General features: G+C 70.4%; 41 protein-coding genes and 1 other RNA gene (2 of these 42 cut by a window edge). 13 read left to right on the top strand and 29 right to left on the bottom strand.

Annotated elements, in window-relative coordinates; translation table 11 throughout:
- Together clpA and clpS are read right to left on the bottom strand one after the other, a co-directional pair.
- Positions 1-1389, bottom strand: partial view of an ATP-dependent Clp protease ATP-binding subunit ClpA gene (gene clpA, locus ACFO6Q_RS08910; protein ID WP_380020296.1) — the 5' portion only. 888 nt of this gene lie to the left of the window's left edge; the window shows 1389 of its 2277 coding nt (coding positions 1-1389); its start codon is at positions 1387-1389; its stop codon lies off the left edge, out of view.
- Positions 1390-1644: 255 nt separating this feature from the next.
- Positions 1645-1971: an ATP-dependent Clp protease adapter ClpS gene (gene clpS / locus ACFO6Q_RS08915; RefSeq protein ID WP_380020297.1), complete on the bottom strand. Its 327-nt coding sequence runs from the start codon at positions 1969-1971 to the stop codon at positions 1645-1647.
- 118 nt (positions 1972-2089) lie between these two features.
- Here clpS and ACFO6Q_RS08920 point away from each other — a divergent pair, with 118 nt between their 5' ends.
- From ACFO6Q_RS08920 to hflD, 3 genes are read left to right on the top strand one after another with little or no spacing between them, the layout of a single operon-like run.
- The gene (locus ACFO6Q_RS08920; protein WP_380020298.1) at positions 2090-2578 is read left to right on the top strand and encodes an NUDIX hydrolase; all 489 of its coding nucleotides are present in this window, start codon (positions 2090-2092) and stop codon (positions 2576-2578) included.
- Positions 2575-3711: a tRNA 2-thiouridine(34) synthase MnmA gene (gene mnmA / locus ACFO6Q_RS08925; protein WP_380020299.1), complete on the top strand. Its 1137-nt coding sequence runs from the start codon at positions 2575-2577 to the stop codon at positions 3709-3711. The genes ACFO6Q_RS08920 and mnmA overlap by 4 nt, the downstream gene beginning before the upstream one ends.
- Positions 3704-4327, top strand: a complete 624-nt coding sequence (gene hflD / locus ACFO6Q_RS08930; protein ID WP_380020300.1) for a high frequency lysogenization protein HflD — start codon at positions 3704-3706, stop codon at positions 4325-4327. The genes mnmA and hflD overlap by 8 nt, the downstream gene beginning before the upstream one ends.
- Before the next feature lie 162 nt (positions 4328-4489).
- On the opposite strand, the gene ACFO6Q_RS08935 is transcribed toward hflD, so the two are convergent.
- The 4 genes from ACFO6Q_RS08935 to ACFO6Q_RS08950 form a co-directional block, all read right to left on the bottom strand.
- Entirely contained in the window at positions 4490-7714 is a 3225-nt protein-coding gene (locus ACFO6Q_RS08935; RefSeq protein ID WP_380020301.1) for an NHL repeat-containing protein, read from the bottom strand.
- A gap of 127 nt (positions 7715-7841) precedes the next feature.
- The gene (locus ACFO6Q_RS08940) at positions 7842-10868 is read right to left on the bottom strand and encodes a S8 family serine peptidase (RefSeq protein ID WP_380020302.1); all 3027 of its coding nucleotides are present in this window, start codon (positions 10866-10868) and stop codon (positions 7842-7844) included.
- Between the two features lie 106 nt (positions 10869-10974).
- Complete coding sequence (locus ACFO6Q_RS08945) at positions 10975-13947, bottom strand: NHL repeat-containing protein (protein WP_380020303.1); 2973 nt, start codon at positions 13945-13947, stop codon at positions 10975-10977.
- 171 nt (positions 13948-14118) lie between these two features.
- Entirely contained in the window at positions 14119-16578 is a 2460-nt protein-coding gene (locus ACFO6Q_RS08950) for a winged helix-turn-helix domain-containing protein (protein ID WP_380020304.1), read from the bottom strand.
- 308 nt (positions 16579-16886) lie between these two features.
- Between ACFO6Q_RS08950 and acnA the strand changes: the two genes are divergently transcribed.
- A complete protein-coding gene (gene acnA / locus ACFO6Q_RS08955) occupies positions 16887-19637 on the top strand; it encodes an aconitate hydratase AcnA (RefSeq protein WP_380020305.1) in 2751 nt (916 codons plus the stop codon).
- A gap of 336 nt (positions 19638-19973) precedes the next feature.
- Here the strand turns inward: acnA and ACFO6Q_RS08960 are convergent, their stop codons facing one another.
- Positions 19974-20405, bottom strand: coding sequence for a nuclear transport factor 2 family protein (locus ACFO6Q_RS08960; RefSeq protein WP_380020306.1), 432 nt, complete (start codon positions 20403-20405; stop codon positions 19974-19976).
- 138 nt (positions 20406-20543) lie between these two features.
- Here ACFO6Q_RS08960 and ACFO6Q_RS08965 point away from each other — a divergent pair, with 138 nt between their 5' ends.
- On the top strand, positions 20544-22238 hold the full coding sequence (locus ACFO6Q_RS08965) for a long-chain-fatty-acid--CoA ligase (protein ID WP_380020307.1): 1695 nt from the start codon (positions 20544-20546) through the stop codon (positions 22236-22238).
- Between the two features lie 30 nt (positions 22239-22268).
- Here ACFO6Q_RS08965 and ACFO6Q_RS08970 read toward each other — a convergent pair whose 3' ends face one another.
- On the bottom strand, positions 22269-22577 hold the full coding sequence (locus ACFO6Q_RS08970; protein ID WP_380020308.1) for a PilZ domain-containing protein: 309 nt from the start codon (positions 22575-22577) through the stop codon (positions 22269-22271).
- A 249-nt stretch (positions 22578-22826) separates the two neighbouring features.
- Between ACFO6Q_RS08970 and ACFO6Q_RS08975 the strand changes: the two genes are divergently transcribed.
- The gene (locus ACFO6Q_RS08975) at positions 22827-23765 is read left to right on the top strand and encodes a crotonase/enoyl-CoA hydratase family protein (RefSeq protein WP_380020309.1); all 939 of its coding nucleotides are present in this window, start codon (positions 22827-22829) and stop codon (positions 23763-23765) included.
- A 31-nt stretch (positions 23766-23796) separates the two neighbouring features.
- Here ACFO6Q_RS08975 and ACFO6Q_RS08980 read toward each other — a convergent pair whose 3' ends face one another.
- The 11 genes from ACFO6Q_RS08980 to carA form a co-directional block, all read right to left on the bottom strand.
- Positions 23797-25962, bottom strand: a complete 2166-nt coding sequence (locus ACFO6Q_RS08980) for an ATP-binding protein (RefSeq protein WP_380020310.1) — start codon at positions 25960-25962, stop codon at positions 23797-23799.
- Positions 25963-25996: 34 nt separating this feature from the next.
- Positions 25997-27049 (bottom strand): HD-GYP domain-containing protein, encoded by a 1053-nt coding sequence (locus ACFO6Q_RS08985; protein ID WP_380020312.1) that lies wholly within the window; start codon positions 27047-27049, stop codon positions 25997-25999.
- A 228-nt stretch (positions 27050-27277) separates the two neighbouring features.
- Positions 27278-28780, bottom strand: coding sequence for a lysine--tRNA ligase (lysS, locus tag ACFO6Q_RS08990; RefSeq protein WP_380020313.1), 1503 nt, complete (start codon positions 28778-28780; stop codon positions 27278-27280).
- A 15-nt stretch (positions 28781-28795) separates the two neighbouring features.
- The gene (locus ACFO6Q_RS08995) at positions 28796-29425 is read right to left on the bottom strand and encodes a DUF998 domain-containing protein (protein ID WP_380020314.1); all 630 of its coding nucleotides are present in this window, start codon (positions 29423-29425) and stop codon (positions 28796-28798) included.
- Positions 29426-29467: 42 nt separating this feature from the next.
- A protein-coding gene (gene prfB / locus ACFO6Q_RS09000; protein WP_380020315.1) for a peptide chain release factor 2 occupies positions 29468-30593 on the bottom strand; the annotation gives its coding sequence in 2 pieces (ribosomal slippage) (positions 29468-30517 and positions 30519-30593; 1125 coding nt in all).
- 98 nt (positions 30594-30691) lie between these two features.
- Positions 30692-30973, bottom strand: a complete 282-nt coding sequence (locus ACFO6Q_RS09005; RefSeq protein ID WP_380020316.1) for a helix-turn-helix domain-containing protein — start codon at positions 30971-30973, stop codon at positions 30692-30694.
- A 261-nt stretch (positions 30974-31234) separates the two neighbouring features.
- On the bottom strand, positions 31235-33013 hold the full coding sequence (gene recJ / locus ACFO6Q_RS09010; RefSeq protein ID WP_380020318.1) for a single-stranded-DNA-specific exonuclease RecJ: 1779 nt from the start codon (positions 33011-33013) through the stop codon (positions 31235-31237).
- A gap of 85 nt (positions 33014-33098) precedes the next feature.
- On the bottom strand, positions 33099-33578 hold the full coding sequence (gene greA / locus ACFO6Q_RS09015; RefSeq protein WP_380020319.1) for a transcription elongation factor GreA: 480 nt from the start codon (positions 33576-33578) through the stop codon (positions 33099-33101).
- Positions 33575-36799 carry a carbamoyl-phosphate synthase large subunit gene (gene carB / locus ACFO6Q_RS09020; protein WP_380020320.1) on the bottom strand — a complete coding sequence of 1075 codons (3225 nt, stop codon included), beginning with the start codon at positions 36797-36799 and terminating at the stop codon, positions 33575-33577. The genes greA and carB overlap by 4 nt, the downstream gene beginning before the upstream one ends.
- Positions 36783-37151 carry a hypothetical protein gene (locus ACFO6Q_RS09025; RefSeq protein WP_380020322.1) on the bottom strand — a complete coding sequence of 123 codons (369 nt, stop codon included), beginning with the start codon at positions 37149-37151 and terminating at the stop codon, positions 36783-36785. The genes carB and ACFO6Q_RS09025 overlap by 17 nt, the downstream gene beginning before the upstream one ends.
- 5 nt (positions 37152-37156) lie before the next feature.
- A complete protein-coding gene (gene carA / locus ACFO6Q_RS09030) occupies positions 37157-38296 on the bottom strand; it encodes a glutamine-hydrolyzing carbamoyl-phosphate synthase small subunit (protein WP_380020323.1) in 1140 nt (379 codons plus the stop codon).
- Between the two features lie 376 nt (positions 38297-38672).
- On the opposite strand from carA, the gene ACFO6Q_RS09035 reads away from it, so the two are divergent.
- Genes ACFO6Q_RS09035 through ACFO6Q_RS09045 form a run of 3 tightly spaced genes read left to right on the top strand, consistent with a single transcriptional unit; the run spans position 38673 to position 41721 of the window.
- Positions 38673-39389, top strand: coding sequence for a 2OG-Fe(II) oxygenase family protein (locus tag ACFO6Q_RS09035; protein ID WP_380020324.1), 717 nt, complete (start codon positions 38673-38675; stop codon positions 39387-39389).
- Positions 39390-39415: 26 nt separating this feature from the next.
- Positions 39416-40927: a trypsin-like serine peptidase gene (locus ACFO6Q_RS09040; RefSeq protein WP_380020325.1), complete on the top strand. Its 1512-nt coding sequence runs from the start codon at positions 39416-39418 to the stop codon at positions 40925-40927.
- Positions 40928-40944: 17 nt separating this feature from the next.
- Positions 40945-41721, top strand: coding sequence for a TatD family hydrolase (locus ACFO6Q_RS09045; protein ID WP_380020326.1), 777 nt, complete (start codon positions 40945-40947; stop codon positions 41719-41721).
- On the opposite strand, the gene ACFO6Q_RS09050 is transcribed toward ACFO6Q_RS09045, so the two are convergent.
- The gene (locus ACFO6Q_RS09050) at positions 41707-43713 is read right to left on the bottom strand and encodes a DUF2961 domain-containing protein (RefSeq protein ID WP_380020327.1); all 2007 of its coding nucleotides are present in this window, start codon (positions 43711-43713) and stop codon (positions 41707-41709) included. The genes ACFO6Q_RS09045 and ACFO6Q_RS09050 overlap by 15 nt on opposite strands.
- A 55-nt stretch (positions 43714-43768) precedes the next feature.
- Entirely contained in the window at positions 43769-44563 is a 795-nt protein-coding gene (gene tcdA, locus ACFO6Q_RS09055; RefSeq protein ID WP_380020328.1) for a tRNA cyclic N6-threonylcarbamoyladenosine(37) synthase TcdA, read from the bottom strand.
- A 104-nt stretch (positions 44564-44667) separates the two neighbouring features.
- On the opposite strand from tcdA, the gene ssrA reads away from it, so the two are divergent.
- Positions 44668-45021: a transfer-messenger RNA gene (gene ssrA / locus ACFO6Q_RS09060) on the top strand.
- A 103-nt stretch (positions 45022-45124) separates the two neighbouring features.
- Here the strand turns inward: ssrA and ACFO6Q_RS09065 are convergent.
- Positions 45125-45343, bottom strand: coding sequence for a hypothetical protein (locus tag ACFO6Q_RS09065; RefSeq protein ID WP_380020329.1), 219 nt, complete (start codon positions 45341-45343; stop codon positions 45125-45127).
- Between the two features lie 329 nt (positions 45344-45672).
- On the opposite strand from ACFO6Q_RS09065, the gene ACFO6Q_RS09070 reads away from it, so the two are divergent.
- Positions 45673-46887 carry an NAD(P)/FAD-dependent oxidoreductase gene (locus tag ACFO6Q_RS09070; RefSeq protein ID WP_380020330.1) on the top strand — a complete coding sequence of 405 codons (1215 nt, stop codon included), beginning with the start codon at positions 45673-45675 and terminating at the stop codon, positions 46885-46887.
- A 4-nt stretch (positions 46888-46891) separates the two neighbouring features.
- Here ACFO6Q_RS09070 and ACFO6Q_RS09075 read toward each other — a convergent pair whose 3' ends face one another.
- Positions 46892-47290 carry a hypothetical protein gene (locus ACFO6Q_RS09075; RefSeq protein ID WP_380020331.1) on the bottom strand — a complete coding sequence of 133 codons (399 nt, stop codon included), beginning with the start codon at positions 47288-47290 and terminating at the stop codon, positions 46892-46894.
- A 251-nt stretch (positions 47291-47541) separates the two neighbouring features.
- Between ACFO6Q_RS09075 and ACFO6Q_RS09080 the strand changes: the two genes are divergently transcribed.
- On the top strand, positions 47542-47802 hold the full coding sequence (locus ACFO6Q_RS09080) for a hypothetical protein (protein ID WP_380020332.1): 261 nt from the start codon (positions 47542-47544) through the stop codon (positions 47800-47802).
- A gap of 76 nt (positions 47803-47878) precedes the next feature.
- Here the strand turns inward: ACFO6Q_RS09080 and ACFO6Q_RS09085 are convergent, their stop codons facing one another.
- The 5 genes from ACFO6Q_RS09085 to ACFO6Q_RS09105 form a co-directional block, all read right to left on the bottom strand.
- On the bottom strand, positions 47879-48928 hold the full coding sequence (locus ACFO6Q_RS09085) for an efflux RND transporter periplasmic adaptor subunit (RefSeq protein ID WP_380020333.1): 1050 nt from the start codon (positions 48926-48928) through the stop codon (positions 47879-47881).
- Positions 48929-48966: 38 nt separating this feature from the next.
- Entirely contained in the window at positions 48967-49449 is a 483-nt protein-coding gene (locus ACFO6Q_RS09090) for a nuclear transport factor 2 family protein (RefSeq protein WP_380020334.1), read from the bottom strand.
- Positions 49446-52559, bottom strand: coding sequence for an efflux RND transporter permease subunit (locus tag ACFO6Q_RS09095; protein WP_380020335.1), 3114 nt, complete (start codon positions 52557-52559; stop codon positions 49446-49448). The genes ACFO6Q_RS09090 and ACFO6Q_RS09095 overlap by 4 nt, the downstream gene beginning before the upstream one ends.
- A gap of 157 nt (positions 52560-52716) precedes the next feature.
- Positions 52717-53517: a LytR/AlgR family response regulator transcription factor gene (locus tag ACFO6Q_RS09100; RefSeq protein WP_380020336.1), complete on the bottom strand. Its 801-nt coding sequence runs from the start codon at positions 53515-53517 to the stop codon at positions 52717-52719.
- Positions 53517-54608 carry a sensor histidine kinase gene (locus ACFO6Q_RS09105; protein WP_380020337.1) on the bottom strand — a complete coding sequence of 364 codons (1092 nt, stop codon included), beginning with the start codon at positions 54606-54608 and terminating at the stop codon, positions 53517-53519. The genes ACFO6Q_RS09100 and ACFO6Q_RS09105 overlap by 1 nt, the downstream gene beginning before the upstream one ends.
- A gap of 238 nt (positions 54609-54846) precedes the next feature.
- On the opposite strand from ACFO6Q_RS09105, the gene ACFO6Q_RS09110 reads away from it, so the two are divergent.
- On the top strand, positions 54847-55590 hold the full coding sequence (locus ACFO6Q_RS09110; RefSeq protein ID WP_380020338.1) for an endonuclease/exonuclease/phosphatase family protein: 744 nt from the start codon (positions 54847-54849) through the stop codon (positions 55588-55590).
- A 55-nt stretch (positions 55591-55645) separates the two neighbouring features.
- On the opposite strand, the gene ACFO6Q_RS09115 is transcribed toward ACFO6Q_RS09110, so the two are convergent.
- Positions 55646-57671, bottom strand: partial view of a DEAD/DEAH box helicase gene (locus ACFO6Q_RS09115; RefSeq protein ID WP_380020339.1) — the 3' end only. It continues 2627 nt past the right edge of the window; the window shows 2026 of its 4653 coding nt (coding positions 2628-4653); the start codon falls outside the window, past its right edge; it ends in the stop codon at positions 55646-55648.

A 57671-nucleotide genomic window follows, 5' to 3' on the forward strand; every position in this document is an offset into this window, starting at 1 on the left:
CACGACCATCTTCAGGTTGCGGTCGAGGTTGCGCAGCACGTCGCGGTCCGAGGCCGAGACCTGCTTGGGCGGGATGCGCGCCATGCGCGCGACGATGAACTCGATGTCCGGCACGTCGACGCGGCCGCTGCGGTCCTGCACCGGCAGCAGGTGCTGGCGCGCGCCGGCCTCGTCGATCACGTCGATCGCCTTGTCCGGCAGCAGGCGGTCGGCGATGTGCTTGACCGACAGGTCCACCGCCGCCTTCAGCGCGTCGTTGGTGTACTCGACCTTGTGGTGCTCCTCGAAGCGCGGCTTCAGTCCCTTCAGGATCTCGAAGCTGTCGGCGATCGAAGGCTCGACCACGTCGATCTTCTGGAAGCGCCGCGCCAGCGCGCGGTCCTTCTCGAACACGCCGCGGTATTCCTGGAACGTGGTCGAGCCGATGCAGCGCAGTTCGCCCGAGGCGAGCACCGGCTTGATCAGGTTCGACGCGTCCATCGTGCCGCCCGACGCCGAACCGGCGCCGATGATGGTGTGGATCTCGTCGATGAACAGGATCGCGCCCGGCTCCTTCTTCAGCTGCGCGAGCACGCCCTTCAGGCGCTTTTCGAAATCGCCGCGGTACTTGGTGCCGGCGACCAGCGCGCCGAGGTCGAGCGCCCAGATCGTCGCGTCCTGGAGCACCTCGGGCACTTCGCCGTCGACGATGCGCTTGGCCAGGCCTTCGGCGAGCGCGGTCTTGCCGACGCCGGCCTCGCCGACGTAGAGCGGATTGTTCTTGCGGCGGCGGCACAGCACCTGGATCGTGCGCTCGATCTCCTCGTGGCGGCCGATCAGCGGATCGATCTTGCCCTGCCGGGCCTGGTCGTTGAGGTTGCTAGCGTACTCGGCCAGCGGATTGCCGCGCGCTTCCTCGCCGCCCTCGCCTTCCTTGCCGGGTTCGCCGCCGGCCGGCTGCGCGCCGGACTCGTGGCCGAGCTTGGCGATGCCGTGCGAGATGTAGTTGACGACGTCGAGCCGCGTGATGTCCTGCTGGCCGAGGAAGTAGACCGCGTGCGAGTCCTTCTCGCCGAAGATCGCGACCAGCACGTTGGCGCCGGTGACTTCCTTCCGGCCCGAGGACTGCACGTGGTAGACCGCCCGCTGCAGCACGCGCTGGAAGCCGAGCGTCGGCTGCGTGTCGCGCTCGTCGTTGGGCGGCAGCACCGGAACGGTTTCGGTGATGATGGAACGCAGGTCGCGGGCGAGCTTGGCGGCGTCCGCGTTGCAGGCGCGCAGCACGGCCGTGGCCGAAGCGTTGTCGAGAAGCGCCAGCAGCAGGTGCTCGACGGTCATGAACTCGTGCCGCTGTTCACGCGCGTCCTTGTAGCACTGGCCGATGGTGGCTTCGAGATCCTTGCTGAACATGCGAGGGGTGCCTCCGTAATTCGCTGCGGACGATATGCGGGCCGTCCGCGCCGGGTTCAATCAGGCCCGTTCCCGAGGAAACGAACGAAGCCATTCGCGCCGTTCCTCTCCCTCTCCCGCTTGCGGGAGAGGGCCGGGGTGAGGGCAGTCGAAGCGAAACGCCTCACTGCGCCCATCCCCACTCGCGCCTCCGGCGCGCCCTCTCCCGCAAGCGGGAAAGGGGGAAAACCGAGCCTGGTCCCGTCGACTCGAATCTCAAGCCTTCTCCATCGTACAGAGCAGCGGGTGCTGGTGCGTGCGCGAGAACTCGTTGACCTGGGTCACCTTGGTCTCGGCCACTTCGCGCGTGAACACGCCGCAGACGCCCTTGCCACGCGTGTGGACGTGCAGCATCACCTGCGTGGCGCGTTCGCGGTCGAGGTTGAAAAATGTTTCCAGCACCACGACGACGAAATCCATCGGCGTGAAGTCGTCGTTCAGCAGGATCACCTGATACAGCGGCGGACGCGCGACTTCCGGGCGCGACTCCTCGACGGCGAGGCCCGGCTGGTGTTCGGTGTGTTGTTCGGGGTGCTGTGCCATTCGTCTGGACGTCTGCCTGCTGGGTCGAGTATAGCGCCGCCGTTCGGGCGGCCGCGTCACAGATGATGCCGAAAATCCGCAGCGCAAGGCTCCACCCGGCGCCTGTTAGACTGGGATGATGACGAGTGCGATCCCGTTGCAGAACTCCGAACTGGCCGAAGCCGCCGTCTGGCGCCCGCACGTGACCGTGGCGACCGTGGTGCCGCGCGACGGCCGTTTCCTGCTGGTCGAGGAGAGCGTGCGCGGGCGCGTCGTGCTGAACCAGCCGGCCGGTCATCTCGACCCCGGCGAGACGCTGCACGAGGCGGCGCTGCGCGAGACGCTCGAGGAAACCGGCTGGAGCGTGCAGCTGACCTGCCTGCTCGGCGTGCAGCAGTGGCTGGCTCCCGACGGCGAACATTTCCTGCGCTTCACCTTCGGCGCCGAGGCGCTCGGCCACGACGCGGCCAGGCCGCTCGACGACGGCATCGTGCGCGCGCTGTGGATGACGCGCGAGGAGATCGTCGCGGCGGCCGAACGGCTGCGCAGCCCGATGGTGCTGGCCGGCGTCGACGACTGGCTGGCCGGGCGGCGCCTGCCGCTGGACGCGATTCGCGGCGTCTCGTGAGCGCAGCGGACGTCATCGTCGGCCTTTCCGGCGGCGTCGATTCGTCGGTCGCCGCGCTGCTGCTGCAGCGCTCGGGCACTACGATCGCCGGCCTGTTCATGCAGAACTGGGAGGAAGACGAGCGCAACGGACCGTGCCGCGCCGACGCCGACCGCAAGGACGCCGTCGCGATCTGCGCCAGGCTCGGCATCGCGCTGCACGCGCGCAACTTCGCCTCCGAGTACTGGGACCAGGTGTTCGCGCGCTTCCTCGACGAATACCGCCGCGGCCGCACGCCGAACCCGGACGTGCTGTGCAACCGCGAGATCAAGTTCAGCCTGTTCCTCGATCACGCGCACGCGCTCGGAGCGGCGAAGATCGCCACCGGCCACTACGCCCGCGTCGACGAGGTCGACGGACGCTTCCGCCTGCGCCGCGCGCTCGATGCCGGCAAGGACCAGACCTATTTCCTGCACGCGCTCGGCCAGGGCGCGCTGGCGTCGACGCTGTTCCCGCTCGGCGAACTGCAGAAAAGCCAGGTGCGCCGCCTCGCGCAGGAGGCCGGCTTCGCCACGCACGACAAGAAGGACTCGACCGGCATCTGCTTCATCGGCGAGCGCGACTTCCGCCAGTTCCTTTCCGGCTACCTGCCGGCGCAGCCCGGCCCGATGCGCACGCCCGACGGCGTCGCCGTCGGCGAGCATCCGGGCGTGTTCTATTTCACGCTCGGCCAGCGCAGCGGCTTGGGGATAGGCGGCCGCCGCGGCAGCGAGGGCGAACCGTGGTACGTGGTCGGCAAGGACGTCGCCGACAACGTGCTCTACGTCGCGCAGGGCAACGCCAACGACTGGCTGCAGTCGCACGTGCTCGACGCCGGCGAGCTGACCTGGATCGCCGGCGCCGCGCCGGCGGCACGGTTCCGCTGCACGGCGATGACGCGCTACCGGCAGCCGGACCAGGCCTGCCTCGTCGAGATCGACGGCGACCGCTGCCGCGTGCGTTTCGACGAGGCGCAGCGCGCGGTCACGCCGGGGCAGTCGGTGGTGTTCTACGACGGCGACGTCTGCCTCGGCGGCGGCGTCATCGAGCGCAGCGACGCGCCGTTCGGCGGACTGCAGCCGCTGCCGCGCGCCGCGGAGCCGGCCCATGCGTGAGTCGCGCGTCATCGCGATGGCCGGCGTGCTGCAGGCCTGCCGCCTCGTGCGCGACGTCGCCACCCAGGGCCGCGCCGATGCCGTCGCCGTGCAGGCCAGCCTGGCCAGCGTGTTCCGCTTCGACGCCGACAGCGCAGCCGGCGTGTTCGGCGGACTCAGCGGCCTGCACCTGGGCCTGGAAACCCTGCTCGACCAGTTCGAGAACGAACGCCGCGACCTCACCCTGACCCAGCTCGTGGTCGGCGTGCTGCGCCTGGAGCGCAAGCTCGTGCGCCGCCCTTCGATGTTGCGCGAACTGCGCGGCGGCATCGAGGCGATCCAGCGCCAGGTCGACCATCTCGGCGTCGCTCACGCGACCGTGCAGTCGCGGCTGGCCGAGCTGTACGTCGCCACGCTGTCGCAGCTGCGCCCGCGCGTGGTCGTGCACGGCAATCCGCTGCACCTGGCCGACACGCAGAAGGTCGAGCAGATCCGCGCCCTGCTGCTCGCCGGCGTGCGCGCGGCGGTGCTGTGGCGCCAGGTCGGCGGCAGCCAGCTGCGCCTGCTGGTGCGTCGCCGCGAGTACGCGATGCTGGCGCGCGGCCTGCTCGCGCGCAGCACGCTCGATCGCGGCTGAGGAACGCGGCGGCGCCGTTCCGACGGAGCCGCCGGCCGACGGCGTCCGCCGAGAACGCTGGAGCCGTCCGCGACGACAGCGGGCCGGAACTTCACCTCTCCCGCTCGCAGGAGAGGTCCGGCGCCTAGGCGGCCGCAGGAAGACCGTGGCGGGCGCGCCGCCCTATTCCGCAAACGCGTTGCGGCCGACGATCAGGTTGTCCATCACGGTCCAGCTGAAGATCGTCGGCGCGATCGAATCCTGCGACTCGATCGTGACGCTGGCGATCGGCGCCGTCGTGGTGAAGCCGCGGAATTCCGAGCGCCCGGCCGCGACGAAGGTCTCCTGCGTGCCGTCGCCGAGCGTGACGGTGACGTTCATCGGGCTCGGCATCTCGTCGACGTCGGTCGCCCAGAAGTTGCCGCCGACCGCGGTCACCTCGCCGCCGGTGAACGTGACGACGATCTTCGCGCGCGCGTCGTACGTGGTGATCACGCCGGGCATCGTGTAGCTGAGGAAGCCGCCGCCGTCGATCGGCAGCAGGTCCGTCGCCAGCGTGTAGGCGAGCTCGCCCTGCCGGTAGCGGTAGCCGATGCCGAAGCTGTTCACGGTGACGTTGGTGAACGGGTTGTCGAAGTAGCCCGGCTCGACGCGCGTGAGGAACGTGGCGCGATCGGTGTAGAGGCCAGGGCGCGGTTCGCCGCCGTCGCCGGGCGTCTCGAAGCCGCTGGCGAACAGCGCATCGGGCGGCGTCACGGTCAGTTCCACCGGCAACGTGATCGAGGGCTGCGCCGGATCGTTGCTGAGCACGCACAGCACCGCGGCATGGCTGCCCTCCTCCAGCGCACCGGCGTCGAAGCCGACCGCCGCCAGCGGCGCGGATTCGCCGGCGCGAAGCTCGCCGCCGGCCGGCATCGCGCGCAGCCAGGAAACATCGCCCGGCGCCGAGCAGTCGGCCGGCGCTTCGACGATCTGGTAGCTCAGGCGGCTGCCGGGAGTGCCGTCGTTGGCGATCGTCAGCGGCTCGATGCGCGAGGCACCGGCCGCGACCGCGACGCGCAGCGGCGACGGCGCCACCGAAACCGACGGCGCGATCGTGCCGACGGTGAACTCGACCGGCACGCCGACGCGGCGGCGCAGCGGATCGTTGCTGCTCAGGCACACGTCGGCCGAATGCAGGCCGTCGGCGAGGCCGCTCGGATCGAGCGTGACCGTCACCTGCGTCGGCGGCGCGTCGGCAACGACGGTGCCGCTGGTCGGCGAGACCGACAGCCACGGCACCTCGCCGGGCAGCACGCAGGTCCGCGACGGACGCGCGATCGCCATCGCGCGGATGCCCTGGCTGGGAGAGCCGAACAGGGGACCGATCGGCTGCGCGGCACCGTCGACGAGATCGACCGCGTAGACGTTGGTGGCGAAGGCGGCGTCGTTGCCTTGGCGGTACTGCTCGTTGGCGGCCAGGTACAGCACGCCGGACGACGCATCGAAATCCAGGTGCATGCCGCCGCCGGCGAAGTCCAGGCCGATCGGCACCGGCAGCTCGAGGCCGAGCGAGCCGATCGCGGCTGCCGCGCCGGTGTCCTTGTCGATGGCGAGCAGCGTGCCGGTTTCGCCGTCGACGCCGTACATCAGGCCGTCCGGGGCGATCGCCACCGCCGACACGTTCATCTGCGGCGGCAGGCCGCTGCCGGCGAGCGGTCCGACCAGCGAGGTCGCGCCGGTCGCGCGATCGATCGTGTACAGCCGCGACGTGCGGTCGCGGGTGAGGTCGGTCAGGTACAACCGGCCGCTGCTGGCGTCCCAGCGCAGGCCGCGCCAGCCGACGCGGGCGGGGTCCGGCGTGGCTTGGCCGATCGGCGTGAGGTCGCCGACGAGCGTATCGACACTGCCGAAGCTGCCGTCGAAGGTGATCACGTAGAGCTTGCTGAAGTCGTTGTCGGCGAAGCTCGTGCCGGAGATCTCGGCCGGCAGTCCGATGCGCAGGGCGGTCAGGGTTTCCGGGCGCAGCAGGTCGAGCGACCAGAAGTACTGGCGCGGCTCGCTGCCGAACAGGTAGGCGGGCACGCCGGCCGTGCTTTCCGGCGCCATGCGCGTGCCGGAAAGCATCGCAGCCGCCCTCGGCGCGATCTGCCGCTGCGTGCGCGGGAAATGCGCGCGCGACGAGGGCAGTTCGTCCAGGCTCCAGTCCAGGTCGACGCGCCCGTCGTTGCCGATCGCCAGCGCGGTGGTCACCGGCGTGCTGCTGCCCGAGGGAGCGGCCTCGTCAATCGACGCCGGCGTCAGGGCGAGCACCGCCGAGCTGACCTCGACGTCGACGCCGGCCTGCGCGACGAGCACCGTCGCGTTCCAGTGCCAGTCGATCGCCGACGGCGGCAGATGCGGCAACGCGGTCGCGTACGAATACTGGTTGACGATCGAGCGATCGGCGTTCTGCAGGCCGATCGTCGCCCTGCCGGCATTGTCCCAGCCGGGACTGGCGGCGGCGCCGAAGCTGAGGCTGTCGTAGACGAACGAGAGCGTGCCGTCCTCGCGCAGGATCGCCTCGAAGTTCGCGCGCTGCGGCGTGTAGTCCGGCCAGCTCACCTTCGGCTTGTTCCACTGCACGATCAGCTCGCGTGCGCCGGGCTCGCCGCGCACCTGCCAGTGCACGCCGTCGGTGAGCGGCGCCAGGCCGCCGGAGGTGAAATCGTCCCAGTGCGGAAGGATCGTCGCGCCGCCGATGTCGTAGGACGGCAGCGGCACGTTGTTCCAGTACAGGTTCAGCTGCTCGCAGGCGAGAAAGGAGCGGCCGAAGATCAGGCCGCCGTTGTCGCCGACGCACAGCGTGTCCGACGGCACGCCGTGCAGCGTGAAGGCGAACGGCAGCGCGATCGCGACCGTGCGGTTGTCGCCCGGCACCAGTGGCGTGCCGGTCTGGCGGATGTCGACGAACGGCGTCGCCGCCGTGTCGTCGGCGCTGTAGCCGAGGTCGCCGCCGAAGGCCTTCCAGGTCGCCGTGTGCGTGAAGTCGCCGAGGTCGCGCGCGACCACGCTGCGGTGATGGACGTAGGTGCCGCCGCCGGCCGCGATCGGCGTCGGCTGGCTGGCGAAGACGACGCCGTCGACGCTGTCCTGCAGGGTGCTGAAGGCCACCTCGACCGCCGAATGGTTGGTGACCGTGTAGCAGAAGTCGACGCTGTCGCCGACCTGCGCGACTACTGTGGTGTCGGTGCCGCAGCTGGAGCCGTCGCCGTTGAGCGTGAGTCCGACCGTGAGGCCGAGTTCCGAGCCATTGAGCTGGCCGGCGGCGGCGCTCAGTTTCACCGCGGCGTGGGCCGCCTTGGTCGTGGCGCCCGCACGTGTGCCCGCCGGCGCGGCGCCGGCCGCGGCGACGCCGAGCAGCGCCGCAGCGGTCGCTGCGCAGAACACGGCCGCGGGCGTCCGCAGCGACGATCCATTCCGAACTTTCATTGACAACCCCCGATGCGCTGGTGCCGCCGTCGCGCGATGCGTGCGGACGGCGGCGCTTGCTTGTGTGTTCGCCTCGACGCCGGCGTCACGGCCCTGCCGGCTCGTCCGTTACGCCCAGTTCGATCGTCTTGCCGGCGGCGTTGGTGCCGCTGGCGCGGATGATCCAGTTGCCCTGCACGCTGCCGCCCCAGCCCGGCTGGTTGGCCAGGCGCAGGCCGACGTCGCTTTCGCCCAGGCCCGGCACCGCGCCGGCCGGCGCGTCGTAGAGGGAGCCGATCCACGAGCGGCCCTTGAACGGACCGACGTCGGCAGTCATCGAACGCGTGGCGTTGCGTGCCGTGCGCATGTTGCTGAGCGCGATCAGCACGTCGCCGGGGCCATCGACGACGATCGGCGTCGGCAGCTCGATGGTGGTGAACACCGGCACCGGACCGGGCGCCGGCAGCGCGAAGTCGATGTAGGAGCCGACCAGGGCCGCGCCGTTGCTCGGATCGGAATCGTCGTCCTGGTAGACGTGCACCGGAATGCGGTCGCCCTCGTCGTTGCCGGCCACCTGCATGTCGATCAGCGTGGTGATCGAGCGGATCGTGATCGGAAAATCGGTCGGCGCCGGCGTGAAGCGGTTGAGCCAGACGAACTCGGCGTCGTTGGCGAGGATTTCGTAGTCGATCGCCAGCGAGTCGAGGCGGAACTCGCACTCGCCGCTGCGGCAGCCGATGCCGATGCCCGGCTCGTTGCCGATCACCAGCGTGAAGTGCTGGTCCGGCGCGAGCCCGTTCGCCTCCTTGAACACGATGCGGCCGAAGGTCGGCTCGCCGAGGGTGCGCGTCGGCTCGACGGTGATCTCCAGCGTCTGCGTCGCGCCGCTGCCGAGCGCGAACGTCGCCGGACTGAACGTCACCTCGACGCCGGGCATCTCCGCCGTCGCGGTCCAGTTGCCGTCGCCGCCGAGGCGGTTGCGCAGCGTGCGCGTCCAGCTGCACTGCGGCGCGCATTTGAGTTCGCGCAGCGAGGCGAGATTGAGCGCCTTCGGATCGAGCGTGCCGCCGGACGGGTCGGCGGCGAGATAGCGCTCGTAGCTCTCGTCGAGGGTCAGGCCGGCGCGCGCGGCCAGGCCCGCATCGATGCGGCCGCTGCCGACCTGGTCGGCGTTCCACGGCGTCGCGCCGTCCTCCTGCGTGCCGCCGCCGGCCGCCGTGGTCTGCAGCGCGGACTTGATCTCCGACACCGACCAGTCCGGATGCAGCGCGCGCAGCAGGGCGGCCGCGCCGGCGACGTGCGGGCTGGCCATCGAGGTGCCGCTCATCGCGAAGTAGTTGCCGTCCTGCACGCGCCCGGCGGCGTAGATGTCCACGCCGGGCGCGCTGACGTCCGGCTTGGTCAGGGCGGAATACGGCTCGGGAGTCGGGCCGCGGAAGCTGAAATCCGCCAGCACGTCGCCCGGCCGCCCGGCGACCGCGGATGCCTTGAGGAAATCGCCGACCGCGCCGGCACCCTGCGCCGCGCCGTCGAAGCCGTCGGCGAACACGCGGCCCTCGACCGGCGCCTGCTGATGGGCCTGGACGAATTCGATCAGCGCGTCGGAGAGGAGCGGATCGTTGATCTTGAACAGCGCGGCGGTGGCACCGGGCGCGCTCATCACGGTCGCGTCGTTGCGGTCGTTGGCGATCAGCACGACCCGCGCGCCGGCGGCCGCCGCGTTGGCGGCCTTCTCCACGAAGCTGCATGCGGTGGTCGCCGGCGGCGTCGCGCCGCGGCGGACCAGCGCGATCGCGCCGCTGAAATAGCCGGCCGGGAACGCGCCGGTTTCGCTGCAGCCGGCGATGTTGTCCGGATAGGTGCGGATCGGCACGCCGGCCAGATCGGCCACCGCCGACAGGTCGACCTCGGCGGCGGGGACCACGCCCAGCTCGTGCAACGGCGGCGGCGGCGTGCCCGGGCCGGTCAGCGTGAAGCGTGCCGGCGCGAGCAGCCGATCGTGCGTGGACGCCGCGACGGTGGTGATCCACGGGCCGAGATGCGAGACGCGGCCGACCGGATCCTGGCAGCTCGAGCGCGTGTTGCCGGCCGAGGCGGCGACGAAGACGTCGGCGGCGACCGCGTCGAGGAAGCTGCGGTCGTCGATGTCCTGCCACGGCGAGCCGCCGCCGCAGGTCGGCCCGATCGAATAGTTGGCGACGTCGATCTGGTCGACCACCAGGCTTTCGATCGCCGCCGCGATCGAGTCGTCGTAGATGCCGCCGTCGTCGTCGTTGGCGACCTTGTAGGAGTACACCGCCGCGCACGGCGCGACACCCGACATGGCCACTCCCTCGGGCAGGTCCGGCGGCGGCGCCGCGCTGCTGTCCACGCGGTTGCCGGCTGCGGTGCTCGCCGTGTGCACGCCGTGGCCGAGCACGTCGCCCTCGACGAGGAAGCCGGCCTCGGGATTGGGTCCGTCGCAATGGCCGGCGGAACTGACATTGCAGTCGAACGCGCGCAGCTTCGGATGAGTGCCGTCGAAACCGCAGGCGGCATCGTCGGCGAACGAGGGATGCGCGCTGTTCGCGCCGGTGTCGATCACGCCGACGCGCACGCCCTGCCCGCGCGTGGCCGTCACGCCCTCGCCGTTCCAGATCGCGTCGGCGCCGATGAACGTCGGGCCGCGGAAAGTGCCGGGCGCGAGCCGGCGCACCGGCCGCACCGAGACCACGCCGGGCAGGCGCGCGACGCGCTGCGCTTCCTCCAGGCTCATCGGCGCCGAGATGCCGTTGCGCTGAATGCCGTAGGCGTGCCGCACGTCGAGCCGGCGTCCCAGCGCCTGCTCGATCGTCGCCACGCGCGCCGCGCGCTGCGTGTCGAGATGACGGGCGTAGGCGCGCGCCGGCGCCGAATCCGCCTCCAGCTTGCGCGCGCCCGTCGCCGCCGGCGCGGTCGCGGCCAATCCGCCCGCGCCGCCGAGGTAATGCAGCAATCCCGCTTCCTCGAACGTCACCAGATAGCGGCCGGTATCGCTCGCCTCGATCAACGCCCGCCTCTCGACGCCGGACGCCGCCGCCGGCAGCGGCACCGCCGCGGACAGGGCGAGGCCGATCGAGCAGGCCAGCAGGCTGTAGCACACGCGATTGTTCATGGTTGCAAACCCCGTGGAAGGCGGCGTCCGCTGGGGACGCCACCGGCTGAATCGGTCTGTTCGCGCATGCGCGCAGGGCGACGCTTCCGCCCGCGACCCGCCGCGCTCATCGCTGTTCGTCGAAGCCGCTGGCGAAGATGTCGGCGTCGGTGCCGGTCACGGTGAAGTCGACCGGCACCGCCACCGGCCGGTAGCGGTGCTGCGGATCGTTGCTGTCGATGCACAGCTTGGCCGTGTAGCGTCCGGGCGCGAGGCCGCCGGCGTCGAAATCGATCGCGACCTCGGCCGCGGCGCCGGCCGCGGTGACGTCGCCGCCGGTGGCGAACGACAGCCACGGCACCTCGCCCGGCCGCGCGCAGTCGCCGTACGGCACGGCGATGGCGAAGGCCAGCACGTTGGCGATCGCCGAGCTGTACGGCGACACCCGCGTGGCCGTACCGGTATGCGTGTCGATCGTGTAGAGGCCCGGATCGTCGGGCGTGAACATGTTGAAGTCCGGGCTCGACCAGAACCACAAGGTGCGCGTGGACGGATCGAAGGCCAGGCCGGCGCCCGGGCCGGGATAGCGGTCGCGCGGATCGAGCAGGCCGTCGTACCAGGGGAAGTCCTCCCCCAGCGGACCGACGACCTCGTACGCACCGGTGGCCTTGTCGACCCGCAGCAGCACGTCGGTGTGCAGGTCGACCGCGTACATCTGGCCGTCCGTGTCGACGGCGACGAAGGCGAACTCGACGTCGTTCTGCACGTCGCCGACCGCTTCGGCGGTGCCGGCCACCGGATCGATGCGATACAGGCGGCTGCGCAAGCCGTCCTCGTCGTCCGGATCGAGCATCCAGCCGCTGGCGTAGAGCGTCTGCGCGACGTCGTCCCAGGCCAGGCCGGCGAACCACGGATAGAGCGGCTGGCCGATGCGCGGCAGGATGCGCTCGGCGACCGTGCTGCGCGCACCGCTGGCGGTGTCGACGACGCTGAGTGCGCCGACGATGTCGAGCAGGTACAGGCGGCTGAAATCGTTGCCGAGGAACGCACCGCCCACGTACGGCCAGAACGCCGCGCTCCCTTCCTGGTAGGCGAACTCGGCCGGGCTGAGGATCACCTCGACGCCGTCGCCCTGCGCGGCCAGGTCGGTCGACACCAGCTCCGGCTGCAGGCGCGGGTTGCTGACGGTCAGCGCGTAGGCCGGCACCGGCGGCAGCCCGGCCTCCGACGCCGCGGCCGGCGCCGGCCGCGCGGAAGCGGCGGCGGGAATCTCGTCGAGGTTCCAGCGCAACGGACGATCGCCCTGGTTGGCCAAGCGCAGCGTCTGGCGCGTGCTGCCGCCGGCCGGCGCGCTGGCCTGGAGCGCCGCGGTTTCCAGCGCGAGCCGTGGCGCGCCGAGGTCGATCTGCAGCGACGCCGAAGCGCTGTAGCTGCGCGGTACGGTCGGCTGCCAGCGGATCGCCTTGCCGTCGGTGAGCGACGGCTCGCGATAGGAATACTGCAGCGCGTGGCCGGCGTCCTGCTGCAGACCGACCGCGGCCCACTGGCCGTGGTCGCCGGCCGGCGAGAGGCTGTCGGCGAACAGCATGTCCTTGTAGAGGAAGGTGATCGCGCCGCTGGCTTCGTCGATCTTCACTTCGAAGGTGATCGTGCCGGGCTCGATTCCGCCGGCCTGGTAGCGCGCGTAGTCGCGCCACTCGAACACCAGCTGGCGCTGGCCCGGTTCGCTGCCGACGACGTCGAAGTAGGTAGCGCTGGCCGCGGTCGGTCCGGGCGCCAGGTCCAGCCACGACGGCAGGATCGCCGGCTCGGCCGTCGGCAGCACCGCCGGCAGCGGCTGCGCCGGCAGCGTCGATTCACGGCAGTAGACCGGGTTGTCGTGCGGAATGACGTAGAGATAGCCGTTCTCCATCATGCACACGACCCGGCTCGGCGCGCCGAAGAAATCGATCGCGAACGGAAGCTGCAGGAACGACACACCGCGGCGCGCGCTTTCCGACTGCGACAGGTCCAGGTACTGGGCGGCGACGCGGTCGTTCCAGACGTAGCCCGGACGCGCATCGCGCGCGGTCCAGCTGGAGACGATCTGCGGCTGGTCCTCGACCGTGACGACGCGGTTGATCTGCCAGGTCTGCGCCAGGCCCAGGTGCTGCTCGAAGGATTCCGCCGTCGCCGGCGCCGTACCGGTCAGTTCGTGCACGCTCAGGTCGCTGCCGCTGCGGTTGCTCAGGCGGTAGCACAGGTTGAGGCGATCGCCGGGCGCGGCTTCGATCCGCGGCGTGCCGTCGCAGGCGTCGGGCCGTTCGGGATCGTGCGGCGTGGCGGTCAGGCTGAACTCGACCTCGCCCGGTGTGCGGCCGCGCCGGCCGGCGATGCGGAACGCGTAGTCGACCTTCTCCGGCTCGGAGCGCAGCACCGACGCCTCGAAGCAGCGTCCGACCCATTCCCATTCCGGACAGATCGGATCGGCGGCGTAGCCGAAGCTGTAGCGGAACAGGCCGGGGCTGCCGACCGCGACGGTTTCCTGCGGAAACGCGTACAGGTACGAGGAGTGCCCCAGGCGCGTATGCGCGTCGAACCGCTCGTGCTCGACGAACTGCGCGACGATCCAGTAGCGCCCTGGCGGCAGCGCGCAAGGCGCCGGGAAGTTCACCGCGGCGGAGGGAAAGACCGCCCCGAACGGCGTGGCCGGGAACGTCGCCGGCGCGTTCTCCAGCGAACACACCGGCGTCGCCGCCGGGCGGCCGCGCTCGTCGGGGACGATCTTCAGGTTGACGAAGCGGCTGGGTCCGCGGTCGCAGCCAGGCTGGTCGCAGTTGCCCCCGGCGACCAGGTAGACCGTCTCGACGCTCCAGCCGTCGGCGTCGTAGACGGCGAAGTCGTCCGCCGCCTCGGTCGAGCGCAGGCTGTCCTGGGTGCGCGAATAACCGCTGACTTCGATCAGCTCGCCGTCGAAGCCCGGGGCCTGGTCGAACAGCACGCCCGCTTCGTCCACCCGCGATGCGGACGCGACGGCCGCGGCCGGATGCACCGCCATCAGGCACAGCGCGAGAAACAAGACGTGGACGATGCGATGCAGCACGGCGACCTCCCCGGTCATGGAATGACGTGGCCGGCTTTCGTTCGAACCGGCTCGACCGGATCGTCGCCGGGGGCGGTGCAAGCGGCAATCGCGGCCGGTTATGCAGGCATCACACGGCGGTTACACGGCGGTTGAATCCGTGTGACAGCGGCGCAAGGCCGCGCCTCGGCTGCGTTTTCCGACTGGCGGCTAGCGCGCCGCGCTGGCCGTGCGCGCGCTCGATTCGAGCATCAGCGCGGCCGGGATCGACCGCTCGCCGGCCAGCCGGCGCGCCTGCTGCAGCGCTTCCTTCCACAGGTCACGGCGCTCGTAGCGGTGCAGCACGGCGACCTGCATCAGCGCGCTGTCGTAGTCGTGCGCCGCATAGACGCTGGTGCGTCCGGCCAGCGCGCTGGCCTGCTCGAGCCGGCCGCCGCCGAGCAGCCAGTCGGCATAGGACACCGCGACGGCGACCAGACGGGACGGCCCGCCCTCCTCCGTGACGAGGCCCAGGGCTTTTTCGTAACGCTGCCGCGCCTCGGTTTCGTCGCGCCGGTGCGCGGCCCATTCGGCGCGCGCGAGTTCGAGCATGGCGTGGGCCGGATGCGAATCGGCCAGCTGCAGCGGCGGCTCGATCTGCGCCGGATCGGCGCGGCCGTCGGCGAGCAGCGCACGCTGGCGCAGCAGCACCAGGTACGCACGGCGCCGCGCGGTCGGCTCCTGCGGCCAGGCGGCGAGCGCGCGGTCGGCGGCGTCCACGGCGGCCTTCCACTGGCCCAGGCTCCAGGCCAGCTCGGTCTGGAAGTCGTACAGGTAACGCAGGCTCTGCTCGCCCAGCCCGTCCGACAGCGACTGCGCCTGCGACGCCAGCTGCAGGGCCTCGCGATGGCGGCCCAGGCCGAGCAGGACGCGCCCGCGCCGCGTGGTCACGAGCAGCGCCAGGGTCGGATCGCCGACGCGTTCGCGCAGCGCCCATTGGCGGTCGCTGGTGGCGAGCGCGTCGGACCACTGCAGCAATTCCATCTGCGCATCCAGCAGGGCGTGCAGGCTGGCCACGGTACGCTCGACCACGCCGAACGCGTCGAAGGTGTCGGCGGCCTTGGCCAGGTACGGCACGGCCGCCTCGAAGCGCCCGCGCTCGCCCTCGATCACGCCGAAGTACATGTCCACCTGGGCCAGGCCGGGACGGTCGCCGGCCTGCTGCAGCTGGATCCGCGCCTGGCCCAGGTCCGCGGCGGCGGCGTCGAGCTGGCGCAGCACCGTCCGCGCGATCGCGCGCCCGGCCAGCGCATTGCCCAGTTCGTCGGGCGAGCCGGCGGTCTGCAGGACGCCAATGGCCTTGCCGTAGTCGCGCTCGGCCTCGACGAAGCGCCGGCCGCGGTAGTGCAGCTTGGCGCGCACGCTCAGGGCGCTGCCGTACAGCGCCGAATCGGCGTCGAGCGCGCCGCCGTCGAGCGCGGCGTCCAGCTCGCGCCGCGCCTCCTCCAGGCGCCCGCCGAGCAGGTCCAGGCGCGCGCGCTGGATCTGCGCGCGCGGATCGGTCGCCTGCGATGCCGGCAGCGCGTCCAGCACCGCGCGCGCCTGCTCGAGGCTGCCCGCCAGCATCGCCGCGTGCGTTTCGCTGAGGCGGCCGAGCAGCGCATCGTCTTCCGGGTTCGTGCTCTCGCCCGCCGGCACCGCTTTGCCGAAACCGTCGCGCAGGAACAGGTCCGCCGCGCGGCGCGCGGCGGCGATCGCGTCGGTGTCGTTGGCCTGTACGCGCAGTTGCCTGCCGTCGGCGAGCGTGCCGGCCAGGACCACGTCCCAGCCTCGCGGCGAGCGCGTGGCATTGCCCTGCACCATCGTGCCGACACCGAGCCGCGGATCGAGCCGGTCCAGGCTCGGCGCGCCGGCGTCCGGCGCCAAGCCGCGCAGCACCGCCATCGCGCTGTCGCTGGGCAGCACCGGCAGGCCGGCGCTGCGCAGCCGCTCGGCGACGAGGTCCATCGCGCCGAGCCGGACCCAGCCCGATTCGCGCGGCGCGTCGACGTCGAACGGCAGCACCATCAGCACTTCCCTGACGCGCACGTCGCTGCCGTGGTCGGCGGGAGCGACCTGCGTCGGCCCACGCGGCAGCCACAGGCCGGCGGCGACCAGCGCCAGCGCGGCGGCAATCCCCATCGGAACCCGACCGGTGCGAAGCCAGCGGCGGAGGCGCGGCGACGGCACCGGCGCGGCGGCCGCCGGGGCGAGGTCCGCCTCGTCGGCCGGACTGGCCGGTGTGGACTCGCTCGCAGCAACCGGCGGCGCGACCGGTACTTCCGCCGCAGCCTCGCCGGCGTCGACCGTTTCGGCGGCCGCCGGCAGCGGCGCCGGATCGGACACGACCTCGACCGCAACCACCCAGCGATAGCCGAAGCCCGGCACCGTGCGCACCATCTGCTGCGCCTGGCCGTCGTCGCCGAGCAGCCGGCGCAGGCGCAGGATCAGCTGGCTCACGTGCGCGTCGGGAATGTCGACGCGCCCCCAGACGGCCGCCACCAGCTCGTCGCGGCCGACGGCGCGCTCGCGGTTCTCGATCAAGTACGCCAGGCAGTCGAACGGCAGGCGCGGCAGGGGTTCGAGGACGTCGTCCCGCCAGAACTCTCGCGCCGGTGGCGACAGGCGAAAACGACCAAAGCGGTACTGCATGACGACATCGGACCTGTGCTGGCGACGACCCCGGCACGCCGATCCGGTCGCGGCGGGAACGCCGGTCGTGCGGCCGGTCCCGCCGTCTGCGCGGCAGGACGGGCGAACCCCGTGCGAAACGCGGCCATGATACGCCATGGCGCGGACGCCGCCGCCGCTCCCGTTCGTGAACGCCCGCCGCGGCCGATGTCGCAGTGCGGAAACGGTTTGCGCGATAATGGCGGACCCAATCGCCGATCCGCGTCCGCGGATCGCATCCCGCGGAGCCGCCGCGGCCGCGAGCGAATGCCAGCACGGAGATCCAGTACATGACAGACACGTTCTCGACCAGGGACGTTTTCGAGGTCAACGGCCAGCGCTACACGTTTTCGAGCCTCACCAAGCTCGGCCAGCGCTTCGACCTGAAGCGCCTGCCGTATTCGATGAAGATCCTGCTCGAAAACCTGCTGCGCCACGAGGACGGCGTCAACGTGACCGCCAAGGAGATCGAGGCGGTCGCCAACTGGGACGCGACGAAGGAACCCGACACCGAGATCTCCTTCATGCCGGCGCGCGTGGTGCTGCAGGACTTCACCGGCGTGCCCTGCGTGGTCGACCTGGCCGCGATGCGCGACGCGGTGGTCAAGCTCGGCGGCGACGCCACCCGCATCAATCCGCTGGCGCCGGCCGAGCTGGTGATCGACCACTCGGTGCAGGTCGACGCGTTCGGTTCCGAATCCGCGCTGGAGACCAACGTCGAGATCGAGTTCGAGCGCAACCAGGAGCGCTACGCGTTCCTGCGCTGGGGCCAGAAGGCGTTCAACAACTTCAAGGTGGTGCCGCCGCGCACCGGCATCGTGCACCAGGTCAACCTCGAGCATCTGGCGCGCGTGGTGTTCACGGCCGAGAAGGACGGCACGACCTGGGCCTACCCGGACACCGTGTTCGGCACCGACTCGCACACCACGATGATCAACGGCCTGGGCGTGCTCGGCTGGGGCGTCGGCGGCATCGAGGCGGAGGCCGCGATGCTCGGCCAGCCGTCGTCGATGCTCATTCCGCAGGTGGTCGGCTTCAAGCTCAGCGGCAGGCTGCCCGAGGGCGTGACCGCCACCGACCTGGTGCTGACCGTGACGCAGATGCTGCGCAAGCTCGGCGTGGTCGGCAAGTTCGTCGAGTTCTACGGCGACGGCCTCAAGCACCTGCCGCTGGCCGACCGCGCCACGATCGCCAACATGGCGCCGGAATACGGCGCGACCTGCGGCATCTTCCCGATCGACCAGGAAGCGCTGAACTACCTGCGCCTGTCCGGCCGCGAGGAAGCGCAGATCCGCCTGGTCGAGGCCTACGCGAAGGCGCAGGGCCTGTGGCACGACGACGCCACCCCGCACGCGGACTTCTCCGCCACGCTGGAGCTGAACCTGGCCGAGGTGAAGCCGTCGCTGGCCGGCCCCAAGCGGCCGCAGGACCGCGTCCTGCTCGGCGACGTGCGCCGCAGCTACGCCGACGCGCTGGCGGTGCTGACCGCCACGCGCAAGCCGCGCGACGTCGACGTCGCCGGTTTCGCCAACGAGGGTGGCGCCGCGGCGATCGGCAACCCGGCCAACGACCTGACCAACGGCGGCGTGCGCGTCGAGAAGGACGGCTGCACCTTCACGCTGCGCGACGGCAGCGTGGTGATCGCCGCGATCACCTCGTGCACGAACACCTCCAACCCGGCCGTGATGCTCGCCGCCGGCCTGCTGGCGAAGAAGGCCGCCGCGCGCGGCCTGACCTCCAAGCCGTGGGTGAAGCCCTCGCTCGGCCCGGGCTCGCTGGTCGTCACCGACTACCTCGAGAAGACCGGCCTGCTGAAGGAGCTGGAGAAGGTCGGCTTCTACATCGTCGGCTACGGCTGCACCACCTGCATCGGCAACTCCGGCCCGCTGCCGGCCGAGATCAGCAAGGGCATCGCCGAAGCCGACCTGGCCGTCGCCTCGGTGCTGTCGGGCAACCGCAACTTCGAGGGCCGCGTGCACCCCGAGGTGAAGATGAACTACCTCGCCTCGCCTCCGCTGGTGGTCGCCTACGCGCTGGCCGGCACGCTCGACATCAACCTCGAGACCGACCCGATCGGCACCGGCAGCGACGGCCAGCCGGTCTATCTGAAGGACATCTGGCCGAGCAACCAGGAGATCTCCGACACCATCGCCGGCGCCATCAATCCGGCCATGTTCGAGAAGAACTACGCCGACGTGTTCAAGGGCGACAGCCGTTGGAACTCGATCGCCTCGCCGGACGGCGCGCGCTACGCCTGGGACGACTCGACCTACATCAAGAATCCGCCCTACTTCGACGGCATGAGCGCCAACGCCGGCACGATCGACGACATCCACGGCGCGCGCGTGCTCGGCCTGTTCGGCGACTCGATCACCACCGACCACATCTCGCCGGCCGGTTCGATCAAGAAGGATTCCCCGGCCGGACGCTACCTGATCGACAAGGGCGTGCAGCCGAAGGACTTCAACTCCTACGGCTCGCGCCGCGGCAACGACGACGTGATGGTGCGCGGCACCTTCGCCAACATCCGCATCAAGAACCTGATGCTGGCCGGCGTCGAGGGCGGCTACACGCTGCACGTGCCCAGCGGCGAGCAGATGGCGATCTACGACGCGGCGATGAAGTACAAGGCGGACGGCACTGCGCTGGTCGTGCTCGCCGGCAAGGAGTACGGCACCGGCTCGTCGCGCGACTGGGCCGCCAAGGGCACCCTGCTGCTCGGCGTGAAGGCGGTCATCGCCGAGAGCTTCGAGCGCATCCACCGCTCGAACCTGGTCGGCATGGGCGTGCTGCCGTGCCAGTTCGAGGACGGCCAGAACGCGCAGACCCTGGGACTCACCGGCAAGGAGACCTTCGACATCACCGGCCTGCACGACGGCGAGTCGAAGGAAGCCGAGGTCACCGCGACCGCCGCCGACGGCACCAAGAAGACCTTCAAGGTCAAGGTACTGCTGCTGACGCCGAAGGAACGCGAGTTCTTCCGCCACGGCGGCATCCTGCAGTACGTGCTGCGCCAGCTGGCCGGGAAGAAGGCGGCGTAAGCGCCGTCGTCACCGCCGGCAGGAAACGAAACGGCGCGGGGAACCGCGCCGTTTCTGTTTCCGGCATTCGCTGCCGACGCGGACGGGAGCTGCGCACCGCCCTTCGGCCGTCATTCCCGCGCAAGCGGGAATCCATTGGCTTGACGGGCTGCAAGAGCAGAATGGATTCCCGCGTGCGCGGGAATGACGTCGAGTTGGGTGGCTGCGATGTCACTCAGCGTGAGCGGTGGGCGCGTCTGCGCGTTTTGCGAGCTGAGCCAAGCAACCCTCCATGGTGCGCACCCGCTCGGCTCCTGCCTCGCCCTCGCGACGCGCAGCGATGCCTGGGGGCATCGCTCAGCGCGCGTCGCTCGACCAACTCGCGTTGTAGCAGAGCCAGTCGCGCCCTTCGCGGCGCCAGCCGGTGGTCACGTCGAGCACGAAGCGGCGGTCGGGCAGCCAGCGGCCCGACCCGTCGGTCAGCGTCATTTCGAAACGCGCGACGGCGCGGTCGCCGTCGAGTTCGACCTCGACGCGGCCGATCGACACGCCGGCGGACTGCGCCGCCAGCACGCGGGCGCGCAGCAGGCGCTCCAGGCCGGCGCGGTCGAACTCGCCGTCGTTGCCGGTGAAGTCGGCGGCGATGCGTTCGAGCACGTCGCCGGTGCGACGGGCTTCCGCGGCGGCGGCCATCTCGCCGATCGCGGCGCGGATCGCTTCGGCATCCGGCACGCGGGCGGCGCACGAGGCGAGCGACCACACCAGCACGAACGTCATCACCATGCGCATCGGGAAATCGCTCCGTAGCCTTTGTCACGTCGCTGCAATGCCGCTTGCCGCTGCTTCCGGCGATGTGCTGCAATCGCTCCAAACCCCGCCGTACGGCGAATGACCGGCTTGACGCGAACATCCATTATGGGGGAGAGCATGACGATCGACGAACGTCCCTGGCTGGCCAGTTACCCGAAGGGCGTCCCCGCCCAGATCGACCCGAGCCAGTACCGCTCCGTCGCCGCCCTGCTGGAGGAAAGCTGCGACCGCTTCCGCCACCGGCCCGCGTTCACGAACATGGGCAAGTCGATCACCTACGACGAACTCGACCGGCTGAGCGCACAGTTCGCCGCGTTCCTGCGCAACGACCTCAAGCTCGCCAAGGGCGACCGCGTCGCGCTGATGATGCCGAACGTGCTGCAGTACCCGATCGCGATCATGGGCGTGCTGCGCGCCGGGCTGACCGTCGTCAACACCAATCCGATGTACACGGCGCGCGAGCTGAAGCATCAGCTGGATGACTCCGGCGCCAGCGCGATCGTCGTGCTCGACAACTTCGCCAGGACCGTCGCCGAAGTCGCTCCGGGAACGGCCTGCAAGCACGTCATCACCACCGGCATCGGCGACCTGCTCGGCTTTCCGAAATCGCTGATCACCAATCTCGTCGTGCGCCACGTGAAGAAGATGGTGCCGGCGTATTCGATCCCGCACGAGATCCGCTTCAACGACGCGCTCAAGCGCGGCGCGCGCAGCAGCCTGCCGCGCACCGACATCGGGCCCGACGACCTCGCCTTCCTGCAGTACACCGGCGGCACCACCGGCGTCGCCAAGGGCGCGATGCTGACCCATCGCAACATGGTGTCGAACATGCTGCAGGCGTTCGCCTGGATCAGCCCGAACATGCGCGAGGGCGAGGAGGTCGTCGTCACCGCGCTGCCGCTGTACCACATCTTCGCGCTGACGGCGAACTTCCTCGTCTTCGCCCGCGTCGGCGGCTACAACCATCTGATCACCAATCCGCGCGACATGCCGGCCTTCGTCAGCGCGATCCGCTCGGCGCGCTTCACCGCGCTGACCGGCGTCAACACGCTGTTCGCCGGATTGCTCAACACGCCCGGCTTCGACCAGGTGGACTTCTCGCAGCTGCATCTCACGCTCGGCGGAGGCATGGCGGTGCAGCGCGCGGTCGCCGAACGCTGGAAGAAGGTCACCGGCTCCACCCTGGCCGAGGCCTACGGTCTCACCGAGACCTGCCCCGCCGTCTGCATCAATCCGCTGGACATCCCCGAGTACAACGGCTCGATCGGACTGCCGATCCCGTCCACGGACGTGTCGATCCGCGACGACGACGGCAAGGTCATGCCGGCCGGCCAAACCGGCGAGCTGTGCGTGAGCGGACCGCAGGTCATGAAGGGCTACTGGAAGCGCCCGGAGGAAACGGCGAAGGTGCTCTCGGACGACGGCTGGCTGCGCACCGGCGACATCGCGCGCATCGACGAGAAGGGCTTCGTCTACATCGTCGACCGCAAGAAGGACATGATCCTGGTGTCGGGATTCAACGTCTATCCGAACGAGGTCGAGGACGTGGTGGCGCAGATGCCGGGCGTGCTCGAAGTGGCCGCGGTCGGCATCCCGGACGAGAAGTCCGGCGAAGCGGTCAAGCTGGTCGTGGTCAGGAAGGACCCCGCCCTCACCGCCGAGATGATCCGCGAGCACTGCAAGGCGAACCTGACCGGCTACAAGCTGCCGAAGGCGATCGAGTTCCGCGAGTCGCTGCCCAAGACCAACGTCGGCAAGATCCTGCGCCGCGAACTGCGCGACTCGCCCGCGCCGGCCGCCACGTCCGCGTGAGGAATCGCGGCGGCGGCCCGGGCCGCCGCCTCAGCCGGCCGAATAGGGCTCCAGCCGGTCGGCGTAGTCGCCGAGCAGGTTCCACAGCATGGCTTCCCGGTCCTCCGGGATGCGCTCGTAGGCGAAGCCGAGCTGGTCGTCGGTGATGCGCGCCAGGCGCGCCTCGACGTGGATGTCGAGCGTGTCGCCGATCAGCATGTCGAGCACGTAGCGGTCGCCGATCTGCCCGCTCCAGCCCTCCGGCCGCCTGGCCAGCACGCCGGTCGCCGAGATGTTCTCCACCTCGCTGCTCCAGGCATTGCCGCCCCGGCTCATCAGGATGGCCGAGCGAATCGGCATGCGCGCCGGCCTGCTGGGACCCCGATTGGAATCATTCGTCATCTTCTTCCCTTCCCCGACTGCGATCTGTCCGGATCCGCTTCCTGTCCGGTTCGATTACTTCCGCGTCAACGATCTGTCAATAGGAAACTGAACTTGCGATAAACTGGCTTGGATCGCCCCACGTCCTCGGGGGGCACTGGAGGGGTGCAGAGCGTTTGCCGCTCGGCCAGCGATCGAAGAGCGGCGTCCTGTCCTGAGGGTAATGCCATGACCGCCGTTGAAATCCTGCGTCGCAATAACGACTATCGTCTGCTCCGTACCATCGAAGACCCGGTAGCCAACACCTACTGGTGCTTCATGCATGCAAATCGCGTTCCAAACAGCGGCTACCGGGCCTGTTTCAGCCCGCAGCTGATCAAGGAAATCCGCGAATTCCAGAAATCGGTCTCCGACCGCCTGACGCTGTGCGCGGCGAACGCGGACACGCGCCTTGCAAACATCGTGCTCGCTTCCGACGCCGACGTCTTCAACCACGGCGGCGACCTCGATCTGTTCTGCCGCCTGATCCGCGCGCGCAACCGCGAACACCTGCTCGCCTACGCGCGCCAGTGCGTGGAGGGTGTCTACGGCTTCCACGCCCATCTGAACCGCAACGCCTACAGCATCGCCCTGGTGCAGGGCGACGCGCTCGGCGGCGGCTTCGAGGCGGCGCTGTCGTGCCAGACCATCATCGCCGAGAGCGGCGTGGGCATGGGGCTTCCTGAAGTCCTGTTCGACCTGTTCCCCGGCATGGGCGCCTATTCGTTCCTCTGCCAGCGCGTCAGCCCGAAGCTGGCCGAGGAGATGATGCTCAACGGCACGGTCTACTCGACCGACGAGCTGTACAAGCTCGGCGTCGTCGACGTGCTGGTGCCGCGCGGCGAAGGCGTCGCCGCCGTGAACGAACACGTCCGCCGCGCCGCCCGCATCCCGCACGCGCGTAGCGCGATGAACCGCGTCCGCGAGATCTGCCGTCCGATCAGCCTGAACGAGCTGATGCAGGTCACCGAGGTGTGGGTCGACACGGCCATTCAGCTGGGCGACAAGTCGCTGCGGACGATGGAGCGCCTGGTGCGCGCGCAGGAAAAGCGGCCGACCACGAGTCAGCCCGACGCGACGAGAGCGGTGCCCTCGTTCGCCGCCACGGCGCAATCCGCGGCGGTCTGAGCGGACGCCCGCGTCGGCGGGCCGGACCGGCTCAGCCGAGGTCCGGCTCGCTGTCGCGCTTCCCCGGCGCCAGCTTGGCCTTCACCGCCGCGCGCGCCTTCTCGAGCTTCTCGCGCAGCTGACGCACGCGCCCACGCCATTCGCTCGGCAACTGCCAGTTGCCGAGCCGCATGGCTTCCGAGGTCGCGGCGGCCAGCTGCAGGGCGCCCATGTTGCTGGCGATGCCCTTGAGCGCGTGGCACTGGTCGCGGAACAGGTCCCATTGCGCAGCGGCGCCGCTGCGCTCCAGTTCGCCGATGGTCTTCACCGCGTCGCGCAGGCACTCGTCGACGAACAGCTCGACGAAGCCCTCGCCCAGCTGCAGTTCGGCCAGTTCCTCGAGAACCACGTGCGAAATCGGCGCGTCGTCGCCCGGCGCATCCGCCACGGCGGATTCCGCCCTGGCCGGCCCGCGCATCGGCTTTGCCTCGCCGTCGCCCTTGGCCAGCGCCACGTCGGCGAGCGTCTCGAGCAGGCGCTTGGAGGCGACCGGTTTGGTCAGGAACGCGCGCGCGCCGGCCTGCTCGCATTCGCGGATTGTCGTCGCGGTGGCATCCGCGCTGAGCACGATGAACGGCGTCAGGTCCCTGCCCGCCTCCATCACGCGCACCTGCTTGAGCACGTCCAGGCCGCTGATGCCGGGCATGTGCAGGTCGATGATGACCGCGTCGAAGCGCTCGCTCTCGATCGCCGTCAGCACTTCCTCGCCGCTGCGCACCGTGGTGGCGGAGTGGCCGGCCTTCTCCAGCAGGCGGTGCAGCACGGTGATGTTGACCGGCTGGTCGTCGGCGATCAGCAGCTTCAGCGGCTGCACGCGGGCGCGATGGCGGACGAACGGATCGTCGAAGGCGATGACGTTCTCGTTCGCGCGCGCGGCCTTCTGCGCATCCTCGGCCTGCACGACGCGGAACGGGATCTCGGCCCAGAAGTGCGAACCCTGGTGTTCGACGCTCTCGAAACCGATGCGGCCGCCGAGCAGTTCGGTCAGCGACTTGGCGATCGTCGTGCCCAGCCCGGTGCCGCCGAAGCGGCGCCCGTGGCCGCTCTCGGACTGCTCGAAGGCGCCGAAGATGCGCTTCTGCGCCTCGAGCGGAATGCCGATGCCGGTGTCGCGCACCGAGAACCGCAGCGTCGCCAGCGGGTCCGCGCCGACGTTGATGCGGTCGACCGTCACCACCACGCTGCCACGCTCGGTGAACTTGATCGCGTTGGAGACGAGATTGACGAGGATCTGCCGCAGGTGGTCGTTGTCGCCGTGCAGCAGCGCCGGCACGCTGCGGCCGGTGCGCACCTCGAAGGCGATGCCCTTGTCGTGCGCGATAGGCGCCAGCATGATCTGGATGCCCTTCAGCGTGTCGGACACGCGGAAGTCGGCCTCCGCCCGCTTCATCTTGCCGACTTCGATCGCCGAGATGTCGAGCACGTCCTCGACCAGCGCCAGCAGCGCCTTGGCCGAGGTCTGGATCACGTCCGCGCATTCGCGCTGCTCGCTGCTGAGGCGGGTCGTGGACAGCAGCTCGGACATGCCGACGATGCCGTTCAGCGGCGTGCGGAACTCGTGGCTCATGTTGGCCAGGAAGCGGCTCTTGGCCTCGTTCGCGCGGCGCGCCTCCTCGGTCGCGCGCGTCAGCGCGCGCAGCAGCGAGGTCAGGTACAGCGGGATCGCGATCAGGCCGCCGAGCAGGCTCCAGGACAGCGTCTGGTTCTCCTGCCAGAACGGCGTGGTCAGGATCACGCACAGGAACGAGGCGGCCGCCAGCGCCACCGCGGCGAGCAGGTAGCGGGTGCCATAGCGCAGGCCGTTGCCGATCGTGACCCACAGGAAGATCACGTACAGCGGCGCCAGCTCCTGGCCCGACAGCGACATCACCGCGCCCATCGCGGCGTAGTCGGACATCATGCCGATGCCGCGGCGCACGTGCGAAACGCCCGGCCGCAGCAGCAGCCAGGTGATCAGCACGGCGCCGACCGCGCCGTCCACGAGCACGTAGGTGAACGCGTTCTCGACCACCTCGGTGTGCACGTCGGCGACCGACAGCAGGCAGAAGAGATAGATCAGGAACAGGCTGACGATCACCAGCCGCACGATCGCCTGCTGGTGCTCGCTGTCGGGGCGGTTCGACAGGCGCGACTTCACGATGGTCAGCAATCCACTCATGCGTCCTCACCCATGAAACGGCCCCGGTCGCGTGTCACACGCCGAGGTCGTGCGGCGCCAGCTTGGCGTGCAGAATCTCGAGGAAACGAGCCTGCTGGCCGATGACCACGTCGACACAGGCAGGATCAAAAAGCGTGCCACTGTGCGCCTTCAGGTAGCTCAGCGCCTCGTCCGGGCTCCAGGCGGGCTTGTACGGCCGCACCGAGGTCAACGCGTCGAACACGTCGGCGACGGCGACGATGCGCGCCGGCAGCGGGATCGCGTCGCCTTTCAGGCCGTCCGGATAGCCGCTGCCGTCCCAGCGCTCGTGATGGCGCAGCGCGATCAGCGCGCCCATCTGCACGAAGCGGCTGCGGCTGTCGCGCAGGATCTCGTAGCCGATCAGCGGGTGCCGGCGCATGACCGCGAATTCCTCGTCGGTCAGGCTGCCGCGCTTGAGCAGGACCGCGTCGGGAATGCCGATCTTGCCGATGTCGTGCAGCGGCGCGGCCGAGGTGAGGATCTTGGTTTCCTCGTCCGGCATGCCCAGCGCCTCGGCGATGACCTCGGCGTAGTGCGACATGCGCAGCAGATGGATGCCGGTGCCGAGGTCGCGGTACTCGATTGCCTTGGCCAGCCGGTAAAGGGTCTCGCGCTCGCGCTGCTCGACCTCGTGCAGCCCCTCGAGCACGCGGCTCTCCAGGGAGCGCGCGCGCTCCTTCACCGATTCGCCCTGCTGGCGCATCTGCAGCAGGTTCTTGCAGCGGGTGCGCAGTTCGCGCGGGCGGACCGGCTTGACCAGGAAGTCGATGACCCCGGCCTCCAGCGCCGCCTGGCGCACCGGCTCGTCGCCGACCACGCTGATCAGCACGATCGGAACGTCACGACGTGACAATGAGCGGCGGAAGCGGCGCGCGAACTCCAGACCGTCCATCTCCGGCATGCGGAAGTCGAGCAGGACCAGGTCGGTGACGTTGCCCTCGGACCAGCGCAGCGCCTCGACCGGGCTGCCGAAGTCCGCCGCGCGCACGCCGGGACCGATCGCCTCGACGACATGCCGCAGCATCGTGCGGGCGGAAGGCTGGTCATCGACGATGAGGACATTCACGCGAACACTCCGCGGTCTGGTTCAGGCCGGTCCCGTTCCCATTCCTTCGAAGCAGTCCGTTGATTGATCGCGGATGCGGCCCTGTCGTCCGCTGGTCTTCGAGACGACGACCGCACCGGCGCGGACAGAAGCGCATGCTTCTCCGAATAGGCTAGCACAATCGCCGCATACTACGCGGCCGTCACACCAAGTTGCATTCGCCGCGTCGCGTAGTGAGACGCACGCCGCTCAACTCTCCGGACGCATGTACGGAAACAGCAGCACGTCGCGGATCGACGGCACGTCCACCAGCAGCATGACGAGGCGGTCGATGCCGACGCCCAGCCCGCCGGTCGGCGGCAGGCCGACCTCCAGCGCGCGGATGTAGTCGGCGTCGAAATGCATCGCCTCGTCGTCGCCGGAATCCTTGGCGTCGACCTGCGCGCGGAAGCGCTCGGCCTGGTCCTCCGGGTCGTTGAGTTCGGAGAAGCCGTTGGCGATCTCCTTGCCGCCGACGAACAGCTCGAAGCGGTCGGTGACCTGCGCATCCTCGTCGTTCGCGCGCGACAGCGGCGAGACCTCGGTCGGATAGGTCGTGATGAAGGTCGGCTGGACCAGCGTGCCCTCGACCGTCTTCTCGAAGATCTCCAGCAGGATCTTGCCCCAGCCGTAGGACGGCTTCACCGGCACGCCGAGCGCCTGCGCGTGCGCGGCCAGCCGGTCGCGATCGCGCAGGTCGTCGCGCGAGATCTGCCGGTTGTGCTCGAGCACGGCGTCTTCCATCTTCCAGCGCCGGAACGCCGGGCCGACGTCGATCTCGCGCCCCTCCCAGGTCAGCGCGGTGCGGCCGACGACTTCGCTCGCCGCGCTGCGGATCATCTCCTCGGTGATGTCCATGATCTCGACGTAGGTCGCGTAGGCCTGGTACAGCTCGAGCATCGTGAATTCGGGGTTGTGCCGCGTCGACACGCCCTCGTTGCGGAAATTGCGGTTGATCTCGTAGACGCGGTCGAAGCCGCCGACGGTCAGGCGCTTGAGGTACAGCTCCGGCGCGACGCGCAGGTACAGGTCGATGTCGAGCGCGTTGTGATGCGTGACGAACGGCCGCGCGGTGGCGCCGCCGGGGATCACGTGCATCATCGGCGTCTCCACCTCCAGGAAGCGGCGCGCATCGAGGAAGTTGCGCAGGTGGCGCACGATCTTCGAGCGCAGCTCGAACACGCGCCGCGACTCCGGCGTGACGATCAGGTCGACGTAGCGGCGGCGGTAGCGTTGCTCGATGTCCGCCATGCCGTGCCACTTGTCGGGCAGCGGGCGCAGCGACTTGGTCAGCAGGCGCAGCTTCTCCACCTTGACGCTGAGCTCGCCGGTCTTGGTGCGCATCAGCGGCCCTTCGGCGCCGACGATGTCGCCGATGTCCCACGACTTGAACGCCTCGTAGACCTCGCCCACGACGTTGGCCTGGACGAACAGCTGGATGCGCCCGGTCATGTCCTGGATCTGCACGAAGCTGACCTTGCCCTGGCCGCGCTTGAGCAGCATGCGGCCAGCGACCTTCACGGTGCGCGCCACCGCCTCGACCTCCTCGGCCGTCCTGCCGTCGAACTCCGCCTGCAGGTCGCCGGCGAAGGCGTCCGGCGCGAAGTCGTTCGGAAACGCGATGCCCTGCGCGCGCAGCGCGCGCAGTTTCTCGCGGCGTTCGGCGATCAGGCGGTTTTCGTCGACGGGCAGGGAATCGGCAGCTTCGGTCATGTTCGGAAGTCGCAGTCAGCGCAATGAGGAAGAGGAGGACGTCCGCCACAGGCGGAACGAGGCCCAGGCGAGCCAGGCGAGGATCAGCACGATCACCGCCTTCTGGCTGGTGCCGCGCGGCAGGCCGCGCATGAGCGCGTGCAGCCACAACGCGGCGAACGCGAGCGCGGCGAGCGCCAGCCCGCGCGATGAGTACCGGCGCCACAGCCCGTCGCCGCGCCAGCGCCAGGATTGCAGCAGCATCGCGACGGTGACGCACAGGAACGTCGTCTGCGCGGCGAGCAGGTGCACCAGCGCCCAGCCGCCGCCGGCGTCGGACGCCTTCGCCTTCTCGCTGAGCGCGGTCAGCGCGAGCGCGAACGCCGCGACCAGGAAAAGCAGCAGCGGCGCCGCGCTGCGCGCCCGCCCGCGCAGCGCGCGGCGGAAGCCCAGGCCGATCGCCGCTAGTGCGACGGAGAGTGCGAGGTAGGACGCGATCACGCCGTCGCCGTAGGTACCGGTCAGGTAGTAGCTCAGCGGCGCGGCCGACCAGCTCAGGTCGGTGCGCAGGACCTGCACCGCGCCGCAGACCAGCGCGAACGCGGCGACGCCGGCGAGGCCGACGGCGCCGAACGCACGCGCGGAGCCGCCCGCCGACGCGCTCACGCGCAGGACCCGGCGCGGCGTACGCACGGCAGCGGCCGCGCGCTACGCATCGGCGCGCTTGGCTCCGGCTTCGAGGCCGGCCTTCAGGCTCGCCTCGACGAACTCGTCGATGTCGCCGTCGAGCACCTTCTGCGTGTCGGTGCGCTCGATACCGGTGCGCAGGTCCTTGATGCGCGACTGGTCGAGCACGTAGTTGCGGATCTGACTGCCCCAGCCGATGTCGGACTTGGTCGCCTCGAGCGCGTCCTTCTCGGCGTTGCGCTTCTGGATCTCCAGCTCGTACAGCTTCGCCTTCAGCATCTTCATCGCGCGGTCGCGGTTGGCGTGCTGCGAGCGTTCGGTCTGGCAGGCGACCACGACGCCGCTCGGCACGTGCGTGATGCGCACCGCCGATTCGGTCTTGTTGACGTGCTGGCCGCCGGCGCCGGACGAGCGGTAGACGTCGGTCTTGAGGTCGGCCGGATTGATCTCGATGTCGATGTCGTCGTCCACTTCCGGCGAGACGAACACCGAGGTGAAGCTGGTGTGGCGGCGGTTGTCCGAGTCGAACGGCGACTTGCGCACCAGGCGGTGCACGCCGATCTCGGTCTTCAGCCAGCCGTAGGCGTGGTCGCCCTCGACGCGGAACGTGGCGCTCTTGATGCCGGCGACTTCGCCGGCCGAGGCTTCCAGCAGCTCGGTCTTCCAGCCGCGCGCCTCGGCCCAGCGCAGGTACATGCGCAGCAGCATCTCGGCCCAGTCCTGCGCCTCGGTGCCGCCGGCGCCGGCCTGGATGTCGACGAACGCGTTGGCGCCGTCCATCTCGCCGGCGAACATGCGCTGGAATTCGAGCTGGTCGACTTCCCTAGCGAGCTTGTCGACATCGTCGGCGACCGCCTGCGCGGTGCCCTCGTCGCTCTCCGCGGCGGCCAGATCGAGCAGATCGCCGGCTTCGGCGAGGCCTTCGGTCAGGCGGCGGATGCCGCCGACGATGCGCTCGAGCTGCGCACGTTCCTTGCCCAGGTCCTGCGCGCGCTGCGGGTTGTCCCAGACGTCGGGGTGTTCGAGTTCGCGGGTGACTTCTTCGAGACGTTCGGACTTCGTCTCGAAGTCAAAGATACCCCCTAAGCGACGCCACGCGCTGCTTCAGGTCGGCGATGCGCGCATGGATCGGATTGGTCTCGATCATCGGGCTTCAGGCTTTCGGAAAAAAAGGCCGCGCAGCATAGCAAATCGCGCACCGGCGACGCAGCGCGCAGCCGCGTGCCGGCGCGCCGCGGGTGCGTCTCAGCGCGACTTGCTGCCCGGCGGACGCCCGCGGCGCGGCGGCGCCGGCGGTTCTCGCACGGCGCGCTCCAGGTCCAGCGCCTCGGCCTCGGCGAGCAGGTCCGACAGCGAGATGCGCAGGCCGAGCGCGATGCGTTGCAGGTTCCACAGGGTCGGGTTCTGCTTGCTGCGCTCGATGTTGCCGTAATAGGTGCGATGCACGCCGATGTGGTCCGCGAAGCCCTCCTGGCTGAACTGCAGGCGCTCGCGATGGCGGCGCACGACGTATCCGAGACGGACCAACAAGGCTTCGGGACTCATCCCCGAACCCTAGGATCGGACAACGACATCAACCACTTGCTATAAAATAGAACTTTATAGGGCATGCATTTCCGCACGCCGCGCTGCGTCGATCCGGAGAACATGGGCGGACCCCGCGGATGGGTGCGCCGCACGCCGTACCGCACGCCACCGTGGCGCGCGGGCGCTGCACAATTACACAAATCACGAAGATCACAAAGCAATCCGCACGGCGCGGCACGGCACCGGGACGACGATCCGGTTCTAGGCCGGCTCGATCTGCTTCAGCAGCAGTTGCAGGCTTTCGCGACCGTTCCATTCGTTGAGGTCGAGCTGGAACAGCGCGCGCAGGCGCCCGGGCGGCGGCATGCAGTCGAGCGCGTCGAACAGGATCGCGTCGAGCGCCTGCGCGTGGCCGTCGCCGCGCAGGCGGAGCTTGAGATGCCGCTCGCCGACGACACGCCAGGACTCGACCGCGAACTCGTTGTCGAACAGCGGCTCGGCGAAGCCCTGCCCCCACGGCCCGGCGTAGCGCAGCGCCTGGGCGGCAGCGGGCGTGAAGTCGCCGGCGCCCAGCTCGCCGTCGCTCCAGGCGAAGCGCTCCAGCGCCTGGGCATCGATCCGCTGCCGCGCCACCGCGTCGAACTCGGCCGCGAAGCGCGCGAGGTTCGCCGCCGGCAGGGTCATTCCGGCGGCCATCGCGTGTCCGCCGAAGCGCACGATCAGGCCCGGACAGCGCGCATCGACCTCGGCCAGCGCGTCGCGCAGGTGGAAGCCGGGAATGGAGCGCGCCGAACCGCGCAGCTCGAGGGCGTCGCTCTCGGTCGGCGCGCAGGCGACGACCGGCCGGTGCAGCCGCTCCTTCAGCTTCGACGCGACCAGGCCGACCACGCCGGGATGCCAGTTCGGCTCGTGCAGCACGATGCCGAACGGCAGGTCGTCGTCGCGGTGGCGCGCGAGGAACTGCGCGACCATCGCCTCGCCCTGCTCGACCATCGCCGACTGCAGCTCCTGCCGCTGCGCATTGATCGCCGACAGCTGCGCGGCCAGTTCGCCGGCGCGCGCCTCGTCGTCGGCGAGCAGGCATTCGATGCCCAGGCTCATGTCCTCGAGCCGGCCGGCCGCGTTGACGCGCGGACCGAGCGCGTAGCCCAGATCGGCGGCGACGGCGCGCGTGCGGTCGCGGCTCGCCGCCCGGTACAGCGCGGCGATGCCGGCGCAGCACTGCCCGGCGCGGATCCGCTTCAGGCCGGCGGCGACGAGGATGCGGTTGTTCGCGTCCAGCGGCACCAGGTCGGCCACCGTGCCGAGCGCGACCAGGTCGAGCAGCGTCGCCAGATCGGGTTCGGCATTCGTGCGGTCGGCTCGATCGCGGGAATCGGCAAGCGGCGCCTGTTTTCCACCAGCAGCGAACCAGCCGCGCTCGCGCAGGTGCGCGCGCAGCGCCAGCAGCAGGTAGAACACCACGCCGACGCCGGCCAGCGCCTTGCTCGGGAACGCGTCGCCTTCGACGTTCGGGTTCACGATCGCATCCGCGGCCGGCAGCGTCGCGCCGGGCAGATGATGGTCGGTCACGATCACGCCGATGCCGCGTTCGCGCGCGGCGGCGACGCCGGCGTGGCTGGCGATGCCGTTGTCGACGGTGACGATCAGGTCCGGCGGGTCGCTCGCCAGCGACTCGACCAGCGCGGCGGAAAGCCCGTAGCCCTCGCGCGCCCGATGCGGCACGCGGTAGCCGACGTTGCGCGCGCCGAGCAGGCGCAGGCCGCGCACGGCCACGGCCGTGCCGGTGGCGCCGTCGCAGTCGAAGTCGCCGACGATGCAGATGCGCCTGTTCGCGTCGATCGCCTGCGCCAGCCGTTCGCAGGCGCGATCCAGGCCGCCGAGCGAATGCGGCGCGGCCAGTTCGGTCAGACGCAGGCGCGCCAGATCCGCGGGCACGAGGCCGCGCGCGGCGTACACGCGCGCGAGCAGCGGATGCAGCTCGATCGGCCAGCCGGCCGTCGACGCAACGGGACGCCGGCGGATCCGCAGTGCTTTCATGCGCTGCGCGCGGGATCGGAAACCGCAGTGCCAGGCACGGGCCGCCGAGCGCCGCCTGGCACGATCGCGCACGATCGCCGCGGCGTCACTCCTCGTACCGGACGCCGGTGATTTCGTAGTTGCGCGTGCCGTTGGGGGCCTGGAACTCGAAGCTCTCGCCCTCGCTCTTGCCGATCAGCGCACGCGCGAACGGCGAGGACACCGAGATCAGACGCTGCTTGATGTCGGCCTCGAGGTCGCCGACGATCTGGTAGCTCAGCTCGTCGCCCGAATCCTCGTCGGCGAGTTCGACGATCGCGCCGAACACGATGCGCTTGCCGGCGGAAAGGCGCGACACGTCGATGACCTCGGCGTTCGACAGGGCCGCTTCGAGCTCGTTGATGCGGCCTTCGACGAAACCCTGCATCTCGCGCGCCGCGTGGTATTCCGCGTTCTCCTTCAGATCGCCGTGCGCGCGCGCCTCGGCGATCGCGGCGATGATGCGCGGACGCTCCTGCGTCTTCAGGCGCTCCAGCTCGGTGCGCAGGCGTTCGGCACCCTTCTTGGTCATCGGCGGTCGGTTCATGCCAGCTCTCTGTGCAGTTCCTGCAGGCTGTTTACCTCAGCGCTGCTGCGGAAGTCCAATGAATGCAGCAGCGCCTTGGCACCGCTGACGGTGGTCGAGTAGGTGACGCGCTGCTGCAGCGCCTCGCGCCGGATCGAGAACGAATCGGCGATCGCCTGCTTGCCCTCGGTGGTGTTGACGATGAACGCGATCTCGCCGTTCTTGATCAGGTCGACGATGTGCGGCCGGCCCTCGAGCACCTTGTTGATGCGTTCGCAGACGATGCCGTGCTCGCTCAGGTAGGCGTGCGTGCCGCCGGTGGCGACCAGGCCGAAGCCGCGGCGGATCAGGTCGCGCGCGATGTCCAGCAGCAGCGCCTTGTCCGAGTCGCGCACCGAGATGAAGGCCTTGCCCGGCGCCGGCGCGCCGATGCCGGCCGCCTCGTGCGCGCGCGCGAAGGCCGCGCCGAAGCTGCGGCCCACGCCCATCACCTCGCCGGTGGAGCGCATCTCCGGGCCGAGGATCGGATCGACGTTCTGGAACTTCAGGAACGGGAAGATCGCTTCCTTGACCGAGTAGTAGCGCGGCACGACCTCGCGCGTGGCGCCCTGCCCGGCCAGCGACTGGCCGACCATGCAGCGCGCGGCGATCTTGGCCAGCGCCACGCCGGTGGCCTTGGCCACGAACGGCACCGTGCGCGAGGCGCGCGGATTCACCTCGAGCAGGAACACCTGCTCGCCCTGGATTGCGAACTGCGTGTTCATCAGGCCGACCACGTTCAGCGCGCGCGCGAGCAGCGTGACCTGGCGGCGCAGCTCGTCCTGCGTCGCCGCCGACAGCGAATACGGCGGCAGCGAGCAGGACGAATCGCCCGAATGCACGCCGGCCTCCTCGATGTGCTCCATCACGCCGCCGATCAGCACGTTGCCTTCGGCGTCGGCCACGACGTCGACGTCGACCTCGCCGGCGTGGTCGAGGAAGCGGTCGAGCAGCACCGGCGAGGAATCGGACACGCGCACCGCGTCGCGGATGTAGCGCGACAGGTCGGCGTCGTCGTGGACGATCTCCATCGCGCGGCCGCCGAGCACGTAGCTCGGGCGCACCACCAGCGGGTAGCCGATCTCGCGCGCCAGCGCGAGCGCCTCGTCGGCGTTGCGCGCGGTGCGGTTGGGCGGCTGCATCAGGCCGAGCTTCTCGACCAGCTTCTGGAAGCGTTCGCGGTCCTCGGCGAGGTCGATGCTGTCCGGGCTGGTTCCGATGATCGGCACGCCGGCGGCCTCGAGCGCGCGCGCCAGCTTGAGCGGCGTCTGGCCGCCGTACTGCACGATCACGCCCTTGGGCTTTTCCTTGTCGACGATCTCCAGCACGTCCTCGAGCGTGAGCGGCTCGAAGTACAGGCGGTCGGAGGTGTCGTAGTCGGTCGAGACGGTTTCCGGGTTGCAGTTGACCATGATGGTCTCGAACCCGTCCTCGCGCAGCGCCAGCGCCGCGTGCACGCAGCAGTAGTCGAACTCGATGCCCTGGCCGATGCGGTTCGGGCCGCCGCCGAGCACGACGATCTTCTCGCGCGCGGTCGGCTCGGCCTCGCACTCTTCCTCGTAGGTCGAGTACAGGTAGGCCGTGGTGGTGGCGAACTCGGCCGCGCAGGAGTCCACGCGCTTGTACACCGGCCGCACGTTGAAGGCGCGGCGCAGCGCGCGCACGGCGTTCTCGTCGGTGCCGACGAGTTCGGCGATGCGGCCGTCGGAGAAGCCCTTGCGCTTGAGGCGGAACATGCGCGCGGCGTCGATCGCGCCGAGGCCGCCGGCGCGGATGTCGCCTTCGGTGCGCACGAGGTCCTCGATCTGCATCAGGAACCAGGGATCGATGCGCGTCAGCGCGTACACGTCCTCGCGCGACAGGCCGGCGCGGAACGCGTCGGCGACGTAGAACACGCGGTCGGGACCGGGCTCCTTCAGCTCGCGCTTGAGCGCGGCAAGTCCTTCGGGCGTGGCCGCGTCGAGCTTGCTCGGATTGAGGCCGTTCTTGCCGGTCTCCAGGCCGCGCAGCGCCTTCTGCAGCGATTCCTGGAAGGTGCGGCCGATCGCCATGACCTCGCCGACCGACTTCATCTGCGTGGTCAGGCGCGCGTCGGCGGCCGGGAACTTCTCGAACGCGAAGCGCGGAATCTTGGTGACGACGTAGTCGATCGCCGGCTCGAACGAGGCCGGCGTCTTGCCGCCGGTGATCTCGTTGCGCAGCTCGTCGAGCGTGTAGCCGACGGCGAGCTTGGCGGCGACCTTGGCGATCGGGAAGCCGGTCGCCTTGGAGGCCAGCGCCGAGGAGCGCGACACGCGCGGATTCATCTCGATGACGACCACGCGACCGTCCTCGGCATTGACGCCGAACTGCACGTTGGAACCGCCGGTGTCGACGCCGATCTTGCGCAGCACCGCGATCGAGGCGTCGCGCAGGCGCTGGTATTCCTTGTCGGTGAGGGTCTGCGCCGGCGCCACGGTGATCGAGTCGCCGGTGTGCACGCCCATCGGATCGAGGTTCTCGATCGAGCAGACGATGATGCAGTTGTCCGCGGTGTCGCGGACGACTTCCATCTCGAATTCCTTCCAGCCCAGCACGGATTCCTCGACCAGCACCTCGTGCACCGGCGACAGGTCCAGGCCGCGCTTGACGATCTCCTCGAATTCCTCGCGGTTGTAGGCGATGCCGCCGCCGCTGCCGCCGAGCGTGAAGCTCGGGCGGATGATGGTCGGATAGCCGACCTTGGCCTGCGCCTCGACCGCCTGCTCGAAGGTCTTGGCGACCTCGGCGCGCGGGCATTCCAGGCCGATCTCCTTCATCGCCACGCGGAACAGCTCGCGATCCTCGGCCATGCGGATCGCCTCGCGCGAGGCGCCGATCAGCTCGACGCCGTACTTCTCCAGCACGCCGTGGTCGGCGAGATCGAGCGCGCAGTTCAGCGCGGTCTGGCCGCCCATCGTCGGCAGCAGCGCGTCGGGCCGCTCCTTGGCGATGATCTTCTCGACCGTGCGCCAGTTGATCGGCTCGATGTAGACCGCATCCGCCGTTTCCGGGTCGGTCATGATCGTGGCCGGGTTCGAGTTGACCAGGACGACGCGATAGCCTTCCTGCTTGAGCGCCTTGCAGGCCTGCGCGCCGGAATAGTCGAACTCGCAGGCCTGGCCGATGACGATTGGGCCGGCGCCGACGATCAGGATCGTCTTGAGATCAGTTCTTCTTGGCACTGCTGCTTTCCTGCTCGGCCGGCTGCGGCGCCGGCGTGATCAGCGTGATGCTGCGCACGGTGTCGCGCGGCACGCTGAAGTCGATGGAACCCATCTGCGGACCCAGCTTCAGGGTCAGCGTCGGATTGGTGTACTTGATCAGCGTGCCGCGGCGCACGGTGTTGAACGTCGTCTCCACCGCGATCTCGGCGCCGACCTGCTGCTCGAGTTCGTCGTAGTTCACCGGGCGCGCGCTCGACGTGGCCGGTTTGGCTTCCTTCTTCTCCGCCGGCGCGGCGGCGCAAGCCGTCGTCGCGACGCCGAAGATCACGGCGAGGGCCAGGGCCCACTGGATGTTCGCGTTCGAAGTCATGTCGTCTACGCCGCGGCAGCCGCGCGCGCCTCCATCAGCTGGATGAACCGATCGAACAAACCGGCCACGTCGTGCGGGCCGGGACTGGCTTCCGGGTGCCCCTGGAAGCTGAATGCGGGCGCATCGGTCAGCGCGATGCCCTGCAGCGAGCCGTCGAACAGCGAACGGTGCGTGGCGCGCACGTTCGAAGGCAGGGTCGCCTCGTCGACGGCGAAACCGTGGTTCTGGCTCGAGATCATCACGTGGCCGCTGTCGAGGTCGATGACCGGATGGTTCGCGCCGTGATGGCCGAACTTCATCTTCACCGTCTTCGCGCCGCTGGCCAGGCCGAGCAGCTGGTGGCCGAGGCAGATGCCGAACAGCGGCAGCTTGGCGCGCACGAACTCGCCGATCGCCGCGATCGCGTAGTCGCACGGCTCCGGATCGCCGGGGCCGTTGGAGAGGAACACGCCGTCCGGATTCAGCGCGAACACCTCGCTCGCCGGCGTCTGCGCCGGCACCACGGTGATGTCGCAGCCGCGATCGGCCAGCATGCGCAGGATGTTCTGCTTGACGCCGTAGTCGTAGGCGACCACGCGATGGCGCACCGCCGGCCGCGCGAACTCGGTGCGATCCAGGTCGTAGCTGCCTTCGCGCCAGGCGTAGCGCTCCTTCACCGAGACGACCTTGGCCAGGTCCATGCCCTTCAGGCCGGGGAACGCGCGCGCCGCGGCCAGCGCCTGCTCGTCCGACACGTCCGCGCCGGCGAGGATGCAGCCGTCCTGCGCGCCCTTGTCGCGCAGGATGCGCGTCAGGCGGCGCGTGTCGATCTCGGCGATGGCGACGATGCCGTGGCGCTTCAGGTAGGCATCGAGCGGCTCGCTCGAGCGCCAGTTGCTGGCCAGCATCGGCAGGTCGCGGATGACCAGGCCCGCGGCGTGCACCGCGGTCGATTCGGCGTCCTCGGCGTTGCAGCCGGTGTTGCCGATGTGCGGGTAGGTCAGCGTGACGATCTGTCGCGCGTAGGAGGGGTCGGTCAGGATTTCCTGATAGCCGGTCATCGCCGTGTTGAACACGACTTCGCCGGCGGTCCGCCCCTCCGCACCGATGGAAAGGCCGCGGAAGATCGTTCCGTCAGCGAGTGCGAGTAGGGCCGGTGTGGTCATGCGTTCGCCTGTCGTTTTGTGAACCGCTGCGCATCCGGGCGCCGACACCGGATGCAGCGAAACCCGCGGGCTGGCGTCAACCAGTCCGTTGGGAAGAGAAAGGGAATCAAGGCGAGCGGGGATTTTAGCAGGATGTGGCGCGCGGATCACCCGATCCGGCGCTGCACGGCGGGATCTTGCGCCCGGTGCCATATCCTGCTGCGCCGAAGTCTACAATTGGTCCGCCTCTGACGCCTTTCTCCCTCTCCTGCTTGCGGGAGAGGGTTGGGGTGAGGGCAATCGGAGCGCAGCGCTCCGCCCCTCTCACCCGCGCCTGCGGCGCGACCTCCCCCGCATGCGGGAGAGGTGACTGACCTGAACTCCTTCCGATTCGACCATGAATGCCGTACCGCAACCGATCGACCCGCCCCGCCTGCTCGATCCGGCGCACCTCGACCGCACCGACACGCTGGTGCGCGCGCAGCCGTTCGCGTTCCTGATCGCGCACGGGCAGCTGCCCGACGCCGCCCGCGCCGAACTGGCCGCGGATTTCCCGCGCTACCCGAGCGCCGGCTTCTTCCCGCACGAGGAGAAGGACTGCGGGCCCTCGCTCAACCGGCTGATCGGCGAGCTGACCTCACGCGAGTTCGCCGACGCGATCGGCGCACGCCTGGGGATCCCGGATCTGGGCAACTACCCGACCTTGGTCACGATCTGCCGCGCGCTGAACAAGCGCCACGGCACGATCCACACCGACAGCCGCTCGAAGATCGTCACCGCGCTGGTCTACCTCAACGAGACCTGGCCGCCGATCAGCGAGGGCTGCTTCCGCTTCCTCAACCGCATCGACGACATCGACGACCTCGTGGTGCCGGAAATCCGCCCGCTGTACGGCAATCTCGTCGCCTTCCGCCGCGCCGACAATTCCTTCCACGGCCACCTGCCGCACGAGGGCGAGCGGCGCGTGGTGCAGGTGGCCTGGCTGACCAGCGAGGACGAAAAGCTGCGCAAGACCCAGCGCGGCAAGCTCTCGCGCCTGTTCAAGAAGCTGTTCGGCGGCGTCGACCGCAAGCTCGGCGCCGGCCGCGACCGCAACGCCGCGCACCGCGACTGACGATGCGACGCAGGAGATCGTTCACGATGCCAGGTATCCGTCACGCGCTCGGCCTGGGCGCCCTGCTCGGCTTCGCGCTGGCCGTCGCCGCGCCCGACGCGGCGGCGCGCCAGGGTGAACCGCCCTACAGCCTGAGGCAGAACGCGAAACTCGCACGGGTGCTTCCGCTCGCCGAGCTGGCCCCGCTCGACGCCGCGATGCGGCGGCTCGAAATCGACACGGCCGCCGCGGCGAGCCTGGGCGCACGCACGAAGCGCACCGCGGTCGCGGACCCGCGCACGGTGTCGCTCACGCCGCAGCGCGACGGCGTTTGGGACTCGCTCGCCGACGGCTCGCAGCTGTGGCGCGTGCAGGTGCGCGCCGCCGGCGCGACCGACCTGCGCCTGGCGTTCGACCGCTACGCCCTGCCCGCCGGCGCGACGCTGTACGTGATCGGCGCCGACGGCTACTACCAGGGGCCGTACGCGGCGGACGACGGGCACGGCCGGTTCCACGCGCCGGTCGTTCCGGGCGACACGGCGACGGTCGAGCTGCGCGTGCCGGCCGCGGCCTGGCCGCTGGCCGACGACGCGCTGGAGCTGAGCCGCGTCGGCGCCGGCTTCCGCGACGCGTTCGGCCGCGAGCCGATCGACCTCGTCAAGCTCGGCAGTCCCGGCCGCTCGGGCGCGTGCAACGTCAACGTGGTCTGCCCGCTCGGCGCGCCGTACGGCGACGAGATCCGCGCGGTCGCCTATTACGAGTACTTCGACGACGTCGAGCAGGGCTACTACATCTGCTCCGGCACCCTGCTCAACAACGCCGCGCGCGACCGCAGGAACCTGTTCCTGACCGCGGCGCACTGCGTGTCCAGGGCCAGCCAGGCGGCCTCGATGGTGCTGTACTGGAACTACCAGTCGACGCAGTGCGTCGTCCTCGCCGCGCCGGGCGGCGGCTACTTCAACGACAACCAGAGCGGCGCCGCACTGCGCGCGACGCGCCCGGACGTCGACGTGACCCTGGTCGAACTCGACCAGCCGCCGCAGTCCGACTGGCACGTCTACTACGCCGGCTGGGACGCCGGCGGCGCGGCACCCGGCGGCACGATCGGCATCCATCATCCGCGCGGCGACGTGAAGAAGATCACCGCCGGCCCGGCGCCGTCGGTGAGCGGCAACTGCACCGTGGCCTCGCCGACCGCGCCGAACACGCACTGGCGCGCCGGCCCGTATTCGCAGGGCACCACCGAGGGCGGCTCGTCCGGCTCGGCGCTGTTCGCGCGCGCCGGCGACGTCGGCCAGAAGCGCGTGATCGGCACCTTGTCCGGCGGAAACGCGCTCTGCCAGGGCACCGAGCCGAACGCCGCGCAGGACTGCTACGGCCGCGTCGCGATCGCTTGGAACGGCACCAACGCCGCCGCGCGCCTGCGCGACTGGCTCGATCCGGCCGGTTCCGGCGCGATCGCGCTCGACGGCCTCGACAGCACCGCGCCGACGTTCGTGCCGCCGCGCCATTCGGAGCGGCCGCTTCCGCCGGTGCTGCGGCAGCGACCGCGGCGCTGAACGCGGGCCGGGCGACGATGCGGCTGATCGACACGCACTGCCATCTGGACGCGCCCGAGTTCGACGCCGACCGCGACGTGGTGGTGGCGCGCGCCGAAGCCGCCGGCGTTCGCGCGCAGGTCGTGCCGGCGATCGCGCTGTCGAACTTCCAGGCCATCCGCGCGCTGTGCGCCGCGCATGCCGGCCTGTACGCGGCCTACGGCCTGCATCCGATGTTCGTCGCCGAGCATCGCCCCGAGCACCTCGACGCGCTGCGCGCCTGGATCGAACGCGAGCGCCCGGTCGCCGTCGGCGAATGCGGGCTCGATTTCTTCGTCGAAGGGCTCGATGCGCAGGCGCAGCGCTGGCACTTCGTGCGCCAGCTGGAACTCGCGCGCGAATTCGAGCTGCCGGTGATCGTGCACGCGCGCCGTGCGGTCGACGAGGTGATCGCCACCATCCGCCGCGTCGGCGGACTGCGCGGCGTCGTGCACAGCTGGTCGGGCAGCGAGGAGCAGGCGCGCCAGCTGTGGAAGCTCGGTTTCCTGCTCGGCCTCGGCGGCCCGGTCACGCACGAACGCGCGCGGCGCCTGCGCCGCCTGGCCGCGTCGATGCCGCTGGAATTCCTGCTGCTGGAAACCGACTCGCCCGACCAGCCGCTGGCCGACCACCGCGGCGAACGCAACGAACCGGCGCGGCTGCGCGAGGTGCTCGACACGATCGCGGCGCTGCGCGGCGAATCCGCCGATGCGGTCGCGCGCGCGACGACGGCCAATGCCGAGCGCCTGTTCGGCCTGCCCTCAACCGCCGCCTGAGCCCGCCTCGACCGCGCCGAACAGCTCGTAGCGGCTTTCGGTCACGCGGCGCCCGGGCAGCGGTCGGATCTCGAACGAGAGCACGTCGGCGGGCAGCGGCAGCGCGAAATCCACGTCCGCCTGCGACCAGCGCCGCGCCGGATTCGCCTGCGTATCCGGCCATGCGCCGACGCGAACGCCGTTGACGAGGATTTCCGCCGCCTGCCCTTCGACGCCGGCGTCGAACGTGCGGCGCAGACGGAACGCGGTGCCGTGCCGCGGCGAGGACAGCGTGAAGCGGCTCGGCGTCGTCGCGCGACAGACCAGCGCGCTCCTGGAGGTCGGCGGTTCGTCGCCGAACAGCGCGTCCTGCACGGCGCAACGCGCGTCGCTGCCGCGCGCGTAGCCGGCAGCCGCCTCGGCGGCGGCGTCGCCCAGTTGCAGCGCAGCGACGATCTCCTGCGCCGGCTCGGGACTGGCGTAGTAGAACGCGACCGTACGCAGGCACAGCGGCTCGTCGCCCCACGCGCCGTTCTCCAGTTTGTAGACGACGGAGCGGCGCCAGCGCGGCGCGTCGGCGAGGAACCAGCGGTACATCGAGGTCGCATCGTCGATGCCGCCGGACCGGCGCAGCGGCGCACCCGCCAGCGGCCCTACGTAGGCGCCGCGATCGAAATAGAAGCCGCCGTTGAACAGATCCTCGACGCCGGTGCCGTACCACGACGGCTGCACGGCGCCGTCGACGTAGATGCGCTCGTCTCCCTCGAGGTAGTAGCCGCCCTCGTGCACGCCGTCGCCGCTCATCCACGCGACCAGCCCGAACAGGCGGCCGCGGCCTTCGTGACGCAGCAGGACCTGGTCGCCGTCGATCTGCGGCGTGGTCGGGCAGGCCGCGTGCACCTGCGTGTGCAGAACGCCGGCGTCCGGCGGCGGCGGCGCCGGGTCGACGTCGAAGACGTGGCGGATCGCCACCGGTCTCGCGTCAGCGCCGTCGCGCAGGCGCACCGACACCTCCACGTCGCGGCGGTACGGCATCGGGAAGCGCGCGTAGAACGCGCCGAGCGCATCGACCCCGGCGAGCAGCCCGAGCGGCCGCAGGCGGTCCGCTGCATCGGCGGCGAAGAACTCGGCGACCGGCAGGTCGACCGTCGACTCGCCGTCGAACGCGATCGACAGCTGCACGTCGTCCCAGCGCTCGCGGTCGAGCTGGATGCGGGTGGACACCAGCGTGCCCGGCCCCGCACGCCGCAGCAGCACCAGCGGAGCGTCCGCGGTCAGCTCGTCCGAGGTCGCGCCGGGCAGCGCAGCGGCGTCGTGCCGGCCGCGGCCGAACGGCAGCCGCGCGGCGAGCGCCCGGTCCGCATTCGACGCTTCGACCAGGCGGCGCATCAGCGTGGAAGTATCGGCGTCCTCAGGCGCGCCGGAGGACGAAGCGTCTTCCGGCGTCTGCACGTAGTTGATCTGGTACCACAGCCGCCGGCCCGCGCCGTTCAGCAGCGCGATCTTGATGCCGTGCCGGTACGCGAACGGCCGGTACGAGACGTTGCCGCCGCTGGCGAGCAGGCGATCGGCCGCCAGCGCCGCGGCGTCGCGGGATGGCGGCGCCTCGCGGAAGAACGCATCCAGCGGCTGGTCGAGCGCCGGCACCGCCTCGCCGTCGAGGTAGATGCGCAGGCGCACGTCGGATGGCAGCGGCTGGCTGACGCCGTCGCCGGTGGTCATCCACAGGCGCGTCACCGCCCCCGCTCCGGGCTGGTCGAGGATCACGCCCTGTTCGCCTTCCGCGGTCGATTCGATGCGCACGAAACGCTGGCCGCCGCGGCCGGGATCGAGCGAGGTGCGGTCGTAGCGGCAGCCGTCCAGGCAGTAGCTGCTCGCCAGGTAGCTGCCGTAGTCGCCGCCCAGGCGCGGCAGGTCGGCGAGATCGGTCCAGACCTGCCACGGCGGCCGCGCCGTCGATGCCGAAGCGGCGAACGACGCCGCCGCGACCACGCAGAGCACCCATTGCCTCATCGTCCCTCCATCCGCCACATCAGCGGCGCGATTGCAGCACGGATGCGCGCGGCTTTCAGCCCGCGCTCGGCGGCCGCAACAGGCGTTCGAGCGTACGCGACACCGCAGCGAAGGCGAACGCCGCAGTCACGTGCGTGGCCGCGCCGAGGCCGCCGCCGCAGTCGAGCTTGAACGAATCGCCACCGGCCGGGCGCGTGCCGCAGACGCTGCCGTCGGCCTGCGGATAGCGCACGTTCTCGCGCGAATACACCGCCTGCACGCCGAAGTAGCGCTTCGGGCCGCGCGGGAAGTTGAACTCCTCGCGCAGCTTCTTGCGCACCAGCGCGAGCAGCGCGTCGTGCTCGGTCTTGGACAGGTCGCGCACGGCGATCAGGGTCGGATCGGTGCGCCCGCCGGCGGAGCCGACGGTGATCAGCGGCCGCTTGCGCCGCCGGCACCACGCGATCAGCTCGACCTTCACGCGGAACGCGTCGCAGCAGTCGAGGACGAGATCGTAGTCGCGATCGAGCATGCGCTCGAGATTGGACGGCGTGACGAACTCCTCGACCGCATCGACCGCGATGGCGGGATGGATCGCGCGCGCACGCGCCGCCATCACCGCCACCTTCGGCCGCCCGTACTCGCCGTCGAGCGCGTGCAGCTGCCGGTTCGTGTTGCTGACGCAGACCTCGTCGGCGTCGATGATCGTCAGGCGCCCCACCCCGCTGCGCGCCAGCGCCTCCACCGCCCACGAGCCGACGCCGCCGATGCCGATCACGCACACGTGCGCGCGCGCGAGCCGCGCGACGCTGCCGGCGCCGTACAGGCGATCGATGCCGCGGAAACGTTCTTCGGTGGCGGGCTGGTCCATGAGGGCGCGCAGGGTAGCATCGCGCGGACCTGAATCGCGCGCGGGCGTCGGCTTCAGAACGGGCTTGATTTGCCGCAGCCGCGGCCCCAACATGTCGATCCCCCGGGGGCGACATGGTTTCGACGGGGGACGCAAAGTAGCTTGGAGCATGCCGAGGGCGTCATCTTCCTCGTTAATCCGGTGGCAAAAAACCTAGACGCGAACGACGACGTCTACGCTCTGGCCGCTTAAGGCCTAGCCCCGAACCCACTTGTGCCTGTGCTCGTGGATGTAGGGTCATCATCACGGGATCGCTCGAAGCCGGCGCCTTTCGGCTGACAGCTAAAACCTAGAGGCTGGTCCTGCGGTGCGCCTGGCACGCTGTGTTGCCGCAGGACGAGATCGAACAGCGTGACAAGCATGTAGCGCCGGGCGCGGAGCGCCTTCGGACGGGGGTTCAATTCCCCCCGCCTCCACCAATTCGATTTCCGCGGAAGTTCGCCGAAGTCCTGAACCCCGCCTCGCGGCGGGGTTTTTTATTGCCCGACGTTCGCTGCCTTCCGAACGCCGCACGTTGCTCGGCTACGGCACCTCCCCGTACCGCGCCAGAATCACCGGCTGCTCGTAGTCGCCCGCGTCCGGATCGACGAACTGGCTGTAGGCGATCACGCCCGCCGAACTCTCCGACAGTAGCCGCGCGCGGCCGATCGCGTCCTGGTCGCTGCGGCAGATCACGGCGCGCTCGGGCCACAGGTGGCCTTCCACGGCCTTGTAGGTCTCCACCACGTAGATCGTCTGCATAGCGCCTCCTGAGCTGGGGCGCGGAGCATCGGCCTGCGCCGTCTCAGGCCTTGGGATTGTGCCGCGAGCGTGCGGATCAATCCGTCCTGCGCCGGCGCGGCTGGCCGCCGGCGGCGTAGCCGTGACGCCAGCCGACGACGTAGATCGCGAGCGTGGCGACGATGACGAGTGCGGCGATGACCATGAGGGCTCCTTGCTGAATCGGGCTCGCGCCTCAGTACGCAACGGCGTGCGGCCGCAGATCACGCCCGATCGCGGACGTCGCCGCTTCCGGCGGCCGCAAGCGAGGTTCTATGCTGTCCCACAGACGCGGCGGCACGGAACAGCGGATGGACCTGAGCAGCGGATATCCCTACTGGACCGTCAAGAACGGCCTGCTCGGCGACTACCCGGCGCTGAGGGAGGACGTCGATTGCGACGTCCTGGTGGTCGGCGCGGGTATCACCGGCGCGCTCGTCGCATGGCATCTGCAGCAGGCCGGTCACGCGGTCTGCGTCATCGATCGCCGCGAGGCCGGCTGGGGCAGCACCTCGGCCAGCACCGCCCTTCTGCAGTACGAAATCGACACCGAGCTGCAGGACCTCGTGGAAATGTACGGCCGCGAGGACGCCGTGCTGGCCTACCGCGCCTGCGAGAAGGCGATCGCGTCGCTGCGGCGCATCGCGCGGCGCTTCCGCGGCGTGGAGTTCCAGGACCGGCGCAGCCTCTACTACGCCGGAAGGTGGCATCACCAGTTCCGGCTGCGGCGCGAGGCCGAGCTGCGCCGCTCGAACGGCTTCGACGTGCGCCTGCTGGAAGCGGAGGACGTGCGCCGCGAATTCGGCTTCGACGCGCCGGCGGCAATCCTGACCTCCGTCGCGGCGCAGGTGGATCCCTACCAGCTCACCCACCGGCTGCTGGCGGCCATCGTGCGCAGCGGCGGCGGCGTGTTCGATCGCACGCCGATGGCGGAATTCTCGCCCGGCCGCGGCAAGGTGCAGGTGCGCACCGCGACGAACGCGAACGTGCGCTGCCGCCATCTGGTGATCGCCGGCGGCTACGAGACGCAGCAGCACATCGCGCAGAAGGTGGCGAGCAACCGCAGCAGCTACGCCTTCATCACCGATCCGGTGCCGCAGGCGCTGGGTCCGCTGGAGTCGTGCCTGCTGTGGGAATCCTCGCGGCCGTACCTGTACGTGCGCAGCACCGCCGATCGCCGCCTGCTGGTCGGCGGGGAGGACGACTGGCTCGACATTCCCGCGCGCAGGGACGCCCGCGTGCACAAGAAGGCCGCGAAACTGGCCAGAAAGGCCGGCGCGCTGTTTCCGGGACTCACCCTCGATCCGTCGTTCGCCTGGGCCGGCACCTTCGCCGAGACGAAGGACGGCCTGCCGTTCTTCGGTCCGCACGAGCAGCACGGACCGCGCGTGCACTTCGCGATGGCCTACGGCGGCAACGGCATCACCTACAGCCTGATCGGCGCGGAGCTGATCACCGCCTCGCTCGCCGGCCGCCGGCATCCGTGCGCCGGGCTCTTCTCCTTCGAACGCCTGCGCCGCAAGTGATCGTCTAGGCGGAAGACCGCTCCCAGCCGACGAATTTGTACTGCCCCGGCGGCAGGTACAGCGGGAAGACCGACGCCTCCTCCTCGCGCACGATCTGCACGAAGGTCCGCGCCGCGGCGGCCACGTCGCGAACGAAGCGCCTGCGCTGCAGCGGTCCCCACGGCGCTTCGAGATAGGCGCTCATGGTCGCCTCCACCTGGGTCGAGGCGAGATCGACGCTGCGATGGATCGCGCGCAGCTGCATCGTCGCCGAGACGTCGTTCCGCAGCGCCCAGCGCAGGTACGGATAGAGATGGACGCTCTTGGCCAGCCCGGCGCGGCGGAAGACCTCGGCGAAGAAGCGCATGCGCGCGACCGCCTCGTCCGTGTGGCCGGCGCGGCAGCGGTCCAGCAGCGAGCGCATCGCCTCGTGCGCGCTGGCGTGGCAGTGCCGGAGGCCGGGAACGAGCCGGGGGCGGAACTGGACGGGAAAGTCGATGGCGCTGCTCGGGGGCGGACTTCCGGCGCGGGGTGCCTGATCGCTCCCAGCTTCCTTGAAGAACGGAAGGCGCATGCGCTCGTGCTCGACTGCGGTGGCCGCAATATATCCAGTTCCGTGATGGATATCACATTTCAATCATCGGCGGCACAGATTTTGAAGAAGATTTCCCTTTCATGAAGACTGCGCTCCGGCAGGCGCATCATTCCCGGCACAGGCGCCGCCGCGACGTCGCCGCCGATCACCCTCCCGAGGACCGCGAAATGCCGATGACCGTGAGCAAGCACGTGCAGGAAGCCTGGATGCAATCCGTCGAACGGGACCTGCAGGTCCTCGCCTCGGCGATCCGCAGCATCGCGGAGCAGGAGCCGGAGCGCTGCGCGCAGGCGCTGCAGGCGGCGCAGTCCGTGCTCGACCGGCTCGGCCGCCAGCCCTGATCGGGCGGAATCGCCGAGCCGGATTTCGGTCTGCGCGCGGCCGCGAGCCGGCGCAGCGGACCGCCCTCCTTCGCGGTCAGCTGCCCGAGCGGACCGACACGGCCTGCCCGGCGCTCAGGCGTTCCGCACCGCGCACCACCAGGCGATCGCCGACGCTGAGCGCGCCGCGCACCTCGACGAGGTCGCCGCTGCTGGTGCCGGTGGTCACCGCGATCGGCTCGGCCTTGTTGTCGCCGGAGATGCGCATGACGTAGGTGCGGTCCGGCCGCCGCACGAGTGCGTCACGTGGCACGGCGAGCGCCGCCTCGGCTGCCGCCGCCGTCTCGGGCAGGGCGACCTCGACCGCGCTGCCGACCAGCGCCAGCGCGGGATCGACGCCGACGCGCAGCTCGAACTGGCGCGCGCGCTCGTCGCCGACCGGAACCACCGCGCGCACGGTCGCGGTCTGCTCCACGCCGCCGGCGCGCAGGCCGACCTGCATGCCCGCGCGAACCTTGTCGGCGAGCGCGAGCGGCGCCTGCACGCGCGCCTCGATGCGCTCGGTGTCGACGAAATGCACGATGTTCGCGCCGACCTGCAGGTACTCGCCGCGCTGCGCGTAGCGCTCGGTGACGAGGCCGGAGAACGGCGCGCGCACGTCGGCCTGGCTGATGTCGTATTCCACCTGGCGCAGCTGCGCGCGCGCACGCGCCGCGGTCTGCGCATCGGTTTCCAGGGTCGCCACCGCTTCGTCGAGCTGCGCGCGCGCGATCGCGCTGCTGGCCTCGAGCTTGCGCAGGCGTTCGAGCTGGGTCTTCGACAGCGCCTGCCTGGCCTCGGTGCGGCGCAGTTCAGCGAGCAGCTCCTCGCGGCGCAGATGCAGGGCGCGATCGTCGATCTTGGCCAGCCGTTCGCCGGCCTTCACGCGCGTGCCGACCTCGGCGACGAAATCCAGGCGCCCGGCCTCCGCGCTGGCGATCTTCGCGTCGTCGCGGCTGACCACGCTGCCGGGCACCCAGCGCGTGGGCGCGAGCTTCGACGCGACGGCCTGGCCGATCTCCACCACCGCGGCCGGCGCCGGTGCGGTCTGCGCCTGTGCGGCAACGCAGAGCAGGCCGAGGAATGCGCTCGCGACTATCGTCTTCATGGTTTCGTCCCGGGGAAAAGGCATGCGCGTCGAACGAATCATTGGCGCGGCTTGCGATGCCAGAGCGCGTTCACGATCACCCATCGATCGCCGAACCGGCCCATCTGCAGGTGATCGACGAACCACGGGCTCTCCAGCCGCACGGTGGCAACGTCCTGATCGACCCGCAGCACCTCGACCGACCGCTGCCACTGCTCGCGCGGCGTCTTCAGCGCGCCCTTGCGGGTCAGGCCGATCAGCTCGTCGGACGTCATGCGGCCGAGGCCGAGCGTTTCGTACGGTGCCGCGGACGCGACGTTGCGCTTGGCCAGATCCGGATGCAGCGAACGCGCCACGCGCGCGGCATCGCCTTCCAGCTGGCCGTCGATGTAGTCGTACGCGGTCGCCTCGATCGCACGCAGCGTGCCGGCATCGGTCTGTGCGCCGGCGCTCGCGGCGAACGCGAGCCCCAGGGCGAGCTGGAGGGCGGCTAGTGGTCGCATGCGTCTTTCCATGAATCTTCTCCCGGTGTCGTGGCTCATGCGGCTTCCGCTCCGACCAGCCGCGGGCGCTCGGCCTGCGGCGCCGGCAGCGGCGCCGCTTCGCGCCGGCTGCCGCGCTCGAAGAACAGCCGCATCAGGCTCGGCATCAGCAGCAGCGAGAAGATCAGGCTGATCACCACGCCGCCGACGTTGACCGCGGCAAGGCCGCGGTAGATCACGCTGCCGGGGCCGGGGTTGACCGCCATCGGCAACGCGCCGAGGGCGCCGGTCAGGGTCGAGGCGAGGATCGCGCGCAGACGCTGGTTCAGCGACATGCGGATCGCCTCGGACAGCGCCGCGCCGTGCGCCTGCGCGTGGCGCGTCAGGTCGACCAGCAAGATCGCGTGGTTGACCACCACGCCGACCATCATGATGAAGCCGATCATCGACAGCAGGTCGAGCGGCTGGAACGCGAACAGGCCGAGCACGCGCAGCCCGAGCATGCCGCCGATCAGCGCCAGCGGCACCGTCAGCACCACGATCAGCGCGTAGCGCAGCGACTTGAACATCGCCGCCATCAGCAGGCCGAGCACGAACAGCGCGAGCAGGAAGTTGTTGCCGATGGTGCCGACGATGCGGCCGAGGCGGTCGGCGCTGCCGGCCAGGCGGATCGTGCCGTCGGGGAACTCGCTGCGCAGCGTCGGCAGCACGTCGCGCTCGATCGTCGCCAGCGCGGTTTCGAGCGCGAGCGTCGCCGGCGGGTCCATCGTCAGCGTGACCGTGCGGCGGTGATCGAGGCGGCGGATCTGCGAAGGTCCCAGCGCCGTTTCCAGGCGCACCATCTCGCCGACCGTCACCACCTTGCCGTCCGGCGCGACGATCGGCGTCTGCGCCAGTTCCTCCGGCGTCTGCCCGGCGCTGGCGCGCAGGATCACCGGCACGCGCCGCTCGCCGTCGAAGTACTCGCCGAGCCAGGCGCCGTCGCCGAGCGTGCGCACGATGTCGCCGAGCGCGACGCGATCCCAGCCGGCCTCGGCGATGCGGCGGTCGTCCGGCACCGCGCGCAGTTCCAGCTGCGCCGCGTCGGTCGGCGGGAACGCCTGCACGTTGGCGCCGAGGAATTTCGTCTCGAGCAGCCGGCGCCCGGCGTCGGCGACCCGGTACAGCTCGGCCGCGTCCTCGCCCTGCAGGTGGATCGACACCGCGCGCGCGGAGCCGCCGAAGCCGCCGAACAGGTTGCCCTCCTCGGTGAACACGCGCGTGTCGGGAAAGCCGACCGTGATCTCCTCGCGCACGATGCGTTCCAGCTCGCCGATGCGGCTCTCGTCGACCACGCGCGCGCCGATGTTGCCGCCGCCGGGATAGATGATCACGTACCAGTTCTTCAGCTGCGGCTGCCTGGTGCCGTCCATGTACGGCTTCATGCGTTCGAGGATCGCCGGCACGATCTCGCGGTTGACCGCCTCGGGCGGCATGCCCGGCGGGAAGTTGAAATAGGCGTCGATCGCCGCGCGCTTGACCGGCGGCAGGTAGTCCAGGCGCGGCACGAAGGCGAACGTGGCCGCCAGCGGCAGCACGAGCAGGGCCAGCACCCAGCCGATCTGCCTGGGCCGCGTGTCGGTCCAGGCCATGATGCGGTCGGTCAGCCACGGCCAGCCGTCGCCGTAGCCGGACTTGAGCTTCTTCGCCTTGAGCCAGCTCGCCGCCGCCGGCAGGGCGGTGATCGCGACGACGACGGAAATCGCCACGGCGATCGAGATGGTCAGCGCGAGATCGGAAAAGATCTGCCCTTCGACGTCGCGCAGGAACACCACCGGCAGGAACACCGCCACGGTGGTGATGGTCGAGGCGACCAGCGCGCCGACGACCTGCTGCGTGCCGGTCAGCGCCGCCTCGTACGGCGTCACGCCGCCCTCCTTCAGGCGCAGGATGTTGCCCGACACCACGATCGCGCCTTCGACCACCATGCCGACCGCGAACGCGAGGCCGGCCAGCGAGATCACGTTGAGCGTGTGTCCGCTCAGGTGCAGCACGGTGAAGGTGGCGAGCAGGCACACCGGAATCGTCGCCGCGATCAGCACCGTGGCGCGCGCGTCGCGCATGAACCACCACACGCACAGCAGGGACAGCAGCGCGCCGACGATCAGGTTCTCGCTGAGCAGGTGCACCGCGCGGTTGATGAACAACGACGAGTCGAACGACTGCTCGATGCCCAGCCCGCGCGCCTTGAGCGGACCGTCGCGCAGTTCGGCGACGACCTTCTTCACCGCGTTGAGCGTCTCCAGCACGTTGGCGCCGCTGACCTTGTCGACCTGCAGGCCGATCGCCGGATTGCCGTTCTGGTAGGCGAAGAGCTGGCGCCGCGGCGGACGCACCTCGATGGTGGCGACGTCGCCCAGGTGCACGGTCTTGTCGGCGTTGGACGACAGCACCAGCGCGCCGAGCTGCTCGGGGGTGTAGCGCCCGGTGTAGCGCAGCCGGTACTGCTGGCGGCCGACGTCGACCTGGCCGCCGGAGACGTCGGCCGCCGCCGCGGCGCGCGCGGCGATGTCGGAGATCGACACGCCCAGGCTCGCCGCCTTGGCCGCGTCCACGGTGATGCGCACCTCGTCCGGCGGGCCGGCGTTGACGATCACCTGCGCCACGCCGGGCACCGCCTCGATGCGCGGCTTGACCGTGTTCTCGATCAGCCGGCGGTATTCCTCGATCTTTCCGGGCGTGCCGGGCAGCAGCTGCACGAAGAACCAGCTCAGCACGCTGTTCGCGCCGCCGGCGTTGCCGCCCATCTGCACCACCGGGCGGTCGGCGTCCTTGGGGATCGAACGCACGCGGTTGAGCCGGCCGATCACCTCGACCAGCGCGTTCTTCATGTCGGTGCCGATCGCGAAGGTCAGGTTGACGTTGCTGCCGCCGGAGGCGGCGTTGCCGTCCAGTTCCTCCAGCCCCGGCAGTCCCTGCAGCACCTGCTCCTGCGGCTCGAGCAGCTCGGCCTCGACCTCCTCCGGCGAGGCCGCGCGCCAGTTGGTCTGGATCGAGATCTGCGGCCGGTCGATGTCGGGAAACAGCTGCAGCGGCAGCTGGCGCAGGCTCATGAAACCGAGCAGGCAGACCAGCAGGACCGCCATGCCGACCGCGACCGGATTCTTCAGCGAGGCTTCGACGAGTTTCACCGACTGTTCCCCATGCTCCGCGCCGGGCCATCGCGCGCCGGGGGATCAGACGGGAAATCCGCGGCGAAGGTTTAGCCGCCTGCGACGAAGCGTTCTGCCGCCGCGACGAAGCGTTGTCCCTGCGGCGTGCGAGGCTCGGGCGTGCGCCGGAACGCCGTCAGGTGAGCAGCTTCACCTTCTCGCGGTAGCTGCGCGACAGCTTGAGTTCGTGGCCGGAATCGAGCACGAGGAAATACTCGCCGTTGAGGTGCGGCCGCATCTCGCGCACGCGCGCGAGGTTGACGATGCTGGAGCGGTGCACGCGCGCGAAGCGGCGCGGGTCGAGGCGGCGCTCGAGCTGCTGCATCGTGCCGCGCAGCACGTGGGTCGACTCGCCGGCGTGGATGCACATGTAGTCGCCGGCGGCGTCGATCCAGCGGATCGAGTCGACGTCGATGCGCAGCAGGCGATGGCCGTCCTTGATCGTCAGCTTGTCGCCGCAGGGCGCGTCGGCCTCGTCGGCGAGCACGACCTCGAACGTCGACCGCGCCGACGCCGGCAGGGTCGCGATCACCTTGAGCAGGCGCTCGTAGTGGTCTTCGGTCTTGCGCGCGGCCAGGCGCGTGCGCGCGCGTTCGATCGACTCGTCCAGCCGCGCGTCGTCGACCGGCTTGAGCAGGTAGTCCAGCGCGCTGGCGGCGAAGGCGGCCAGCGCGTACTGGTCGTAGGCGGTGACGAACACGGTCAGCGGGATCTGCGTCGCCGGCAACGCGCGCAGCAGCTCGAAACCGTCGACGCCGGGCATCTGCACGTCGAGGAACATCAGCTGCGGACGCAGCCGCGACACGGCGTGGAAGGCCTCGCGGCCGTTGCCGGCCTCGCCGACGATCTCGACGTCGGCGTAGCGGCGCAGGCGCAGTTCCAGGCCGCGCCGCGCCAGCGGCTCGTCGTCGACGATGAGGGTGCGGATCGCAGCCATCACGCCGCCTCGAACGGCAGGCGGATGTGCACGTCGACGCCGTGCGGGCGGCGCTCGCCGATCTCGAAGGTCTGGCGCTCGCCGTAGAGCACGCGCAGGCGTTCGCGCGTGTTGGCCAGGCCCACGCGGGCGTGGCCGTTCGGCGCCGCCTCGGCTTCGACGTAACCCGGGCCGTCGTCGCGCAGGTGCAGGTCGAGCCACGCCGCGCCGGCCGGGTCGTCCTCGCGCCTGGCGACGAGTTCGATGCAGGCGCCCTCCTCGCGCCGGGACACGGCGTACTTGATCGCGTTCTCGATCAGCGGCTGCAGGATCAGGCTCGGCACCAGCGCCTCGCGCGCGGCGGGCTCGACGTCCATCACCACCTTCAGCCGTTCGCCGAAACGCAGCTGCTCGATGCCGAGGTAGAGTTCCAGCGCCTCGACCTCCTGCGCCAGCGTCACGCGCTGCTCCGGATCGGCGTCCAGCGAATGACGCAGGAAGGCCGACAGGCTGCCGACCATGCGGTAGGCGGTGTCGCGGCGGTCGTCGAGCACCAGGGTCGATATCGCGTTGAGCGTGTTGAACAGGAAATGCGGATTGAGCTGGTAGCGCAGCATCTTCAGCTGCGCCGCGTGGGCGATGTTCTGCGCGCGCAGCGCGGCCTCCTTCTGCTGCTGCGACTGCCGCGCGAACTTGATGCCGAAATACAGCCCGCTCCACGACAGAAGCAGGTAGAACATCGAGGCGAAGTACCAGAGGTAGCCGAATACGCTGTGCAGTTCGCAGTCGTCGCACCAGCGGAACACGATCGCCACGTAGAGCTTCATCTGCACCAGCGTGGCGAGCACCAGCATCGCCGCCGCGCCGGCGGCCATGCGCGGCACCGACAGCGGCCACAGGCGCCGGTAGCCCAGGCGCAGCACGCTGGTGACGAGGAAGCCGCAGACCGCGACGGCCGCCGAGGCGATCACGTAGTGCAGCGGCTTGCCGTCGCCCATCGCGGCGGTGAAGTTGAGGGCGAAATAGCCGAGCCATCCGGCGATCTGCAGCGGCCAGAACGACAGTTCCGACCGGGCGGCGGGAACCGGATTGGACGTCACCACGGCGTTCACGGCGCTGGCCTCGCGTGCGGGGCGCACACTATGAGCCGATTCGCGGCCCGTTTGAAGATGGATGCTCCGAAGACGGTTGCGCCGGAGATGGCCGCGTCGACGCCGGTCGCGCGCGCGCGGCCGCCGCACCGGACGCGAGGTGAAGCGCCGCCCAACGCAACGCCGCGTTCCGGCACCTTCGTTCATACCCATGCCAGCCGGCAGCGGCGATAGTCGATCGCCGGAGGGCCGCACGCCGATGTCCGCATTCAACGTCCTCACCCTCAACCTGCACATGGGCCTGGACCTGCTCAAGCGCCGCTTCGTCCTGCCGCAGCTGCGCGAAGCGATCCGCACGGTGTCGGCCGACGTGGTGTTCCTGCAGGAGGTGCTCGGCGCGCACGCCGGCCCTTCGCGCCGGCACCGCGACTGGCCCGAGGGATCGCAGTACGAATACCTAGCCGACACGATCTGGAGCCAGCACGCCTACGGCCGCAACGCCGCCTATTGCGAAGGTCATCAGGGCAATGCGCTGCTGTCCAAGTTCCCGATCCTGTCGCAGGAAAACCGCGACGTCTCGGTGCAGGGCCACGAGCAGCGCGGCCTGCTGCACTGCGTGCTGCCCCTGCCACATTCCGCCGCGCCGCTGCACGCGATCTGCGTCCATCTGGGCCTGCTCGAATCCCATCGCCGGCGCCAGCTCGGCCTGCTGTGCGCGATCGTGCGCGAGGAGATTCCCGCCGACGCGCCGCTGGTGGTGGCCGGAGACTTCAACGACTGGCGCGTACGCGGACACCGGCTCATGACCGACTGCGGCCTGCACGAGGCCTTCGAGCATCTGCACGGCCGCGTTGCGCGGACCTTCCCCTCGCGTTGGCCTTTGCTGCCCGTGGACCGCATCTACCTGCGCAACCTGCGCGCCGCGTCGGCGCAGGCGCTGTCGGCGCGTCCGCGGTCGCACCTGTCCGACCACGCGCCGCTGCTCGCCGCGATGACGACGTGACGCGCGGCGCGGGAGCCTTGCGGCGAGAGCGCTCGTTCCCTGGTGCGCCCGACGGCTACTCGGCGTCTTCGTCCGAGAACACGGCTTCGCTGCGCTCGACGCCGCGCAGCAGGCGCATGCGCGCGGCCTGCTCGAATCCTGCATCGCCGTGCTCGAGCAGCACGACCTCGCCGGCGACGCGCTTGGCCACCGGCACGCCGTCGCGGTAGAGCACGCGCGAACCGGTCAGGCGCGGCACCTTGTCGCCGGCGAGCAGGCTGCCGACCAGGTTCAGCGGATCGGCGCCGCACAGGCACACCCAGGTGTCGTTGGGCGCGCGCTGGCGCACGCCGCGCAATGCGGCGATCGCTTCGGGCAGGGCGAACTGTTCGCCGGAAAGGCCGGCCACGAAGCGCCCGCCGCGGATCTCGCCGCGCGCCTCCAGCCGGTGGTAGACGCGCACCAGTTCACGCCACGGCGGCAACCATTCGGCCTCGTGCGCGAGCAGGCGCCAGCAGACCACACCGTAGCGCGTCAGCAAGGTGCGCGCGACCTGCTCGACGCGCTCGGGATCGGCGCCGTGGCGCGCGGTCGGCGCAGCTTCGGCGGCGGGCCGGCGGCGCACCAGCGACCAGCGGCCGGCGTCCTCGATGCCGAACAGCGCCGTGCGGCGTCCGTGCCGGCGACGCGTCGGCGCGCGCTTGGACGAGGGCAGCAGCAGTGCGCGCAGGCCGCTGTAGCTGTCGGCGTTGACGAGGCCGGAGGCGACGAGTTCGCCGAGCGCTTCCTCCAGCTGCACGTGCAGCAGGCGCGTGCCGTGTAGCAGCTCGTCGAAGAACGACGCGCCGTGCGACTGCAGGTAGTCCGCGACGACCTGCGCGCGCGAGGACAGCGCGATCGTCACGCCCGGCTCGAGGCCGCCGAAACCGAGCCAGGTATCGAGGTTGCGCCGCTGCAGCAGCACGACCGGCGTCGCCCGCACCGGGCCGGCGATGCGCTCGGTGGCGCCCGCACGGCGGCCGCGCAGGCGCGTCCACACCAGGCGCCCGGCGGTGCACAGCGCATCGAGCCAGGCGATCTCGTAGTCGGCGATGCGCGCCGGCAGGATCTCGCCCTCCCAGGCCGAAGCCGGCGCCTCGTAGCCTTCCAGCTGCGCCAGCACGCCGGCCAGCGCATCCGGACCGCGCACCTGCGCACCCGGCGCGACGCGCTGCCACTCGAACAGGAAGCGCATGAAGTCGCGCGGCTCGACCGGCTCGATCTCGCGGCGCAGGCGCCGCACGGTGTAGCGGTGGATGCGCGCGAGCAGGTGGCGTTCGCACCATTCCTGCTCGACGGGTTTGGAGGGAGCGCACACAGCCAGCTGTTCTCCCTCTCCCGCTTGTGGGAGAGGTGACGACGTGTAGTGGCCGCGCATGACGAAGCCGTCGGACTCCAGCGCGAGCAGCGCGATGCCCACGTCCGCCTGCGCGACGCCCAGCGACGCGGCGATCTCGCTCGCGCGCGTCGGACCCAGTGCGGTCAGCCGCGCGCGCAGCACGTCGACGAGCGCGTCCTCGCGCGTCCATGCGACGCAGGCGTACTCGGCCGGCGCGCTGACGGCCGGGTCGTTGCCTGCCTCGGGCAGGATCGCTGCGAACTGCGGCAGGCGTTCGGCGGGAATCCAGATGCCCGCCGTCCCTCGCTGCGCCGTCGACCCGGCGCCGTTCCCGTGCGCGGCTTCGACGGCGATTCGCGTCACGCGGCGATCGCCGGCGAGCCTTTCCAGCCACGGCGCCCAGTCGTGGTTCGCGTGCGCCTCGGCCTCGGTGACGAAGGCGACGCCGAGCAGCGCCGCGTGCAGTTCGTCGGCGGAACGCGCCTCCGGCCAGGCCTCCTCGCGCACGGCGGCGATCGCGTCGGCGTCGAGGCGGCCGAGATCGTCGGCGCTGTCGATGTCGCTCCAGCGCCGGCTCGTCACCGCCTGCGTGCGGCGTTCTTCCAGCGGCGCGTCGTCGAGGAACGCGTACGGCCGCGCGCCGAGCACCTCGGCGGCGAGCGGCGACGGCGCGGTCAGGTCGCGCGCGAACACGCGCACGCTGCCCTCCTCCAGCCCTTTCAGC

The sequence above is a fragment of the Dokdonella ginsengisoli genome (assembly GCF_042652785.1).
In the GTDB taxonomy this organism is placed as follows: Bacteria; Pseudomonadota; Gammaproteobacteria; order Xanthomonadales; family Rhodanobacteraceae; genus Dokdonella_A; species Dokdonella_A ginsengisoli.

Excerpts from the sequence above, each read along its gene's own strand:
- ACFO6Q_RS08950 (WP_380020304.1), bottom strand. The coding sequence starts at position 16,578 with ATGCAGTACCGCTTTGGTCGTTTTCGCCTGTCGCCACCGGCGCGAGAG.
- ACFO6Q_RS08975 (WP_380020309.1), top strand. The coding sequence starts at position 22,827 with ATGACCGCCGTTGAAATCCTGCGTCGCAATAACGACTATCGTCTGCTC.
- ACFO6Q_RS09070 (WP_380020330.1), top strand. The coding sequence starts at position 45,673 with ATGGACCTGAGCAGCGGATATCCCTACTGGACCGTCAAGAACGGCCTG.
- ACFO6Q_RS09040 (WP_380020325.1), top strand. The coding sequence starts at position 39,416 with ATGCCAGGTATCCGTCACGCGCTCGGCCTGGGCGCCCTGCTCGGCTTC.
- carA (WP_380020323.1), bottom strand. The coding sequence starts at position 38,296 with ATGACCACACCGGCCCTACTCGCACTCGCTGACGGAACGATCTTCCGC.
- ACFO6Q_RS09050 (WP_380020327.1), bottom strand. The coding sequence starts at position 43,713 with ATGAGGCAATGGGTGCTCTGCGTGGTCGCGGCGGCGTCGTTCGCCGCT.
- tcdA (WP_380020328.1), bottom strand. The coding sequence starts at position 44,563 with ATGGACCAGCCCGCCACCGAAGAACGTTTCCGCGGCATCGATCGCCTG.
- ACFO6Q_RS09090 (WP_380020334.1), bottom strand. The coding sequence starts at position 49,449 with ATGAGCCACGACACCGGGAGAAGATTCATGGAAAGACGCATGCGACCA.
- ACFO6Q_RS08920 (WP_380020298.1), top strand. The coding sequence starts at position 2,090 with ATGACGAGTGCGATCCCGTTGCAGAACTCCGAACTGGCCGAAGCCGCC.
- ACFO6Q_RS09085 (WP_380020333.1), bottom strand. The coding sequence starts at position 48,928 with ATGAAGACGATAGTCGCGAGCGCATTCCTCGGCCTGCTCTGCGTTGCC.
- ACFO6Q_RS09045 (WP_380020326.1), top strand. The coding sequence starts at position 40,945 with ATGCGGCTGATCGACACGCACTGCCATCTGGACGCGCCCGAGTTCGAC.
- ACFO6Q_RS09100 (WP_380020336.1), bottom strand. The coding sequence starts at position 53,517 with ATGGCTGCGATCCGCACCCTCATCGTCGACGACGAGCCGCTGGCGCGG.
- ACFO6Q_RS08970 (WP_380020308.1), bottom strand. The coding sequence starts at position 22,577 with ATGCCGATTCGCTCGGCCATCCTGATGAGCCGGGGCGGCAATGCCTGG.
- ACFO6Q_RS09065 (WP_380020329.1), bottom strand. The coding sequence starts at position 45,343 with ATGCAGACGATCTACGTGGTGGAGACCTACAAGGCCGTGGAAGGCCAC.
- greA (WP_380020319.1), bottom strand. The coding sequence starts at position 33,578 with ATGAACCGACCGCCGATGACCAAGAAGGGTGCCGAACGCCTGCGCACC.
- ACFO6Q_RS09075 (WP_380020331.1), bottom strand. The coding sequence starts at position 47,290 with ATGCGCTCGCTGCTGGACCGCTGCCGCGCCGGCCACACGGACGAGGCG.
- ACFO6Q_RS08945 (WP_380020303.1), bottom strand. The coding sequence starts at position 13,947 with ATGACCGGGGAGGTCGCCGTGCTGCATCGCATCGTCCACGTCTTGTTT.
- clpS (WP_380020297.1), bottom strand. The coding sequence starts at position 1,971 with ATGGCACAGCACCCCGAACAACACACCGAACACCAGCCGGGCCTCGCC.
- ACFO6Q_RS08940 (WP_380020302.1), bottom strand. The coding sequence starts at position 10,868 with ATGAACAATCGCGTGTGCTACAGCCTGCTGGCCTGCTCGATCGGCCTC.
- ACFO6Q_RS08960 (WP_380020306.1), bottom strand. The coding sequence starts at position 20,405 with ATGCGCATGGTGATGACGTTCGTGCTGGTGTGGTCGCTCGCCTCGTGC.
- acnA (WP_380020305.1), top strand. The coding sequence starts at position 16,887 with ATGACAGACACGTTCTCGACCAGGGACGTTTTCGAGGTCAACGGCCAG.
- ACFO6Q_RS09110 (WP_380020338.1), top strand. The coding sequence starts at position 54,847 with ATGTCCGCATTCAACGTCCTCACCCTCAACCTGCACATGGGCCTGGAC.
- ACFO6Q_RS09035 (WP_380020324.1), top strand. The coding sequence starts at position 38,673 with ATGAATGCCGTACCGCAACCGATCGACCCGCCCCGCCTGCTCGATCCG.
- ACFO6Q_RS09080 (WP_380020332.1), top strand. The coding sequence starts at position 47,542 with ATGAAGACTGCGCTCCGGCAGGCGCATCATTCCCGGCACAGGCGCCGC.
- ACFO6Q_RS09025 (WP_380020322.1), bottom strand. The coding sequence starts at position 37,151 with ATGACTTCGAACGCGAACATCCAGTGGGCCCTGGCCCTCGCCGTGATC.
- hflD (WP_380020300.1), top strand. The coding sequence starts at position 3,704 with ATGCGTGAGTCGCGCGTCATCGCGATGGCCGGCGTGCTGCAGGCCTGC.
- lysS (WP_380020313.1), bottom strand. The coding sequence starts at position 28,780 with ATGACCGAAGCTGCCGATTCCCTGCCCGTCGACGAAAACCGCCTGATC.
- ACFO6Q_RS08965 (WP_380020307.1), top strand. The coding sequence starts at position 20,544 with ATGACGATCGACGAACGTCCCTGGCTGGCCAGTTACCCGAAGGGCGTC.
- ACFO6Q_RS08980 (WP_380020310.1), bottom strand. The coding sequence starts at position 25,962 with ATGAGTGGATTGCTGACCATCGTGAAGTCGCGCCTGTCGAACCGCCCC.
- recJ (WP_380020318.1), bottom strand. The coding sequence starts at position 33,013 with ATGAAAGCACTGCGGATCCGCCGGCGTCCCGTTGCGTCGACGGCCGGC.